At 52.1% G+C, this 41,794-nt stretch carries 36 protein-coding genes, 6 tRNA genes, 2 rRNA genes and 2 pseudogenes (1 of these 46 only partly in view); 35 read left to right on the top strand and 11 right to left on the bottom strand.

Annotated elements, in window-relative coordinates:
- The 4 genes from AACU94_RS20355 to AACU94_RS20340 form a co-directional block, all read left to right on the top strand.
- Window positions 1-212: ribosomal RNA gene (locus AACU94_RS20355) — 23S ribosomal RNA — on the top strand; the annotation flags it as partial.
- 97 nt (window positions 213-309) lie between these two features.
- Window positions 310-425: ribosomal RNA gene (gene rrf / locus AACU94_RS20350) — 5S ribosomal RNA — on the top strand.
- Window positions 426-479: 54 nt separating this feature from the next.
- Window positions 480-556, top strand: a tRNA-Asp gene (locus AACU94_RS20345).
- Window positions 557-564: 8 nt separating this feature from the next.
- Window positions 565-640: transfer RNA gene (locus AACU94_RS20340), tRNA-Trp, on the top strand.
- Window positions 641-735: 95 nt separating this feature from the next.
- Here AACU94_RS20340 and hdfR read toward each other — a convergent pair.
- Window positions 736-1,575, bottom strand: coding sequence for an HTH-type transcriptional regulator HdfR (hdfR, locus tag AACU94_RS20335; protein WP_130219563.1), 840 nt, complete (start codon window positions 1,573-1,575; stop codon window positions 736-738).
- Window positions 1,576-1,693: 118 nt separating this feature from the next.
- Here hdfR and maoP point away from each other — a divergent pair, with 118 nt between their 5' ends.
- Window positions 1,694-2,032 carry a macrodomain Ori organization protein MaoP gene (gene maoP / locus AACU94_RS20330; protein ID WP_000841001.1) on the top strand — a complete coding sequence of 113 codons (339 nt, stop codon included), beginning with the start codon at window positions 1,694-1,696 and terminating at the stop codon, window positions 2,030-2,032.
- A 24-nt stretch (window positions 2,033-2,056) separates the two neighbouring features.
- On the opposite strand, the gene AACU94_RS20325 is transcribed toward maoP, so the two are convergent.
- Window positions 2,057-3,577 carry a YifB family Mg chelatase-like AAA ATPase gene (locus AACU94_RS20325; RefSeq protein WP_130219561.1) on the bottom strand — a complete coding sequence of 507 codons (1,521 nt, stop codon included), beginning with the start codon at window positions 3,575-3,577 and terminating at the stop codon, window positions 2,057-2,059.
- Window positions 3,578-3,927: 350 nt separating this feature from the next.
- Between AACU94_RS20325 and ilvL the strand changes: the two genes are divergently transcribed.
- The 9 genes from ilvL (at window position 3,928) to AACU94_RS20280 (ending at window position 11,444) form a co-directional block, all read left to right on the top strand.
- A complete protein-coding gene (gene ilvL, locus AACU94_RS20320) occupies window positions 3,928-4,026 on the top strand; it encodes an ilv operon leader peptide (protein ID WP_001311244.1) in 99 nt (32 codons plus the stop codon).
- Between the two features lie 86 nt (window positions 4,027-4,112).
- Window positions 4,113-4,163, top strand: coding sequence for a peptide IlvX (gene ilvX, locus AACU94_RS20315; RefSeq protein ID WP_001387183.1), 51 nt, complete (start codon window positions 4,113-4,115; stop codon window positions 4,161-4,163).
- A 2-nt stretch (window positions 4,164-4,165) separates the two neighbouring features.
- Window positions 4,166-5,812 carry an acetolactate synthase 2 catalytic subunit gene (gene ilvG, locus AACU94_RS20310; RefSeq protein WP_135488526.1) on the top strand — a complete coding sequence of 549 codons (1,647 nt, stop codon included), beginning with the start codon at window positions 4,166-4,168 and terminating at the stop codon, window positions 5,810-5,812.
- Entirely contained in the window at window positions 5,809-6,072 is a 264-nt protein-coding gene (gene ilvM / locus AACU94_RS20305; RefSeq protein ID WP_000983255.1) for an acetolactate synthase 2 small subunit, read from the top strand. The genes ilvG and ilvM overlap by 4 nt, the downstream gene beginning before the upstream one ends.
- Before the next feature lie 19 nt (window positions 6,073-6,091).
- A complete protein-coding gene (ilvE, locus tag AACU94_RS20300) occupies window positions 6,092-7,021 on the top strand; it encodes a branched-chain-amino-acid transaminase (RefSeq protein ID WP_000208520.1) in 930 nt (309 codons plus the stop codon).
- 64 nt (window positions 7,022-7,085) lie between these two features.
- Window positions 7,086-8,936 carry a dihydroxy-acid dehydratase gene (ilvD, locus tag AACU94_RS20295; RefSeq protein ID WP_001127394.1) on the top strand — a complete coding sequence of 617 codons (1,851 nt, stop codon included), beginning with the start codon at window positions 7,086-7,088 and terminating at the stop codon, window positions 8,934-8,936.
- 2 nt (window positions 8,937-8,938) lie between these two features.
- Window positions 8,939-10,483, top strand: coding sequence for a threonine ammonia-lyase, biosynthetic (gene ilvA, locus AACU94_RS20290; protein ID WP_135488525.1), 1,545 nt, complete (start codon window positions 8,939-8,941; stop codon window positions 10,481-10,483).
- 305 nt (window positions 10,484-10,788) lie between these two features.
- The gene (locus AACU94_RS20285; protein WP_165383549.1) at window positions 10,789-11,106 is read left to right on the top strand and encodes a type II toxin-antitoxin system RelE/ParE family toxin; all 318 of its coding nucleotides are present in this window, start codon (window positions 10,789-10,791) and stop codon (window positions 11,104-11,106) included.
- Window positions 11,103-11,444 carry a helix-turn-helix domain-containing protein gene (locus tag AACU94_RS20280; protein ID WP_130223417.1) on the top strand — a complete coding sequence of 114 codons (342 nt, stop codon included), beginning with the start codon at window positions 11,103-11,105 and terminating at the stop codon, window positions 11,442-11,444. The genes AACU94_RS20285 and AACU94_RS20280 overlap by 4 nt, the downstream gene beginning before the upstream one ends.
- 2 nt (window positions 11,445-11,446) lie before the next feature.
- On the opposite strand, the gene ilvY is transcribed toward AACU94_RS20280, so the two are convergent.
- Window positions 11,447-12,334 carry an HTH-type transcriptional activator IlvY gene (gene ilvY / locus AACU94_RS20275; RefSeq protein ID WP_135488524.1) on the bottom strand — a complete coding sequence of 296 codons (888 nt, stop codon included), beginning with the start codon at window positions 12,332-12,334 and terminating at the stop codon, window positions 11,447-11,449.
- Window positions 12,335-12,483: 149 nt separating this feature from the next.
- Here ilvY and ilvC point away from each other — a divergent pair, with 149 nt between their 5' ends.
- The gene (gene ilvC / locus AACU94_RS20270) at window positions 12,484-13,959 is read left to right on the top strand and encodes a ketol-acid reductoisomerase (protein ID WP_130219555.1); all 1,476 of its coding nucleotides are present in this window, start codon (window positions 12,484-12,486) and stop codon (window positions 13,957-13,959) included.
- 45 nt (window positions 13,960-14,004) lie between these two features.
- On the opposite strand, the gene ppiC is transcribed toward ilvC, so the two are convergent.
- Window positions 14,005-14,286 carry a peptidylprolyl isomerase PpiC gene (gene ppiC, locus AACU94_RS20265; RefSeq protein ID WP_001140251.1) on the bottom strand — a complete coding sequence of 94 codons (282 nt, stop codon included), beginning with the start codon at window positions 14,284-14,286 and terminating at the stop codon, window positions 14,005-14,007.
- A gap of 86 nt (window positions 14,287-14,372) precedes the next feature.
- On the opposite strand from ppiC, the gene rep reads away from it, so the two are divergent.
- Complete coding sequence (gene rep / locus AACU94_RS20260) at window positions 14,373-16,394, top strand: DNA helicase Rep (protein ID WP_001238867.1); 2,022 nt, start codon at window positions 14,373-14,375, stop codon at window positions 16,392-16,394.
- A 56-nt stretch (window positions 16,395-16,450) separates the two neighbouring features.
- Here the strand turns inward: rep and gppA are convergent, their stop codons facing one another.
- Window positions 16,451-17,935, bottom strand: a complete 1,485-nt coding sequence (gene gppA, locus AACU94_RS20255) for a guanosine-5'-triphosphate,3'-diphosphate diphosphatase (RefSeq protein WP_135488523.1) — start codon at window positions 17,933-17,935, stop codon at window positions 16,451-16,453.
- A gap of 135 nt (window positions 17,936-18,070) precedes the next feature.
- A complete protein-coding gene (gene rhlB, locus AACU94_RS20250; protein ID WP_130209386.1) occupies window positions 18,071-19,336 on the bottom strand; it encodes an ATP-dependent RNA helicase RhlB in 1,266 nt (421 codons plus the stop codon).
- A 130-nt stretch (window positions 19,337-19,466) separates the two neighbouring features.
- Here rhlB and trxA point away from each other — a divergent pair, with 130 nt between their 5' ends.
- The 19 genes from trxA (at window position 19,467) to AACU94_RS20155 (ending at window position 35,994) form a co-directional block, all read left to right on the top strand.
- Window positions 19,467-19,796, top strand: coding sequence for a thioredoxin TrxA (gene trxA / locus AACU94_RS20245; RefSeq protein WP_064530526.1), 330 nt, complete (start codon window positions 19,467-19,469; stop codon window positions 19,794-19,796).
- Between the two features lie 139 nt (window positions 19,797-19,935).
- Complete coding sequence (gene rhoL / locus AACU94_RS20240) at window positions 19,936-20,034, top strand: rho operon leader peptide RhoL (protein ID WP_032145636.1); 99 nt, start codon at window positions 19,936-19,938, stop codon at window positions 20,032-20,034.
- Window positions 20,035-20,121: 87 nt separating this feature from the next.
- A complete protein-coding gene (gene rho, locus AACU94_RS20235) occupies window positions 20,122-21,381 on the top strand; it encodes a transcription termination factor Rho (protein ID WP_001054527.1) in 1,260 nt (419 codons plus the stop codon).
- A 238-nt stretch (window positions 21,382-21,619) separates the two neighbouring features.
- The gene (gene wecA, locus AACU94_RS20230) at window positions 21,620-22,723 is read left to right on the top strand and encodes a UDP-N-acetylglucosamine--undecaprenyl-phosphate N-acetylglucosaminephosphotransferase (RefSeq protein WP_130261196.1); all 1,104 of its coding nucleotides are present in this window, start codon (window positions 21,620-21,622) and stop codon (window positions 22,721-22,723) included.
- Window positions 22,724-22,735: 12 nt separating this feature from the next.
- On the top strand, window positions 22,736-23,782 hold the full coding sequence (gene wzzE, locus AACU94_RS20225) for an ECA polysaccharide chain length modulation protein (RefSeq protein ID WP_064530528.1): 1,047 nt from the start codon (window positions 22,736-22,738) through the stop codon (window positions 23,780-23,782).
- A gap of 55 nt (window positions 23,783-23,837) precedes the next feature.
- A complete protein-coding gene (gene wecB, locus AACU94_RS20220; RefSeq protein WP_064530529.1) occupies window positions 23,838-24,968 on the top strand; it encodes a non-hydrolyzing UDP-N-acetylglucosamine 2-epimerase in 1,131 nt (376 codons plus the stop codon).
- Window positions 24,965-26,227, top strand: coding sequence for a UDP-N-acetyl-D-mannosamine dehydrogenase (gene wecC / locus AACU94_RS20215; protein WP_130223407.1), 1,263 nt, complete (start codon window positions 24,965-24,967; stop codon window positions 26,225-26,227). The genes wecB and wecC overlap by 4 nt, the downstream gene beginning before the upstream one ends.
- 40 nt (window positions 26,228-26,267) lie before the next feature.
- On the top strand, window positions 26,268-26,942 hold the full coding sequence (gene rffC / locus AACU94_RS20210; RefSeq protein ID WP_130223405.1) for a dTDP-4-amino-4,6-dideoxy-D-galactose acyltransferase: 675 nt from the start codon (window positions 26,268-26,270) through the stop codon (window positions 26,940-26,942).
- A gap of 4 nt (window positions 26,943-26,946) precedes the next feature.
- Window positions 26,947-28,077 carry a dTDP-4-amino-4,6-dideoxygalactose transaminase gene (gene rffA, locus AACU94_RS20205; protein WP_130223403.1) on the top strand — a complete coding sequence of 377 codons (1,131 nt, stop codon included), beginning with the start codon at window positions 26,947-26,949 and terminating at the stop codon, window positions 28,075-28,077.
- Window position 28,078: 1 nt separating this feature from the next.
- Entirely contained in the window at window positions 28,079-29,329 is a 1,251-nt protein-coding gene (wzxE, locus tag AACU94_RS20200; protein ID WP_130223401.1) for a lipid III flippase WzxE, read from the top strand.
- Window positions 29,326-30,405, top strand: coding sequence for a TDP-N-acetylfucosamine:lipid II N-acetylfucosaminyltransferase (gene rffT / locus AACU94_RS20195; RefSeq protein ID WP_130223399.1), 1,080 nt, complete (start codon window positions 29,326-29,328; stop codon window positions 30,403-30,405). The genes wzxE and rffT overlap by 4 nt, the downstream gene beginning before the upstream one ends.
- A complete protein-coding gene (wzyE, locus tag AACU94_RS20190; protein WP_130219536.1) occupies window positions 30,402-31,754 on the top strand; it encodes an ECA oligosaccharide polymerase in 1,353 nt (450 codons plus the stop codon). Before rffT ends, wzyE begins: the two co-directional genes overlap by 4 nt.
- A 2-nt stretch (window positions 31,755-31,756) precedes the next feature.
- Window positions 31,757-32,497, top strand: a complete 741-nt coding sequence (gene wecG / locus AACU94_RS20185) for a lipopolysaccharide N-acetylmannosaminouronosyltransferase (RefSeq protein ID WP_130223397.1) — start codon at window positions 31,757-31,759, stop codon at window positions 32,495-32,497.
- A gap of 190 nt (window positions 32,498-32,687) precedes the next feature.
- Window positions 32,688-34,073 (top strand): bifunctional threonine/serine APC transporter ThrP, encoded by a 1,386-nt coding sequence (thrP, locus tag AACU94_RS20180; RefSeq protein WP_130223395.1) that lies wholly within the window; start codon window positions 32,688-32,690, stop codon window positions 34,071-34,073.
- Between the two features lie 102 nt (window positions 34,074-34,175).
- A tRNA-Arg gene (locus AACU94_RS20175) sits at window positions 34,176-34,252 on the top strand.
- A gap of 58 nt (window positions 34,253-34,310) precedes the next feature.
- Window positions 34,311-34,386 (top strand) — tRNA-His (locus AACU94_RS20170).
- A gap of 20 nt (window positions 34,387-34,406) precedes the next feature.
- Window positions 34,407-34,493, top strand: a tRNA-Leu gene (locus AACU94_RS20165).
- A 42-nt stretch (window positions 34,494-34,535) separates the two neighbouring features.
- Window positions 34,536-34,612, top strand: a tRNA-Pro gene (locus AACU94_RS20160).
- A 146-nt stretch (window positions 34,613-34,758) separates the two neighbouring features.
- Window positions 34,759-35,994, top strand: a complete 1,236-nt coding sequence (locus AACU94_RS20155) for an anaerobic sulfatase maturase (RefSeq protein WP_135488522.1) — start codon at window positions 34,759-34,761, stop codon at window positions 35,992-35,994.
- Between the two features lie 165 nt (window positions 35,995-36,159).
- Here the strand turns inward: AACU94_RS20155 and aslA are convergent.
- The 5 genes and pseudogenes from aslA to hemD form a co-directional block, all read right to left on the bottom strand.
- A pseudogene (gene aslA, locus AACU94_RS20150) lies at window positions 36,160-37,804 on the bottom strand (arylsulfatase AslA).
- Between the two features lie 634 nt (window positions 37,805-38,438).
- Window positions 38,439-39,029, bottom strand: coding sequence for a hypothetical protein (locus AACU94_RS20145; RefSeq protein ID WP_135488521.1), 591 nt, complete (start codon window positions 39,027-39,029; stop codon window positions 38,439-38,441).
- Between the two features lie 49 nt (window positions 39,030-39,078).
- A pseudogene (hemY, locus tag AACU94_RS20140) lies at window positions 39,079-40,274 on the bottom strand (protoheme IX biogenesis protein HemY).
- Between the two features lie 2 nt (window positions 40,275-40,276).
- On the bottom strand, window positions 40,277-41,494 hold the full coding sequence (gene hemX, locus AACU94_RS20135) for a uroporphyrinogen-III C-methyltransferase (protein WP_135488520.1): 1,218 nt from the start codon (window positions 41,492-41,494) through the stop codon (window positions 40,277-40,279).
- A gap of 21 nt (window positions 41,495-41,515) precedes the next feature.
- Window positions 41,516-41,794, bottom strand: the final stretch of a protein-coding gene (hemD, locus tag AACU94_RS20130) for a uroporphyrinogen-III synthase (protein WP_135488519.1). Its footprint extends 462 nt past the window's final position; only the last 279 of its 741 coding nucleotides appear in the window; its start codon lies off the right edge, out of view — the gene reads right to left on this strand; the stop codon is at window positions 41,516-41,518.

Here is a 41,794-nt window from a genome sequence, read left to right as displayed (position 1 = left end):
GGTTGTCATGCCAATGGCACTGCCCGGTAGCTAAATGCGGAAGAGATAAGTGCTGAAAGCATCTAAGCACGAAACTTGCCCCGAGATGAGTTCTCCCTGACCCTTTAAGGGTCCTGAAGGAACGTTGAAGACGACGACGTTGATAGGCCGGGTGTGTAAGCGCAGCGATGCGTTGAGCTAACCGGTACTAATGAACCGTGAGGCTTAACCTTACAACGCCGAAGATGTTTTGGCGGATGAGACATCGATAAGTAAGCTTGATAACAGATTAGATTAACCGGCGTAAGCGGGTTAATAAAACAGAATTTGCCTGGCGGCCTTAGCGCGGTGGTCCCACCTGACCCCATGCCGAACTCAGAAGTGAAACGCCGTAGCGCCGATGGTAGTGTGGGGTCTCCCCATGCGAGAGTAGGGAACTGCCAGGCATCAAATTAAGCAGTAAGCCGGTCATAAAACCGGTGGTTGTAAAAGAATTCGGTGGAGCGGTAGTTCAGTTGGTTAGAATACCTGCCTGTCACGCAGGGGGTCGCGGGTTCGAGTCCCGTCCGTTCCGCCACCCTAATTAGGGGCGTAGTTCAATTGGTAGAGCACCGGTCTCCAAAACCGGGTGTTGGGAGTTCGAGTCTCTCCGCCCCTGCCAGAAATCATCCTTAGCGAAAGCTAAGGATTTTTTTTATCTAAAATAACCCTCTCCGAAGTAAATCCTTCCACCGGCGTCCTTGCCAGCCATTCAGATTAATACACTTCATCCAGTACGTTAATTTTCAATAGATCTCGAATCAGCGCGTGTTTGTCGCTATTTTGCAGCCATATGGCATAGAGCGGCCGTGAAAGTGTTGTACTGTCGACAACAGTATGCAAACCGCCTTTTTTGCGCGCCCAACTTACCGGTAGCCAGGTGCAGCCATTAAGCATTTCAATCTGTTGTTGTGCCAGTTCAGCAGAACTGGTTGTCAGGATAGGAACTTCATCAGCACCGATCAAACCTGCCTCATGCTGTTGAAAATCCGGTCCCCATTCCAGACGCAGATAGTTAAGATCACCCTTTAACTTAGAGGGGGCGCTGGCATAGAGCGCTAAAGTGAAATGTCCCAATAACTGGCTACTAAATTCGTCCATTTTGGGCGCTTCAGTGGTAATAAGAAGATCAAGTTGACGTTCATGTAGCTGTTTTACCAGAGACTGTCGTTGGGCAATCCGCGCTTCAAATTGCAGGCCTGTGTGGGCATCCTGATTCTGATACAAGCGCCCCAGCCACTGATTAAGCATACACTCCCACAGCGAGGCGCTGGCACCAATAGAAAACTCATTATGTCGTGAGGTATGCGCCACCTCCTTGCGGGCGGCCTGCCAGGTGCTCATTAGCGTTTCTGCATAAGGCAGAAGCTTTTCTCCGGCAGCGGTTAAACGGATATTGTTTCTGTGGCGGGTGAAAAGATTCACACCCAGTTGATTTTCCAGTTGTCTGATTCGAAAGCTCACGGCTGATTGGGTCAGATAGAGCGATTCAGCAGCTCGACCAAAGTGACGCGTTCGGCTAACTTCCAGGAAAGTTTTTAACAATTCCGTATCCACAGTGCTCTCCGCAAAATTATTTGTCGTTATGATTTAAATGTTTTGTTTTACACTCTGTCAAGCGTAACTAATACTCCGCGCCATAACTAGCTCGGTCAAAGAATTAGGAGCGTGCAGGATGGCGGAAAGCTTTACGACGACTAATCGATATTTCGACAATAAACATTATCCACGTGGATTCTCTCGTCATGGTGATTTCACCATCAAAGAGGCACAACTGCTTGAACGTCATGGTTATGCCTTCAATGAGCTGGATCTCGGCAAACGCGAGCCGGTTACCGAGGAAGAGAAACTCTTCGTAGCAGTATGCCGTGGCGAACGTGAGCCAGTGACAGAAGCAGAACGCGTGTGGTCCAAGTATATGACGCGTATTAAGCGTCCAAAACGTTTTCATACCCTTTCCGGCGGTAAACCGCAGGTTGAAGGAGCTGAAGACTACACCGATTCCGACGATTAATAAAAAGGGCGAAATGCCCTTTTTTTATGTCAGCAGTTTTTGCAAATGGATGAGCAAGCGGTCAATCGCACGATAGCTAACTGCCTCCTGCAAATGCTGCCGTGTGATAATGTCAGATTGATCAATATCAGCAATGGTTCGTGCAACTTTCAGTAACCGCTGCCAGGCACGAATCGATAATCCCAGATGGATCAGCGTTTCTTCCAGCCACTGCGCATCTGCGCTCTCAAGCTTGCAGAATTGGCGTATTTCCGGGCTATCCAGCCAGGCATTCAGTTTATTCTGCCGCTTAAATTGGCGCTCTCTGGCGGCCATTACACGTTGTTTAACGGTGGCGCTGCTTTCTCCCGGCACTACCGTTTTACTCAAAATGCCGGGGGGCGGTAGTGGGATCTCCAGTGAGAGGTCAAAGCGGTCGAGAAAGGGCCCCGAGAGCCGGTTGAGATAACGTAATGTTTGTTCTGGTGTGCAGCGGTTATGGTTTCCCTGATAATGTCCGGTAGGGCTGGGATTCATCGCCGCGACAAGCTGGAAACGGGCCGGATAGGTTATTTTGGCCCGCGTGCGTGAAAGATGGATCTGTCCAGACTCAATGGGTTCCCGCAAGGCATCCAATGTACGCCGTTCAAATTCAGGTAGCTCATCCAGAAAAAGCACGCCGTTATGCGCCAGCGAAATTTCACCTGGCCCTGGAATTGCACCACCGCCCACCATCGCAGTTAACGACGCACTGTGATGCGGTGAGCGGAACGGGCGCTGCCGCCATTGTTTTTGCACTGACTCGGCACTCACCAGGCTTAATATTGCGGCACTTTCCAGAGCTTCTTCATTACTTAAATCTGGCAATAAGCCATTAATACGGCTGGCGAGCATTGTTTTACCTGTTCCTGGTGGCCCAATCAGTAAAAGGTTGTGGCCCCCTGCGGCGGTAATTTCCAGCCCTCGCTTTCCTTGCTCCTGACCGACAACATCACTGAGATCATGTTGTAATATCCGGGATGCAACATCAGTTGGTGACGGGCGTTCGAGAGCATGCTTGCCTTCCAGAAACGCACAGACAGCCTGCAGATGATCGGCTATCAGGCATCCTTCACCGTTAATTAGCCCCACTTCATCTTCGTTATCTTTCGCGACGATAATTTTTCTGCCCGACTTAATGGCTTCAGTTGCACTGGAGATTGCGCCAGGAACGCCGCGCAGAGCGCCTGTAAGCGCCAGTTCCCCGACTAATTCATATTCATGCAACTTATTGGCTGTAAGCTGTTCAGAGGCTGCCAGCAAAGCAACAGCGATAGGTAAATCATATCGCCCTCCTTCTTTCGGCAGGTCGGCTGGTGCAAGGTTAATGGTGATTTTTTTTGCCGGATATTCATATCCGCTATTGATAATGGCGCTGCGCACGCGATCGCGTGCTTCTTTTACCGTTGTTTCTGGTAAGCCCACCATCGTTAATCCTGGTAGACCTTTACTGATATGAACCTCAACAGTGATCGGGGGAGCGTTTACCCCCAGAGCCGCACGAGTATGAACAATTGACAGTGACATAAGCCCTCCTTGAGCCACCATTATGTGCATAAGAGATCACTGCTGTAGTCTGCCAAATTGCGTTAATTAGCGGCTGATTCCCGTTTATTTATGCAACGTGATCTGAGTTGTATGAGTGATGGAATAACTCTCGCAAAAATGAGAAGTAAAAAAATTAGCCTCTGAGTGAGGGCAAGAAATATACGGAAATTGAATTTTTTTCACTCACCTTTTTTTATATAAAAAACAATGCTTTTTATCGAAATGATTGGGAATACAACAAAACGTGATTAAAAAATATCTTGTGCCATTCGCAAAATCTATGGTAACTCTTTAGGCATTCCTTCGAACAAGATGCAAGAAAAGACAAAATGACAGCCCTTCTACGAGTGATTAGCCTGGTCGTGATTAGCGTGGTGGTGATTATTATCCCACCGTGCGGGGCTGCACTTGGACGAGGAAAGGCTTAGAGATCAAGCCTTAACGAACTAAGACCCCCGCACCGAAAGGTCCGGGGGTTTTTTTTGACCTTAAAAACATAACCGAGGAGCAGACAATGAATAACAGCACAAAATTCTGTTTCTCAAGATTCAGGACGGGGAACTAACTATGAATGGCGCACAGTGGGTGGTACATGCGTTGCGGGCACAGGGTGTGAATACCGTTTTCGGTTATCCGGGTGGCGCAATTATGCCGGTTTACGATGCATTGTATGACGGCGGCGTGGAGCACTTGCTGTGCCGACATGAGCAGGGAGCGGCAATGGCGGCTATCGGCTATGCCCGTGCTACTGGCAAAACTGGCGTATGTATCGCCACGTCTGGTCCGGGCGCAACCAACCTGATAACCGGGCTTGCGGACGCGCTGTTAGATTCCATCCCTGTCGTTGCCATCACCGGTCAGGTGTCCGCACCGTTCATCGGTACCGACGCATTTCAGGAAGTGGATGTCCTGGGATTGTCGTTAGCCTGTACCAAGCACAGCTTTCTGGTGCAGTCGCTTAAAGAGTTGCCGCGCATTATGGCTGAAGCATTCGAAGTTGCCAGCTCAGGTCGTCCTGGTCCGGTTCTGGTCGATATTCCAAAAGATATCCAGCTAGCCAGCGGTGACCTGGAACCCTGGTTCACCACCGTTGAAAACGAAGTGACTTTCCCACATGCCGAAGTCGAGCAAGCGCGCCAGATGCTGGCAAAAGCGCAAAAACCGATGCTGTACGTTGGCGGTGGCGTGGGCATGGCGCAGGCAGTTCCCGCTTTGCGTGAATTTCTCACTGCCACAAAAATGCCTGCCACCTGCACGTTGAAAGGGCTGGGCGCAGTTGAAGCGGATTATCCGTACTATCTGGGAATGCTGGGAATGCACGGCACCAAAGCGGCGAACTTCGCGGTGCAGGAATGTGATTTACTGATCGCCGTAGGTGCACGTTTTGATGACCGGGTGACCGGCAAGCTGAACACCTTCGCACCGCACGCCAGTGTTATCCATGTGGATATCGACCCGGCAGAAATGAACAAGCTGCGTCAGGTGCATGTGGCATTACAGGGTGATTTAAATGCTCTGTTACCAGCATTACAGCAGCCGTTAAATATCAATGACTGGCAGCAATACTGCGCGCAGCTGCGTGATGAACATGCCTGGCGTTACGACCATCCCGGTGACGCTATCTACGCGCCGTTGTTGTTAAAACAACTGTCGGATCGTAAACCTGTAGATTGCGTTGTGACCACAGATGTGGGGCAGCATCAGATGTGGGCTGCGCAGCACATCGCCCACTCTCGCCCGGAAAATTTCATCACCTCCAGCGGCTTAGGCACTATGGGATTCGGTTTACCGGCAGCGGTTGGCGCGCAAGTCGCACGACCGAACGATACCGTCGTCTGTATCTCCGGTGACGGCTCTTTCATGATGAATGTGCAAGAGCTGGGCACCGTAAAACGCAAGCAGTTACCGTTGAAAATCGTCTTACTCGATAACCAACGGTTAGGGATGGTTCGACAATGGCAGCAACTGTTTTTCCAGGAACGATATAGCGAAACCACCCTTACCGATAATCCCGATTTCCTCATGTTAGCCAGCGCCTTCGGCATCCCTGGCCAACACATCACCCGTAAAGACCAGGTTGAAGCGGCACTCGACACCATGCTGAACAGTGATGGGCCATACCTGCTTCATGTCTCAATCGACGAACTTGAGAACGTCTGGCCGCTGGTGCCGCCTGGTGCCAGTAATTCAGAAATGTTGGAGAAATTATCATGATGCAACATCAGGTCAATGTATCGGCTCGCTTCAATCCGGAAACCTTAGAACGTGTTTTACGCGTGGTGCGTCATCGTGGTTTCCACGTCTGCTCAATGAATATGGCCGCCGCCAGCGATGCACAAAATATAAATATCGAATTGACCGTTGCCAGCCCACGGTCGGTCGACTTACTGTTTAGTCAGTTAAATAAACTGGTGGACGTCGCACACGTTGCCATCTGCCAGAGCACAACCACATCACAACAAATCCGCGCCTGAGCGCAAAAGGAATATAAAAATGACCACGAAGAAAGCTGATTACATTTGGTTCAATGGGGAGATGGTTCGCTGGGAAGACGCGAAGGTGCATGTGATGTCGCACGCGCTGCACTATGGCACCTCGGTTTTTGAAGGCATCCGTTGCTACGACTCGCACAAAGGACCGGTTGTATTCCGCCATCGTGAGCATATGCAGCGTCTGCATGACTCCGCCAAAATCTATCGCTTCCCGGTTTCGCAGAGCATTGATGAGCTGATGGAAGCTTGTCGTGACGTGATCCGCAAAAACAATCTCACCAGCGCCTATATCCGTCCGTTGATCTTCGTCGGTGATGTTGGCATGGGCGTAAACCCGCCTGCGGGATACTCAACCGACGTGATTATCGCTGCTTTCCCGTGGGGAGCGTATCTGGGCGCAGAAGCGCTGGAGCAGGGGATCGATGCGATGGTTTCCTCCTGGAACCGCGCAGCACCAAACACCATCCCAACCGCGGCAAAAGCCGGTGGTAACTACCTCTCTTCCCTGCTGGTGGGTAGCGAAGCGCGCCGCCACGGTTATCAGGAAGGTATCGCGTTGGATGTGAATGGTTACATCTCTGAAGGCGCAGGCGAAAACCTGTTTGAAGTGAAAGACGGTGTGCTGTTCACCCCACCGTTCACCTCATCCGCACTGCCGGGGATTACCCGTGATGCCATCATCAAACTGGCGAAAGAGCTGGGAATTGAAGTGCGTGAGCAGGTGCTGTCGCGCGAATCCCTGTACCTGGCGGATGAAGTGTTTATGTCCGGTACGGCGGCAGAAATCACGCCAGTGCGCAGCGTAGACGGTATTCAGGTTGGCGAAGGCCGTTGTGGCCCGGTCACCAAACGCATCCAGCAAGCCTTCTTCGGCCTCTTCACCGGCGAAACCGAAGATAAATGGGGCTGGTTAGATCAAGTTAATCAATAAATACAAAAAATGGGACGGCACGCACCGTCCCATTTACGAGACAGACACTGGGAGTAAATAAAGTATGCCTAAGTACCGTTCCGCCACCACCACTCATGGTCGTAATATGGCGGGTGCTCGTGCGCTGTGGCGCGCCACCGGAATGACCGACGCCGATTTCGGTAAGCCGATTATCGCGGTTGTGAACTCGTTCACCCAATTTGTACCGGGTCACGTCCATCTGCGCGATCTCGGTAAACTGGTCGCCGAACAAATTGAAGCGGCTGGCGGCGTTGCCAAAGAGTTCAACACCATTGCGGTGGATGATGGGATTGCCATGGGCCACGGGGGGATGCTTTATTCACTGCCATCTCGCGAACTGATCGCTGATTCCGTTGAGTATATGGTCAACGCCCACTGCGCCGACGCTATGGTCTGCATCTCTAACTGTGACAAAATCACCCCGGGGATGCTGATGGCTTCCCTGCGCCTGAATATTCCGGTGATCTTTGTTTCCGGCGGCCCGATGGAGGCCGGGAAAACCAAACTGTCCGATCAGATCATCAAGCTCGATCTGGTTGATGCGATGATCCAGGGCGCAGACCCGAAAGTCTCTGACTCCCAGAGCGATCAGGTTGAACGTTCCGCCTGCCCAACCTGCGGTTCCTGCTCCGGGATGTTTACCGCTAACTCAATGAACTGCCTGACCGAAGCGCTGGGCCTGTCGCAGCCGGGCAACGGTTCGCTGCTGGCGACCCACGCGGATCGTAAGCAACTGTTCCTTAACGCCGGTAAACGCATTGTTGAGCTGACCAAACGTTACTATGAGCAAAACGACGAAAGTGCACTGCCGCGCAATATCGCAAGCAAAGCGGCGTTTGAAAACGCCATGACGCTGGATATCGCGATGGGCGGCTCTACCAACACCGTTCTTCACCTGCTGGCGGCGGCGCAGGAAGCGGAAATCGACTTCACCATGAGTGATATCGATAAGCTCTCCCGCAAAGTACCGCAGCTGTGTAAAGTTGCGCCGAGCACCCAGAAATACCATATGGAAGATGTTCACCGAGCTGGTGGTGTTATCGGTATTCTCGGTGAACTGGATCGCGCGGGATTACTGAACCGTGATGTAAAAAACGTACTTGGCCTGACGTTGCCGCAAACGCTGGAACAATACGACGTTATGTTGACCCAGGATGACGCGGTAAAAAATATGTTCCGCGCAGGCCCTGCTGGCATTCGTACTACACAGGCATTCTCGCAGGATTGCCGTTGGGATTCTCTCGATGATGACCGCGCCAACGGCTGTATCCGCTCGCTGGAACACGCCTACAGCAAAGACGGCGGCCTGGCGGTGCTCTACGGTAATTTCGCAGAAAACGGCTGCATCGTGAAAACCGCAGGCGTCGATGACAGCATCCTCAAATTCACCGGCCCGGCGAAAGTGTACGAAAGCCAGGATGACGCGGTTGAAGCGATTCTCGGCGGTAAAGTTGTCGCCGGAGATGTGGTAGTAATTCGCTATGAAGGCCCGAAAGGCGGTCCGGGGATGCAGGAAATGCTCTACCCAACCAGCTTCCTGAAATCAATGGGTCTCGGTAAAGCCTGTGCGCTGATCACCGACGGTCGTTTCTCTGGCGGCACCTCTGGCCTTTCTATCGGCCACGTCTCACCGGAAGCGGCAAGCGGCGGCAGTATTGGCCTGATTGAAGATGGCGACCTGATCGCTATCGACATTCCGAACCGTGGCATTCAGTTACAGGTAAGCGATGCCGAACTGGCGGCGCGTCGTGAAGCGCAGGAAGCCCGTGGCGACAAAGCCTGGACGCCGAAAAATCGTGAACGGCAGGTTTCCTTTGCCCTGCGCGCCTACGCCAGCCTGGCAACCAGCGCCGACAAAGGTGCGGTGCGCGATAAATCGAAACTGGGGGGTTAATAATGGCTGACTCACAACCCCTGTCCGGTGCCCCGGAAGGTGCCGAATATTTAAGAGCGGTGCTACGCGCACCGGTCTACGAGGCGGCGCAGGTTACGCCGCTACAAAAAATGGAAAAACTGTCGTCGCGTCTTGATAACGTGATTCTGGTGAAGCGCGAAGATCGCCAGCCAGTTCATAGCTTTAAGCTGCGCGGTGCATACGCCATGATGGCGGGCCTGACGGAAGAACAGAAAGCGCACGGCGTGATCACCGCTTCTGCGGGTAACCACGCACAGGGTGTGGCGTTTTCTTCCGCACGGTTAGGCGTGAAGGCCCTGATCGTCATGCCAACCGCCACCGCTGACATCAAAGTTGATGCGGTACGCGGCTTCGGCGGCGAAGTGCTGCTTCATGGTGCGAACTTCGATGAAGCGAAAGCCAAAGCGATTGAATTGTCTCAGCAGCAGGGCTTCACCTGGGTGCCGCCATTCGACCATCCGATGGTGATCGCTGGGCAAGGCACGCTGGCGCTGGAACTGCTCCAGCAGGATGCCCATCTTGATCGCGTATTTGTGCCAGTCGGCGGCGGTGGTCTGGCTGCGGGCGTGGCGGTGCTGATCAAACAGCTGATGCCGCAAATCAAAGTGATCGCCGTAGAAGCGGAGGATTCCGCCTGCCTGAAAGCGGCGCTGGATGCGGGTCATCCGGTTGATTTGCCGCGCGTAGGGCTGTTTGCCGAAGGTGTTGCGGTAAAACGCATCGGCGATGAAACCTTCCGTTTGTGCCAGGAGTATCTCGACGACATCATCACCGTCGATAGCGATGCTATCTGTGCGGCGATGAAAGACCTGTTCGAAGATGTGCGCGCGGTGGCGGAGCCGTCTGGCGCGTTGGCGCTGGCGGGAATGAAAAAATATATCGCCCAGCACAACATTCGCGGCGAACGACTGGCGCATGTACTTTCGGGGGCAAACGTCAATTTCCACGGCCTGCGCTACGTCTCGGAACGCTGCGAACTGGGCGAACAGCGTGAAGCGTTGCTGGCGGTGACCATCCCGGAAGAAAAAGGCAGCTTCCTCAAATTTTGCCAGCTACTTGGCGGGCGTTCGGTCACTGAGTTCAACTATCGCTTTGCCGATGCCAAAAACGCCTGCATCTTTGTCGGCGTGCGCTTAAGCCGCGGCCTCGAAGAGCGCAAAGAAATTTTGCAGATGCTCAACGATGGCGGCTACAGCGTGGTTGATCTCTCCGACGACGAAATGGCGAAGCTGCATGTGCGCTATATGGTCGGCGGGCGTCCATCGCATCCGTTGCAGGAACACCTCTACAGCTTCGAATTCCCGGAATCACCGGGCGCGCTGCTGCGCTTCCTCAACACGCTGGGTACGCACTGGAACATTTCTCTGTTCCATTATCGCAGCCACGGTACCGACTACGGGCGCGTACTGGCGGCGTTCGAACTTGGCGACCATGAACCGGATTTCGAAACCCGGCTAAATGAGCTGGGCTACGATTGCCACGACGAAACCAATAACCCGGCGTTCAGGTTCTTTTTGGCGGGTTAACTCAGCTTTTCGGTTTTCAGGCCCACAAAGTAAAGTGGGCCTAATATCCAGATATGATCTTCCCTCAGTTATTGGGCTTTTCTGCCAGTCCGAAGCATCCACTCATTCAATTTTGCGAGACGTTTTCCAGAAGGCGCTCAATCTGCTTGTGGTGAAACTCGGCTCACCATATCGTTAGCATCGCCATTTTGGTTATTTGTGCACCGCTATCACTTGCGCCTGTTAAAAGTAGTGTATAAAATTTTATACACAAGGATGTTATGTTACTCACCCGAGCTCTCCCCAATGAAAAAGAAATTCGATGGGTGGGATCTTCTCTGGAGGATCTCTTGGCTTTTCCCATAACGGTACGTAAAGCAGTTGGTTATCAGCTTCACAAAATTCAGTATGGAATTGAACCTGATGACTGGAAACCGTTTTCAGAAATTGGGGCTGGGGTAAATGAAATTCGTATTCGTGACAACAATGGCATCTATCGCGTTATGTATGTTGCGAAGTTCGTAGAAGCGCTCTACGTTTTGCATAGTTTCCAGAAACAGACGCAACAAACCAGTCAGCACGATAAAAACATCGCCAGAACGCGTTATAACCGGGTGGTGCAACAACGGAGAAACAGCCAGTGATTGCCAAAACTGATAGTGATATTCGCCATGTGACGCCATCTGGCGGTAATGTTTTTGCTGATTTGGGGTTTGATAAGCAGGAAGCAGAAAAGCTTTACGCTGATTCCCTGAGTGAAATCGAAAATACATTAGCCATCAAAGAACAGCTCATGGAAGAAATTACCCTCTGGATTAAGCAAAACCAGATGAAGCAAGCCGAGGTGGCAACCGTTTTACATATATCACGGCCGCGCGTTTCGGATGTCGTCAACAAGAAATGCAGCAAATTCACCATCGATGCTCTGGTGAATATGCTTAGCCGTATTGGTAAGCCCGTTAGGGTAATGGTGGGGCCATAAAACTAATTCGGCAAAATCTTCCAGAACGCCTCAATCAGCGGCTCATGCAGCCGCTTTTTTTGTGCACACACGCCCAGTTCAAACGGCGTTTTCTCATCGCTGCGCTCTAAAATCATTACGCGGTTACGCACCGGTTCCGGGCTGTTTTCCAGCACCACTTCTGGCAACAAGGCCACGCCGCAGCCGAGCGCCACCATCGAAACCATCGCTTCATGCCCGCCAACCGTGGCGTAAATCATCGGGTTGCTGATTTTGTTGCGTCGGAACCACAGTTCAATGCGGCGGCGCACCGGCCCCTGATCGGCCATGATGAACGGTATTGTTGACCAGTCCGGTTGCTCTACCGAAACTTGATTGCGCACCGGGCACGGTAGGGCAGGCGCGATCAGCACTACCGCCAGATTCTCCAGCATCGAAAACGCCACCGCGCCTGGCAGAGTCTCCGGCTTCCCGGCAATCGCCAAATCTGCTTCGCCAGTGACGACCTTTTCCATCGCATCTGCCGCATCACCGGTAGTGAGTTTGATCTCCACCGACGGGTGTTCCGCGCGGAAGCGATCCAGAATCGGCGGCAGATGGCTGTAGGCAGCGGTGACCGAGCAGAAGATATGCAGCTCGCCGGAGAGCGACGGACCTTGCTGATCGATGGTGTGGCGCAATTGCTGATACTGCAACAGTGTTTGCTGGGCGAAAACGCGCAGTTCTTCGCCCGCTTCCGTCAGCGTTACCGTGCGGTTATCGCGCACAAACAGCGGCTGACCGAGATCTTCTTCCAGGCGCTGAATCTGCCGTGAGAGCGTGGATGGGCTAACGTGCATCGCCCGCGCGCTGCGGCCAAAATGGCGGCTTTCCGCCAGATGCAGGAAGGTTTTCAGATCGCGTAAATCCAATGGCGCAGCCCTCAATGTTGACGTTGCAGAAATTGCAATGTGACGTTGTGAATATATCAATTTCCGCAATAAATTTCCTGTCATATAGTGAATTCAATCTCGCAAACGCGAACCGAACAATAAGAAGCACAACATCACGAGGAATCACCATGGCTAACTACTTCAATACACTGAACCTGCGCCAGCAGCTGGCACAGTTGGGCAAATGTCGCTTTATGGGGCGCGACGAATTCGCCGATGGCGCGAGCTACCTTCAGGGTAAAAAAGTGGTCATCGTCGGTTGTGGTGCACAGGGTCTGAACCAGGGCCTGAACATGCGTGATTCTGGTCTCGATATCTCCTACGCTCTGCGTAAAGAAGCGATTGCCGAAAAGCGCGCATCCTGGCGTAAAGCGACCGAAAACGGTTTTAAAGTGGGTACTTACGAAGAACTGATCCCGCAGGCGGATCTGGTGGTTAACCTGACGCCGGACAAGCAGCACTCTGATGTAGTGCGCACCGTACAGCCACTGATGAAAGACGGCGCGGCGCTGGGTTACTCGCACGGTTTCAACATCGTGGAAGTGGGCGAGCAGATCCGTAAAGACATCACCGTGGTGATGGTTGCGCCGAAATGCCCAGGCACCGAAGTGCGTGAAGAATACAAACGTGGATTCGGCGTACCGACGCTGATTGCCGTTCACCCGGAAAACGATCCGAAAGGCGAAGGCATGGCGATCGCTAAAGCATGGGCGGCAGCAACCGGTGGTCACCGTGCGGGCGTGCTGGAATCGTCCTTCGTTGCGGAAGTGAAATCTGACCTGATGGGCGAGCAAACCATCCTGTGCGGTATGTTGCAGGCGGGCTCTCTGCTGTGCTTCGACAAGCTGGTGGAAGAAGGCACCGATCCGGCATACGCAGAAAAACTGATTCAGTTCGGTTGGGAAACCATCACCGAAGCGCTGAAACAGGGCGGCATCACCCTGATGATGGACCGTCTGTCTAATCCAGCGAAACTGCGAGCTTATGCGCTGTCAGAACAACTGAAAGAGATCATGGCACCGCTGTTCCAGAAACATATGGACGACATCATCTCTGGCGAATTCTCCTCCGGCATGATGGCGGACTGGGCCAACGACGATAAGAAACTGCTGACCTGGCGTGAAGAGACCGGCAAAACCGCGTTCGAAACCGCGCCGCAGTATGAAGGCAAAATCGGCGAGCAGGAGTACTTCGATAAAGGCGTACTGATGATCGCAATGGTGAAAGCGGGCGTTGAACTGGCGTTCGAAACCATGGTTGATTCCGGCATCATTGAAGAATCTGCTTACTATGAATCACTGCACGAACTGCCGCTGATTGCCAACACCATCGCCCGTAAGCGTCTGTACGAAATGAACGTGGTTATCTCTGATACCGCCGAGTACGGTAACTATCTGTTCTCTTACGCCTGTGTGCCGCTGCTGAAACCGTTTATGGCAGAGCTGCAACCGGGCGATTTGGGTAAAGCTATTCCGGAAGGCGCGGTAGATAACGCGCAGCTGCGTGATGTGAATGAAGCCATTCGCGGTCATGCGATTGAGCAGGTTGGTAAGAAACTGCGCGGCTATATGACGGATATGAAACGTATTGCTGTTGCGGGATAATAGCGATTCAGAGTTCAAGGCCTTCTCCCGGAGAAGGCCTTGCTATTAGTTACGGTACAGCACCTTAATGATGTGGTAACCGAACTGGGTGTGCAGCGGGCCGGTTGGCTCCAGTACCGGACAAGAGAACACCACTTTATCGAACGCCGGAACCATCTGACCCTGGCGGAATTCACCTAAATCACCGCCGCGTTTGCCTGACGGGCAAATGGAGTGTTTCTTCGCCAGCTTGCCGAAATCGGCACCGTTCTTAATCTGCTCGAGAAGATCCAGAGCCAGTTTCTCTTCTTTTACAAGGATATGCAGTGCTGCTGCTGTTTTTGCCATGATCGTGCCTTGAGTGGTAAGGATGAGGCTGGCTATACTACCACGCTGTTATTTTCCCCTCCCGACTTTCATTGAGCGATTTTCCTATGCGTCTAAACCCCGGCCAACAACAAGCTGTCGAATTCGTTACCGGCCCTTGCCTGGTGCTGGCGGGCGCGGGTTCCGGTAAAACTCGTGTTATCACCAATAAAATCGCCCATCTGATCCGCGGTTGCGGTTATCAGGCGCGACATATCGCGGCGGTGACCTTTACCAATAAGGCGGCGCGCGAGATGAAAGAGCGTGTCGGGCAGACGCTGGGGCGTAAAGAGGCGCGCGGGCTGATGATCTCCACCTTCCACACGCTGGGGCTGGATATCATCAAACGCGAGTATGCAGCATTGGGGATGAAGGCGAACTTCTCGTTGTTTGACGATACCGATCAGCTTGCTTTGCTTAAAGAGTTGACCGAAGGGCTGATCGAAGATGACAAAGTTCTCTTGCAACAGCTAATTTCGACCATCTCCAACTGGAAGAACGATCTCAAAACACCGGCGCAGGCGGCGGCAGAGGCAAAGGGCGAGCGGGATCGAATTTTTGCCCATTGTTATGGACTGTATGATGCGCACCTGAAAGCGTGCAATGTTCTCGACTTCGACGATCTGATTTTATTGCCGACGTTGCTGCTGCAACGCAATGAAGAAGTACGCGAGCGCTGGCAGAACAAAATTCGCTACCTGCTGGTGGATGAGTATCAGGACACCAACACTAGCCAATATGAACTGGTGAAACTGCTGGTGGGCAGCCGCGCGCGCTTTACCGTGGTGGGTGACGATGACCAGTCGATCTACTCCTGGCGCGGCGCACGTCCGCAAAACCTGGTGCTGTTAAGCCAGGACTTCCCGGCGTTGAAGGTGATTAAGCTTGAGCAGAACTACCGCTCTTCCGGGCGTATTCTGAAAGCGGCGAATATTCTGATCGCCAATAACCCGCACGTCTTTGAAAAGCGTCTGTTCTCCGAACTGGGCTACGGTGCAGAGCTAAAAGTTTTAAGCGCGAATAACGAGGAACATGAAGCCGAGCGCGTCACCGGTGAACTGATTGCGCATCACTTCGTCAATAAAACGCAGTACAAAGATTACGCCATTCTCTATCGCGGCAACCATCAGTCGCGGGTGTTTGAAAAATTCCTGATGCAAAACCGCATCCCATACAAAATATCTGGTGGTACGTCGTTTTTCTCTCGTCCTGAAATCAAGGACTTGCTGGCTTATCTGCGCGTGCTGACTAACCCGGACGATGACAGCGCATTTCTGCGTATCGTCAACACGCCGAAGCGAGAGATTGGCCCGGCGACGCTGAAAAAGCTGGGTGAGTGGGCGATGACGCGCAATAAAAGCATGTTTACCGCCAGCTTTGATATGGGCCTGAGTCAGACGCTTAGCGGACGTGGTTATGAAGCATTGACCCGCTTCACTCACTGGTTGGCAGAAATCCAGCGTCTGGCGGAGCGGGAGCCGATTGCCGCAGTGCGTGATCTGATCCACGGCATGGATTATGAATCCTGGCTGTACGAAACATCGCCCAGCCCGAAAGCCGCCGAAATGCGCATGAAGAACGTTAACCAGTTATTTAGCTGGATGACGGAGATGCTGGAAGGTAGCGAACTGGATGAGCCGATGACGTTAACCCAGGTGGTGACGCGCTTTACTCTGCGCGACATGATGGAGCGGGGGGAAAGCGAGGAAGAGCTGGATCAGGTGCAACTGATGACTCTGCACGCGTCGAAAGGGCTGGAGTTTCCCTATGTCTACATGGTCGGTATGGAAGAAGGATTTTTGCCGCACCAGAGCAGCATCGATGAAGACAATATCGATGAGGAGCGGCGGCTGGCCTATGTCGGCATCACCCGCGCCCAGAAGGAATTGACCTTTACGCTGTGTAAAGAACGCCGTCAGTACGGCGAACTGGTGCGCCCGGAGCCGAGCCGCTTTTTGCTGGAGCTGCCGCAGGATGATCTGATTTGGGAACAAGAGCGTAAAGTGGTCAGCGCCGAAGAACGGATGCAGAAAGGGCAAAGCCATCTGGCGAATCTGAAAGCGATGATGGCGGCAAAACGAGGGAAATAATCACTCCCTGGGGAAGCCGGAAAGATGCGTCAGCATCGCATCCAGCACCTTGCACGTTAATGCACTTCCAGCGGCCAGTGGACATAGCTCTGCCACTGGCTTTCCTGATCGATAACCTCTGTACCCAGCGGGTGCTGGGTCAGCCAACCTTGTGGCAGCGTTAAGATCAACTGCTCATGATCGGCCTGTAATTTAATATCTGGTACTAAATCATCACGACGACGGCTGGCAAAAATGATGGCGAGGCGCAGTAAACGGCAGAGTTGTTCTGCGACGCGCGGCGGTACGGCATTTTGCTGATGTAGCGATGAGAGATCGACCGGATTCGTCTGGTTGAGTAATAACGTCGCTAGCAGCTTTTTCTGCGCGGGGGTAAAACCAGGAAGATCCAGGTTACGCACCAGATAAGCGGCATGTTGCGGCGCTTGTTTGAAATCAACGCTAAGGCCAATTTCATGAAGCTGACAGGCGCTGATCAGTAAATCGCGGCTAATCGCTTCAAGATGCCAGGTATTTTCGACCTGATCGAACAAGTTAGCGGCGAGTTTAGCCACACGCTGTGCTTGATCGGTATCAATCATAAAGCGACGTTGAATATTACGCAGTGTTCGGCTGCGAATATCCTGCTCGACCGCCAGATGTAACATGCCGTAAACCAGGCCTTCACGCAGTGCGCCGCCGGCCAGCGTCATACACTGGATATTCAGCTCGGTAAAAATGGCTATCAGGATCGCCAGACCACTTGGGAATACTAACGCGCGTTCCAGCGTCAGCCCTTCGATTTCCAGCTCTTCCAGCCTGCCACAGTGAATAGCGCGCTGTTTCAGTTGCTGCAATTTCGCCAGGGTAATGCGTTCATCCATACCCTGCGCCATCATGATTTCCTGCAAAGCCTGCACGGTGCCGGAAGCACCAACGCACACCTTCCAGCCGTGATAGCGCAATTCATCGGCAACAGGACGTAGCACTTCGCGCGCGGCTTGTTCGGCTGCAACAAAGTTTTCTTGCCCCAGATTACGATCGGCAAAATAGCGCTCAAGCCAGGTAACGCAGCCCATAGACAGGCTGAACAAGGACGTCGTTTGTGCGCCGGTGCCGGTTACCAGTTCAGTACTGGCGCCGCCGATATCTACCACCAGGCGCTGATCTGCACCGCCAGTGGTGTGAGCAACGCCCTGATAAATCAGGCGTGCTTCCTCTTCACCGCTAATGACCTGTACCGGACAGCCAAGGATTTCCTGCGCTTTTGCGATGAAATCACCAGCATTGACGGCAAGACGTAACGTCGCCGTGGCGACAACGCGAATTTGCGAGGGAGGGATATCTTGCAAACGTTCAGCAAACAGACGCAGGCATTGCCAGCCGCGCTCCATTGCTTCATTAGACAGGGCATTTTCGCTGTTCAGGCCAGCAGCCAGACGCACTTTGCGTTTAATTCGCGTCAGCGTCTGGATACTGCCAGCCACCTCGCGCACAACCAGCATATGAAAACTATTCGAACCGAGATCAATAGCGGCATAAAGCGACGAGGTGGAACCCATACTCTTCATCCTTCAATCTGTCTCTGCGTTGGCTGCGTTCTTTCACCTGAATCACTTACTACAGTAAGCTCGTCGGGATTCATTCTCTTGCCATCTTGATACAGTTTGAATGATTTTGAGTATGACATTTTTTATTTAACCTGAACGACGACGATTACGCGGAGCGCCAGTACGACGCGGACCATTGCCTGTACGCGGGCGCGTGAGGCGCAGCGGTTTTGGCAGATCGGTCATCAATGCGTCCGGATTGTATTTGCTTACCGGAATTGAGTGACCAATATAGGTCTCAATAGCAGGCAAATTCAATGCATACTCTTCACATGCCAGGCTGATGGAATGACCACTTGCGCCAGCGCGACCTGTACGACCAATACGGTGAACGTAATCTTCACAGTCATCGGGTAAATCGTAGTTAAAGACGTGCGTCACAGCCGGGATATGCAGGCCACGCGCGGCAACATCGGTGGCAACCAGAATATCCAAATCACCACGGGTAAATTCATCAAGAATACGCAGACGTTTTTTCTGCGCTACATCACCCGTTAACAGGCCAACACGATGACCATCTGCCGCCAGGTGACCCCAGATCTCTTCACAACGATGTTTGGTGTTGGCGAAAATAATCGCTCTGTCTGGCCACTCTTCTTCGATCAGCGTTTGCAATAAACGCATCTTTTCTTCGTTAGAAGGGTAGAAAAGTTCTTCTTTAATGCGGTGGCCCGTTTTCTGTTCCGGTTCCACTTCAATATATTCGGCATTGTTCATCTGCTCGAACGCCAGTTCACGTACCCGGTACGAAAGCGTGGCGGAGAACAGCATGTTGAGACGCTGGTTTGCAGGCGGCATACGGCGGAACAGCCAGCGGATATCTTTAATAAAGCCCAGATCGTACATACGATCGGCTTCGTCCAGCACCACTACCTGAATGGCGCCGAGGTTGATGTGGTTCTGTTTGGCGTAGTCGATCAAACGACCCGTGGTGCCAATCAAAATGTCAACGCCGCTTTCCAGCACTTTCAGCTGTTTGTCGTAGCCGTCGCCACCGTAAGCCAGACCCAATTTCAGGCCAGTAGCTTGCGCCAGTGGTTCCGCATCGGCGTGGATCTGCACGGCAAGTTCACGCGTCGGTGCCATAATTAAGGCACGCGGTTGATTCACCTTGCGATCGGCAATCGCGGGATGAGAGAGAAGATAATGAAACGTTGACGTAAGAAACGCCATCGTTTTTCCGGTACCGGTTTGCGCCTGCCCGGCTACGTCACGACCCACCAGCGTTAGTGGAAGGGCCAGTGCCTGAATGGGCGTACAGTTATGAAACCCTTTTTTTTCAAGGGCTTCTACAACTTTCGGATGCAGGGCGAAGTCGGAAAACTTCTGTTCTGTTAAATGTGTTTTGCTCATAGTGTGGTAGAATATCAGCTTACTATTGCTTTACGAAAGCGTATCCGGTGAAATAAAGTCAACCTTTAGTTGGTTAATGTTACACCAACAACGAAACCAACACGCCAGGCTTATTCCTGTGGAGTTATATATGAGCGATAAAATTATTCACCTGACTGACGACAGTTTTGACACGGATGTACTCAAAGCGGACGGGGCGATCCTCGTTGATTTCTGGGCAGAGTGGTGCGGTCCGTGCAAAATGATCGCCCCGATTCTGGATGAAATCGCTGACGAATATCAGGGCAAACTGACTGTTGCAAAACTGAACATCGATCAAAACCCTGGCACTGCGCCGAAATATGGCATCCGTGGTATCCCGACTCTGCTGCTGTTCAAAAACGGCGAATTGGCCGCAACCAAAGTGGGCGCACTGTCTAAAGGTCAGTTGAAAGAGTTCCTCGACGCTAACCTGGCGTAAGGGAATTTCATGTTCGGGTGCCCCGTCGCTAAAAACTGGACGCCCGGCGTGAGTCATGCTAACTTAATGTTGACTTCGTATTAAACATACCTTATTAAGTTTGAATCTTGTAATATCCAACGCTTCCTGTTTTTCTTAAATGCGAAGTGAACAGATTTCTGGCTCGTCACTCAATCCGTCTTGTCGTTTCAGTTCTGCGTACTCTCCTGTGACCAGACAGCGAAAAGACATGAGTTGATGACCGTAAACAGGCATGGATGATCCTGCCATACCATTCACAACATTAAGTTCGAGATTTACCCCAAGTTTAAGAACTCACACCACTATGAATCTTACCGAATTAAAGAATACGCCGGTTTCTGAGCTGATCACTCTCGGCGAAAATATGGGGCTGGAAAACCTGGCTCGTATGCGTAAGCAGGACATTATTTTTGCCATCCTGAAGCAGCACGCAAAGAGTGGCGAAGATATCTTTGGTGATGGCGTACTGGAGATATTGCAGGATGGATTTGGTTTCCTCCGTTCCGCAGACAGCTCCTACCTCGCCGGCCCTGATGACATCTACGTTTCTCCTAGCCAAATCCGCCGTTTCAACCTCCGCACTGGTGATACCATCTCTGGTAAGATTCGCCCGCCGAAAGAAGGTGAACGCTATTTTGCGCTGCTGAAGGTTAACGAAGTTAACTTCGACAAACCAGAAAACGCCCGTAACAAAATCCTCTTTGAGAACTTAACGCCGCTGCACGCAAATTCTCGTCTGCGTATGGAACGTGGTAACGGTTCTACCGAAGATTTAACCGCACGCGTACTGGATCTGGCATCGCCTATCGGTCGTGGGCAACGTGGTCTGATTGTGGCACCGCCAAAAGCGGGTAAAACCATGCTGCTGCAGAACATTGCTCAGAGCATCGCTTACAACCATCCAGACTGCGTACTGATGGTTCTGCTGATTGACGAACGCCCGGAAGAAGTGACCGAGATGCAGCGTCTGGTTAAAGGTGAAGTTGTTGCTTCTACCTTCGACGAACCAGCATCTCGCCACGTTCAGGTTGCGGAAATGGTGATCGAGAAGGCAAAACGCCTGGTTGAGCATAAGAAAGACGTTATTATTCTGCTCGACTCCATCACTCGTCTGGCTCGTGCCTACAACACCGTCGTACCGGCTTCCGGTAAAGTGTTGACCGGTGGTGTGGACGCCAACGCCCTGCATCGTCCGAAACGCTTCTTCGGTGCAGCACGTAATGTGGAAGAGGGCGGCAGCCTGACCATCATTGCAACGGCGCTAATCGATACCGGCTCCAAAATGGACGAAGTTATCTACGAAGAGTTTAAAGGTACAGGTAACATGGAACTGCACCTTTCTCGTAAAATCGCTGAAAAACGCGTCTTCCCGGCAATCGACTACAACCGTTCTGGTACTCGTAAAGAAGAGTTGCTTACCACTCAGGAAGAGCTGCAGAAAATGTGGATCCTGCGCAAAATCATTCACCCGATGGGCGAAATCGACGCAATGGAATTCCTCATTAATAAGCTTGCGATGACCAAGACCAATGATGATTTCTTCGAGATGATGAAACGCTCATAAGTTAGTGTTACAGCAAAACGCCACGTGTTTACGTGGCGTTTTGCTTTTATATCTGTAATCTTAGCGGTATACCTGTGATGGTGTGAAAATTCCTGGTTTTTGCGGGTGTTTTATGCGATTTACATATCAATTGGTTGATTTTTGCTCATTTTTGAGAGATTCAGAAAGTAGTTTCCCTTCTGAATAAAGGTCTTCGTGGGTATACTTCAGCTAATAATTTTCTCTGAGAGCATGCATTGTGAATTTACTGACAGTGAGTACTGATCTCATCAGTATTTTTTTATTCACGACACTGTTTCTGTTTTTTGCCCGCAAGGTGGCAAAAAAAGTCGGTTTAGTGGATAAACCTAACTTCCGCAAACGTCACCAGGGATTGATACCACTCGTTGGGGGTATTTCGGTTTACGCAGGGATTTGCTTCACGTTCGGAATCGTCGATTACTATATTCCACATGCAGCTCTCTATCTCGTTTGTGCCGGTGTGCTTGTGTTCATTGGCGCGCTGGATGATCGTTTTGATATCAGCGTAAAAATCCGTGCCACCATACAGGCAGCTGTTGGCATTGTTATGATGGTGTTCGGCAAACTTTATCTCAGTAGTTTGGGTTATATCTTTGGCTCCTGGGAGATGGTGCTCGGACCGTTTGGTTACTTTCTGACGCTGTTTGCTGTCTGGGCGGCGATTAATGCCTTCAACATGGTCGATGGTATTGATGGCTTGCTGGGCGGGTTATCCTGTGTCTCGTTTGCGGCAATCGGTATGATTTTGTGGTTCGACGGGCAAACCAGCCTCGCTATCTGGTGCTTTGCCATGATCGCCGCCATCCTGCCTTATATCATGCTAAACCTTGGTATTCTGGGGCGTCGCTACAAAGTCTTTATGGGCGATGCCGGTAGTACGCTGATTGGTTTTACTGTTATCTGGATCCTGTTGGAAACTACACAGGGAGCCACACATCCAATCAGCCCGGTTACCGCCTTATGGATCATTGCTATCCCGCTGATGGACATGGTGGCGATTATGTATCGTCGTTTGCGTAAAGGCATGAGTCCATTCTCACCTGACCGACAGCACATTCATCATTTGATCATGCGCGCTGGATTTACTTCTCGTCAGGCGTTTGTGTTGATTACCCTTGCTGCAGCGCTACTCGCTTCTATTGGCGTACTGGCAGAATATTCTCATTTTGTCCCGGAATGGGTCATGCTGGTGCTCTTTTTGCTAGCATTCTTCCTCTATGGCTATTGCATTAAGCGTGCCTGGAAGGTTGCTCGCTTCATCAAACGCGTGAAACGTCGACTGCGCAGAAACCGTGATGGCAGCCCTAATTTAACCAAATAAAATGAGGATGTAATGACGCAACCAATGCCTGGGAAACCAGCCGAAGACGCTGAAAATGAACTGGATATTCGTGGGTTGTTTCGTACCTTGTGGGCTGGGAAGCTGTGGATTATTGGCATGGGGCTGGCGTTTGCCTTAATCGCGTTGGCGTATACTTTTTTTGCGCGTCAGGAGTGGAGTGCGACGGCGATTACCGATCGTCCAACCGTGAATATGCTGGGCGGGTACTACTCGCAGCAGCAATTTTTGCGTAACCTGGATGTTCGTTCAAATATGGCCCCTGCCGACCAACCATCGGTTATGGATGAAGCCTATAAAGAGTTTGTTATGCAACTGGCATCGTGGGATACCCGCCGCGATTTCTGGTTGCAGACTGACTATTACAAACAGCGGATGGTCGGTAACAGTAAAGCCGATGCGGCTCTGCTGGATGAAATGATCAACAACATCCTGTTTATTCCTGGTGATTTCGCCCGCGCGGTCAATGACAGCGTTAAGCTGGTTGCCGAAACCGCCCCCGATGCTAATAACCTGCTTCGTCAATATGTTGCTTTTGCCAGCCAGCGTGCAGCCAGCCATCTGAATGATGAGCTGAAAGGCGCATGGGCGGCGCGCACTATTCAGATGAAGGCTCAGGTGAAGCGTCAGGAAGAAGTGGCTAAGTCCATCTACGACCGCCGGATGAACAGTATTGAACAGGCACTTAAAATCGCCGAGCAACACAATATTTCTCGCAGTGCGACAGACGTGCCAGCCGAGGAATTACCTGATTCAGAAATGTTCCTGTTAGGGCGCCCGATGCTCCAGGCGCGACTGGAAAATTTACAGGCTGTCGGCCCAGCCTTTGATCTCGACTATGATCAGAATCGGGCCATGTTAAACACCCTTAATGTTGGTCCAACCCTGGATCCGCGTTTTCAGACCTATCGCTATTTGCGTACACCGGAAGAACCGGTAAAACGCGATAGCCCACGTCGTGCCTTCCTGATGATTATGTGGGGCATTGTCGGGGGGCTGATCGGGGCTGGTGTCGCATTAACCCGCCGTTGCTCGAAATAGCAACACAGCTGTGGTGAGCGCAAAGGCGCTCGCCGCTTATTCGAAGAGAATCGATGTGAAAGTACTGACTGTATTTGGTACGCGCCCGGAAGCCATCAAGATGGCGCCGTTGGTGCATGCGTTGGCAAAAGATCCTTTTTTTGAGGCTAAAGTTTGCGTCACTGCGCAGCATCGGGAGATGCTCGATCAGGTGCTGAAACTCTTTTCCATTGTACCTGACTACGATCTCAACATAATGCAGCCAGGACAGGGCCTGACAGAGATAACCTGTCGGATTCTGGAAGGACTAAAACCTATTCTTGCCGAGTTCAAACCAGACGTTGTGCTGGTTCACGGTGATACTACCACCACATTGGCAACCAGCCTGGCAGCGTTTTATCAGCGAATTCCTGTTGGTCACGTTGAGGCCGGACTGCGCACGGGCGATCTCTATTCGCCATGGCCGGAAGAGGCTAACCGTACATTGACCGGGCATCTGGCGATGTACCATTTCTCACCAACTGAAACTTCCCGGCAAAATTTGCTGCGTGAAAACGTCGCTGACAGCCGAATATTTATTACCGGTAATACAGTAATTGATGCACTGCTGTGGGTGCGCGACCAGGTAATGAGCAGCGATACGCTGCGTTCAGAACTGGCGGCAAATTACCCGTTTATCGACCCCGATAAAAAGATGATTCTGGTGACCGGTCACAGGCGTGAGAGCTTTGGTCGTGGCTTTGAAGAAATCTGCCATGCGCTGGCTGAAATTGCTACCACTCATCAGGACATCCAGATTGTTTATCCGGTACACCTTAACCCGAATGTCAGAGAGCCGGTCAATCGCATTCTGGGACATGTGAAAAATGTCATTTTGATTGATCCTCAGGAGTATTTACCGTTTGTCTGGTTGATGAACCACGCCTGGTTGATTTTGACTGACTCTGGCGGCATTCAGGAAGAAGCACCTTCTCTGGGTAAACCGGTGCTGGTGATGCGCGATACCACCGAACGCCCAGAAGCGGTGACCGCAGGTACGGTACGTCTGGTGGGGACGGATAAGCAACGGATCGTCGAGGAAGTGACGCGTCTTTTAGAAGACGAAGATGAATATCAAACTATGAGCCGAGCCCATAACCCGTATGGTGATGGTCAGGCATGCTCTCGCATTTTGGAAGCGTTAAAAAATAATCGGATATCACTATGAGTTTTGCGACCATTTCTGTTATCGGACTAGGTTATATCGGGCTGCCAACGGCGGCTGCGTTTGCCTCACGGCAAAAACAGGTGATTGGTGTTGATATCAACCAACAAGCGGTTGATACCATCAATCGTGGCGAAATCCATATCGTCGAACCTGATTTAGCGAGCGTGGTAAAAACTGCCGTAGAAGGTGGTTTTTTACGAGCGAGTACGACGCCGGTTGAGGCTGATGCCTGGCTGATTGCTGTCCCAACGCCATTTAAAGGCGATCATGAGCCGGATATGGCCTACGTCGAATCGGCTGCCCGCTCCATTGCGCCGGTGCTGAAAAAAGGCGCGTTGGTGATCCTTGAATCCACCTCGCCAGTGGGCTCAACCGAGAAGATGGCAGAATGGTTAGCAGAGATGCGTCCGGACCTGACTTTCCCGCAGCAGGTGGGTGAGCAGGCGGACGTCAATATTGCTTATTGCCCGGAACGCGTGTTGCCGGGCCAGGTGATGGTCGAGCTGATTAAAAATGATCGCGTCATTGGCGGCATGACGCCAGTTTGCTCGGCGCGCGCCAGCGAACTGTACAAAATTTTCCTCGAAGGTGAGTGTGTCGTCACTAACTCGCGGACGGCGGAAATGTGTAAGCTCACCGAAAACAGCTTCCGCGACGTGAATATTGCTTTTGCTAACGAACTGTCGCTGATTTGTGTCGAGCAAGGAATTAACGTCTGGGAACTGATTCGTCTGGCGAATCGCCATCCACGAGTCAATATTCTCCAGCCTGGTCCGGGCGTGGGCGGTCACTGTATCGCTGTTGATCCGTGGTTTATCGTGGCACAGAACCCGCAGCAGGCGCGGCTTATCCGTACCGCGCGCGAAGTGAATGATTACAAGCCTTTCTGGGTTATCGATCAGGTGAAAGCGGCGGTCGCTGATTGTCTGGCTGCCACTGATAAACGCGCCAGCGAGCTGAAAATTGCCTGCTTTGGTCTGGCGTTTAAACCGAATATTGATGACCTGCGCGAAAGCCCGGCGATGGAAATCGCTGAACTGATCGCCCAGTGGCACAGCGGCGAAACGCTGGTTGTTGAGCCTAACATCCACCAGTTGCCGAAAAAACTGACCGGGCTTTGCACGCTGGCGCAGCTTGACGAGGCGCTGGCGACGGCAGATGTGCTGGTGATGCTGGTAGATCACAGCCAGTTTAAAGCCATTAGCGGCGATGATGTACAGCAGCTGTATGTGGTGGATACCAAAGGAGTCTGGCGCTGATACTGATTACAGTAAAAGACTGTGTTGAGGGAGATAGAGAATGCCCGTCCGCGCCAGTATTGAACCACTAACCTGGGAAAACGCCTTCTTTGGCGTTAACAGCGCCATCGTGCGCATTAGTCCTGATGCACCGCTCCTGACACCAGACGTTTTGGTGCCGTGGTCACGGGTGCAGGCCAAAATTGCCGCATCCAATACCGATGAACTGGATGCTCTGCAACAGCTGGGATTCTCACTGGTAGAAGGGGAAGTGGATTTGGCTCTCCCCGTGATCAACGTCAGTGAAAGCCATGCGGAAGTGGCTCAGGAATCAGATATTCCAGTACTACGCCAGTTAGCCCGTGAAGCATTCGCGCAAAGCCGTTTTCGTGCGCCGTGGTATGCGCCTGACGCCAGCGGTCGCTTTTATGCGCAGTGGATTGAAAATGCCGTGCGCGGCACCTTTGATCATCAATGCCTGGTTTTACGCGCGGCTTCTGGCGAGATTCGCGGCTATGTTTCTCTGCGAGAGTTGAATACCACTGACGCGCGCATTGGTTTACTGGCAGGACGCGGAGCAGGTGCACACCTGATGCAAGCAGCGCTAAACTGGGCGTATGCTCGCGGTAAAATAACATTGCGGGTGGCGACCCAGATGGGCAACACCGCCGCGCTTAAACGATACATACAAAGTGGTGCGAATATAGAAAGCACCGCGTACTGGTTATACAGGTGATCACATGATTCCATTTAACGCACCGCCGGTGGTGGGAACCGAACTCGACTATATGCAGTCGGCAATGGGTAGCGGCAAACTGTGTGGCGATGGCGGTTTTACCCGTCGCTGCCAGCAGTGGCTGGAGCAACGTTTTGGCAGCGCCAAAGTGTTACTGACGCCGTCCTGCACCGCTTCGCTGGAGATGGCGGCGTTGCTGCTCGATATCCAGCCTGGCGATGAAGTGATCATGCCGAGCTACACCTTTGTCTCCACCGCCAATGCCTTTGTGTTACGTGGAGCAAAAATTGTTTTTGTTGATGTTCGCCCGGACACCATGAACATCGACGAAACGCTGATTGAAGCGGCGATCACCGACAAAACACGCGTTATCGTTCCGGTCCATTACGCGGGCGTGGCCTGTGAAATGGACACCATTATGGCGTTGGCGAAAAAGCATAACTTGTTTGTGGTGGAAGATGCCGCTCAGGGCGTGATGTCCACTTACAAAGGGCGTGCGCTGGGAACCATTGGCCATATTGGCTGCTTTAGCTTCCATGAAACCAAAAATTACACGGCGGGTGGTGAAGGCGGGGCGACGCTGATTAACGATAAAGCGTTGATTGAACGTGCCGAGATCATTCGCGAAAAAGGGACTAACCGCAGCCAGTTCTTCCGTGGTCAGGTTGATAAATATACCTGGCGCGATATCGGCTCCAGCTATTTGATGTCCGATCTGCAAGCTGCGTATCTGTGGGCGCAACTGGAAGCAGCCGAACGCATCAACCAGCAACGTCTGGCGCTGTGGCAAAACTACTTCGATGCGTTAGCACCTCTGGCGGAAGCCGGGCGTATCGAGCTGCCGTCGATTCCGGATGACTGCGTGCAGAACGCGCATATGTTCTACATCAAGCTGCGGGATATTGATGACCGGAGCGCGTTGATTAGCTTCCTGAAGGAAGCGGAAATCATGGCGGTGTTCCATTACATTCCGCTGCACGCAAGCCCTGCGGGGGAACGCTTTGGTGAGTTTCATGGTGAAGATCGCTACACCACCAAAGAGAGCGAGCGCCTGCTGCGCCTGCCGCTGTTCTACAACCTGTCGTCCGTCAATCAGCGCACGGTAATTGCGACCTTGTTGAACTACTTCTCCTGATATGTCACTGGCAAAAGCGTCCTTGTGGACGGCGGCCAGTACACTGGTCAAGATTGGCGCTGGGTTACTGGTTGGTAAATTACTGGCGGTGTCATTTGGTCCGGCAGGACTAGGGCTGGCGGCAAATTTCCGCCAGTTGATTACCGTGCTCGGCGTGCTTGCCGGGGCGGGTATCTTTAATGGTGTAACCAAATACGTTGCCCAGTACCATGATAATCCGCAGCAGCTGCGCCGTGTGGTCGGCACTTCATCAGCGATGGTGCTTGGCTTCTCCACGCTGATGGCGCTGGTCTTTGTGCTGGCGGCTGCGCCAATCAGCCAGGGATTGTTTGGTAATACCGACTATCAGAGGCTGGTGCGTTTAGTGGCGCTGGTGCAAATGGGGATCGCCTGGGGCAACCTGTTGCTGGCGCTAATGAAAGGCTTTCGCGATGCCGCGGGTAATGCGTTATCGCTGATTGTCGGCAGCCTGATTGGCGTTATCGCTTATTATGTCAGTTACCGTTTTGGCGGTTATGAAGGCGCGTTGCTTGGTCTGGCGCTGATTCCCGCGCTGGTGGTAATGCCTGCCGCTGTCATGTTAATTAAGCGTGGCGCTGTCCCGTTAAGCTATCTAAAACCCAGCTGGGATAACGGTCTGGCAGGGCAGTTGAGCAAATTTACGCTCATGGCGTTGATTACGTCGGTGACCTTGCCCGTTGCGTACATCATGATGCGTAAACTGCTGGCGGCGCAGTATAGCTGGGATGAAGTGGGGATCTGGCAAGGGGTGAGCAGTATTTCCGACGCCTACCTGCAATTTATTACCGCATCGTTCAGTGTATATTTACTGCCCACGTTGTCGCGGCTAACGGAAAAACGCGATATCACCCGGGAAGTGGTGAAGTCGCTGAAATTTGTTTTACCGGCCGTGGCAGCAGCGAGTTTCACCGTCTGGCTACTGCGTGATTTTGCCATCTGGCTACTGTTGTCGAATAAATTTACCGCCATGCGGGATCTCTTTGCCTGGCAGTTGGTCGGCGATGTGTTGAAAGTGGGCGCCTATGTCTTTGGTTATCTGGTGATCGCCAAAGCGTCGCTGCGGTTTTATATTCTGGCGGAAGTCAGCCAGTTCACTTTATTGATGGTATTTGCCCACTGGTTGATCCCCGCGCATGGTGCCCTGGGTGCGGCGCAGGCCTACATGGCAACTTATATCGTCTATTTTTCTCTTTGTTGTGGCGTGTTTTTACTCTGGCGTAGGCGGGCATGACTGTACTGATTCACGTACTGGGATCGGATATCCCTCACCATAACCAAACCGTTCTGCGGTTTTTCAATGACGCGCTGGCCGCGACGAGCGAGCACGCGCGCGAGTTTATGGTTGCTGGCAAGGACGACGGCTTAAGTGATAGCTGTCCGGCGCTTTCTGTGCAATTTTTCCCTGGGAAAAAATCGCTGGCGGAAGCGGTCATCGCGAAAGCAAAAGCTAACCGTCAGCAGCGGTTTTTCTTCCACGGTCAGTTCAATCCAAAGCTGTGGCTGGCGCTGCTTAGTGGCGGAATCAAGCCCAGCCAGTTTTACTGGCATATCTGGGGGGCAGATCTGTATGAGCTTTCCAGTGGCTTGAGATATAAACTCTTTTATCCTCTGCGCCGACTGGCACAAAAGCGTGTGGGCTGTGTGTTTGCCACTCGGGGAGACTTGAGCTTTTTTGCCAAAACGCATCCAAAGGTGCGGGGCGAACTGATTTACTTCCCAACCCGGATGGACCCTTCTCTCAATACAATGGCGAACGATCGGCAACGTGAAGGGAAAATGACCATTTTGGTAGGGAACTCCGGCGATCGCAGCAATAAGCATATCGCCGCTTTGCGTGCTGTTCATCAGCAGTTTGGCGATACGGTAAAAGTGGTTGTACCGATGGGCTATCCGCCTAATAACGAAGCGTATATCGACGAGGTTCGTCAGGCGGGGCTCGAGTTATTCAGCGAAGAAAATCTGCAAGTTCTGAGCGAAAAACTGGAATTTGACGCCTATCTGGCGCTACTTCGCCAGTGCGATCTCGGCTACTTTATTTTTGCCCGCCAGCAGGGCATTGGTACGCTGTGCTTGCTGATTCAGGCGGGCATTCCTTGTGTGCTTAACCGGGAAAATCCGTTCTGGCAGGATATGACAGAACAGCATTTGCCGGTGCTGTTTACCACTGACGATCTCAATGAAGATATTGTGCGTGAAGCGCAGCGCCAGTTGGCGTCGGTGGATAAAAACAACATTGCCTTCTTTAGTCCGAACTATCTGCAAGGCTGGCAGCGGGCGCTGGCTATTGCCACCGGGGAGGTCGCATGAGCCTGCTGCAATTCAGCGGTCTTTTTGTTGTCTGGCTGCTCTGCACGCTGTTTATCGCCACGCTGACATGGTTTGAGTTTCGCCGCGTGCGCTTTAACTTCAATGTCTTCTTTTCATTGCTGTTTTTGCTGACCTTTTTCTTCGGCTTCCCGCTGACCAGCTTGCTGGTGTTTCGCTTTGATGTTGCCGTGGTGCCGCCAGAGATCTTGTTGCAGGCGTTACTTTCTGCGGGGGGATTTTACGCAGTTTACTACGTCACTTACAAAACACGTTTACGCAAACGCGTTGCCGATGCACCGCGCCGTCCAGTGTTTACCATGAACCGCGTAGAAACCAATCTCACGTGGGTGATTCTGATGGGCATCGCGCTGGTGAGCGTTGGCATCTTTTTCATGCATAACGGTTTTTTGCTGTTCCGGCTTAACTCCTACAGCCAGATCTTCTCCAGCGAAGTCTCCGGCGTGGCGTTAAAGCGTTTCTTTTACTTTTTCATCCCGGCAATGTTAGTGGTCTACTTTCTGCGCCAGGACAGCAAAGCGTGGTTGTTTTTCCTCGTCAGCACGGTTGCCTTCGGTTTGCTGACTTACATGATTGTCGGCGGCACTCGCGCCAATATCATTATCGCGTTTGCTATCTTCCTGTTTATCGGCATTATTCGCGGCTGGATTTCGTTGTGGATGCTGGCGGCGGCGGGCGTGCTGGGGATTGTTGGCATGTTCTGGCTGGCGCTAAAACGCTATGGAATGAGCGTCAGCGGCGATGAGGCGTTCTATACGTTTCTCTATCTCACCCGCGACACCTTCTCGCCGTGGGAGAATCTGGCGCTGCTGTTGCAGAACTACGACAACATTGACTTCCAGGGCCTGGCTCCAATTGTCCGCGATTTCTATGTCTTTATCCCTTCCTGGCTGTGGCCGGGGCGTCCGAGTATGGTGCTGAACTCCGCCAACTACTTTACCTGGGAAGTGCTGAATAACCACTCCGGACTGGCGATCTCGCCTACGCTTATAGGCTCACTGGTTGTTATGGGCGGTGCGTTGTTCATCCCGCTTGGGGCGATTGTGGTTGGTCTGATCATCAAGTGGTTCGACTGGTTGTATGAGCTGGGCAACCGCGAAACTAATCGCTATAAGGCTGCGATTCTCCACAGTTTCTGCTTCGGGGCGATCTTCAATATGATCGTGCTGGCGCGCGAAGGGTTGGATTCGTTTGTCTCGCGTGTCGTCTTTTTTATCGTGGTCTTCGGCGCAAGCCTGATGATTGCAAAACTGCTGTACTGGCTTTTTGATAGCGCCGGACTCGTTCATAAACGAATAAAATCATCGCTCCGGACGCAGGTTGAAGGATAACAATGAATAACAACACCACGGCACCGACCTATACGCTGCGTGGCTTACAGTTGATCGGTTGGCGTGATATGCAGCATGCCCTCGATTATCTGTTCGCTGACGGGCAGCTTAAGCAGGGAACGCTGGTTGCCATTAATGCCGAAAAAATGCTGACCATTGAAGATAACGCCGAGGTCAGGGAGTTAATTAACGCTGCCGAATTTAAATATGCCGATGGCATTAGCGTTGTGCGGTCGGTGCGTAAAAAGTACCCGCAGGCACAGGTTTCCCGCGTTGCCGGTGCCGATCTCTGGGAAGAAGTAATGGCGCGCGCTGGCAAGGAAGGGACGCCGGTATTTCTTGTGGGCGGTAAACCTGATGTGCTGGCGCAGACCGAAGCTAAACTGCGCGACCAGTGGAATGTGAATATCGTTGGCAGCCAGGACGGTTATTTCAAGCCTGAGCAGCGTCAGGCGCTGTTTGAGCGTATTCACGCCAGTGGTGCGCAAATCGTCACTGTCGCAATGGGGTCACCAAAGCAGGAGATCTTCATGCGCGACTGCCGCCTGGTGCATCCAGATGCGCTGTATATGGGCGTTGGCGGGACTTATGATGTTTTCACCGGTCACGTAAAACGCGCGCCGAAAATCTGGCAAACGCTGGGACTGGAGTGGCTTTATAGACTGCTTTCGCAGCCGAGTCGCATTAAGCGCCAGCTTCGTTTGCTGCGTTATTTACGCTGGCATTACACCGGCGATCTCTGATTTTCCTCTCTCTGTAAAGCGACGGAGTGGTCACTTCGTCGCCTGCCTGTCTTTTTATTACACAAAGCATTCAAATTTTTAATGCTTTATTTGCCATTTCTCCTGAATTACGAAAACATTCGCAACACTCGATGTACCCATAACGATAACCGGTAACACCGGAAAGCATGCAAACACAACACGAGGATTTATGGCAGATAACAAACCAGAGCTACAGCGTGGGCTGGAAGCTCGACATATCGAACTCATCGCCCTGGGGGGCACCATTGGCGTCGGCCTGTTTATGGGGGCCGCCAGTACCCTGAAATGGGCCGGGCCATCCGTATTGTTGGCCTATATCATCGCCGGGCTGTTCGTCTTTTTCATCATGCGTTCAATGGGCGAAATGTTGTTCCTCGAACCGGTTACCGGTTCGTTCGCCGTTTATGCGCATCGTTACATGAGCCCGTTCTTTGGCTATCTCACTGCCTGGTCTTACTGGTTTATGTGGATGGCTGTGGGGATCTCAGAAATCACCGCCATTGGCGTTTATGTCCAGTTCTGGTTCCCGGAGATGGCGCAGTGGATACCCGCATTGATCGCGGTGGCGCTGGTGGCACTGGCGAATCTGGCAGCGGTGCGGTTGTACGGTGAAATCGAATTCTGGTTCGCGATGATCAAAGTCACCACGATTATCGTGATGATTGTCATTGGCCTGGGCGTGATTTTCTTTGGCTTTGGCAATGGCGGGCAGTCGATTGGTTTTAGCAATCTCACAGAGCATGGTGGTTTCTTTGCGGGTGGCTGGAAAGGGTTCCTGACCGCATTGTGTATTGTGGTGGCATCTTACCAGGGCGTGGAGCTGATTGGCATCACCGCCGGTGAAGCGAAGAATCCGCAGGTGACGCTGCGCAGTGCCGTAGGTAAGGTGCTGTGGCGAATCCTGATTTTCTACGTTGGCGCGATTTTCGTTATCGTCACCATCTTCCCGTGGAATGAAATTGGCAGCAACGGCAGCCCGTTCGTACTGACTTTTGCCAAAATCGGTATTACCGCAGCGGCGGGCATTATCAACTTTGTGGTGCTGACGGCTGCGCTCTCTGGCTGTAACAGCGGCATGTACAGTTGCGGACGTATGCTCTACGCGCTGGCGAAAAACCGTCAGTTACCGGCGGTGATGGCGAAAGTTTCCCGTCACGGTGTGCCGGTTGCAGGAGTGGCGGTATCTATTGCTATCCTGCTAATTGGCTCATGCCTGAACTATATCATCCCTAACCCACAGCGCGTGTTTGTCTACGTCTACAGCGCCAGCGTGCTTCCGGGCATGGTGCCGTGGTTTGTGATTTTGATAAGTCAGCTGCGTTTTCGTCGTGCACACAAAGCGGCGATTGCCAGCCATCCGTTCCGCTCAATCCTGTTCCCGTGGGCTAACTACGTAACAATGGCATTCCTGATTTGCGTTTTGATCGGTATGTACTTTAATGAAGATACCCGTATGTCGCTGTTTGTCGGCATCATCTTCATGCTGGCGGTGACGGCGATTTATAAAGTTTTTGGCCTTAATCGCCACGGTAAAGCGCATAAACTGGAGAAATAATCAGCAAAGCGCACAAACCGTAACCAAACGCGCATTTTATTTAAAAAGGGACTAGACAGAGGGGTGGGAAGTCCGTATTATCCACCCCCGCAACGGCGCTAAGCGCCCGTAGCTCAGCTGGATAGAGCGCTGCCCTCCGGAGGCAGAGGTCTCAGGTTCGAATCCTGTCGGGCGCGCCATTTAGTCCCGGCGCTTGAGCTGCGGTGGTAGTAATACCGCGTAACAAGATTTGTAGTGGTGGCTATAGCTCAGTTGGTAGAGCCCTGGATTGTGATTCCAGTTGTCGTGGGTTCGAATCCCATTAGCCACCCCATTATTAGAAGTTGTGACAATGCGAAGGTGGCGGAATTGGTAGACGCGCTAGCTTCAGGTGTTAGTGTTCTTACGGACGTGGGGGTTCAAGTCCCCCCCCTCGCACCACGACTTTAAAGAATTGAACTAAAAATTCAAAAAGCAGTATTTCGGCGAGTAGCGCAGCTTGGTAGCGCAACTGGTTTGGGACCAGTGGGTCGGAGGTTCGAATCCTCTCTCGCCGACCAATTTTGAACCCCGCTTCGGCGGGGTTTTTTGTTTTCTGTGCATTTCGTCACTCTCCCTTCGCAATAAACGCCCGTAATAACTCATTGCCCCACGGTATGATTTCGCCCTTAACGTATTGAAGGATGACTTCAGGCAAGGAGCGACCATGCTGCAACAGGTTCCAACGCGTGCTTTTCACGTGATGGCGAAACCGAGCGGTTCCGATTGTAATCTGAACTGTGACTACTGTTTTTATCTCGAAAAACAATCCCTTTATCGCGAAAAGCCAGTCACGCATATGGACGAGGACACGCTGGAAGCGTATATCCGTCACTATATTGCCGCCAGCGAACCACAAAACGAAGTGGCTTTTACCTGGCAGGGCGGCGAACCAACGTTACTCGGGCTGGAGTTTTACCGCCGTGCCGTGACGCTACAGGCGAAATACGGTGCTGGCAGGAAGATAAGTAACAGCTTCCAGACTAACGGCGTGCTGCTCGATGACGAATGGTGCGCGTTTTTGGCAGAAAATCATTTTCTTGTTGGGTTATCGCTGGATGGTCCGGCTGAGATCCACAATCAATATCGCGTGACTAAAGGCGGCAGACCCACGCATAAGCTGGTGATGCGTGTCCTGACGCTGCTGCAAAAGCATCATGTCGACTATAACGTGCTGGTCTGCGTTAACCGCACCAGCGCGTTACAACCTTTGCAGGTCTATGATTTTCTGCGTGATGCGGGCGTGGAGTTCATCCAGTTTATTCCGGTAGTGGAGCGTCTGGCTGATGAAATAGCTGCCCGCGATGGACTGAAACTACATGCTCCCGGCGATATTCAGGGGGAACTGACGGAATGGTCGGTGCGCCCCGATGAGTTTGGTGAGTTTCTGGTGGCGATATTCGACCACTGGATCAAACGCGACGTCGGCAAGATTTTCGTGATGAATATCGAATGGGCGTTTGCCAATTTTGTTGGTGCGCCGGGTGCGGTTTGCCATCATCAGCCAACGTGTGGGCGCTCGGTGATTGTTGAGCACAACGGCGACGTTTACGCCTGCGATCACTATGTTTATCCGCAATATCGGCTGGGGAATATGCTTCAGCAAACAATTGCAGAAATGATCGATTCCCCGCAACAGCAGGTGTTTGGTGAAGATAAATTTAAGCAGTTACCGGCGCAGTGTCGCAGTTGTAACGTGTTAAAAGCATGTTGGGGAGGCTGCCCGAAACACCGCTTCATGCTCGATGCCAGCGGCAAGCCAGGGCTGAATTATTTGTGTGCCGGGTATCAGCGTTATTTCCGCCATCTACCGCCATATCTTAAAGCAATGGCTGATTTGTTAGCGCACGGTCGCCCGGCCAGCGACATTATGCAGGCACATTTGCTGGTGGTGAGTAAGTAGAAATCGGCGGCCGCCTGCGGTTGATTGCCGGATGCGATTCTGACGCATCTTATCCGGCCTACAGAATGCTGCAATTTATTGAATTTGCAAGGCTTGTAGGCCGGATAAGGCGTTCACGCCGCATCCGGCAAGGTCAGTGTGGCCCGATGTAGCGATAGCACCGGCTTAATCAGATTTAATCTGCGCGCGTGGAGGATATTTCTTCAGGATCTCCATATACGCGTGCATTTCGGTTTGCAGTGGTACACCCATCGGAATATGGCGCACGCCGATGGAGTCGCTTTCCTGCGGATCGGTGTAGAGGTTAAACACCGACGATCCGGCCGTTTGCATTACTGTGCCGGTGAATCCACCCTGATACCCGCTCTGGGTATAAGCGTATGGCTGCTGAATCAGCACATGGTATTTGAACTCATCCATACGTACAGCAGAGAGTTTGCCGTTGAGGAAGTAGTGCTCGGCCTTACGGTTAGACTGGCCGTTTGTTCCCAGGAAGAAAGATGTCTGGTCTACACCATCGATAAAGGTGGTTTTCGGCACTAAATTCGCAACTTTCGCCCCAGGATGCCCCGCCAGATCCAGTGCTGTTGGGAAGAGATCTGCCAGATCAACAATACCGTCAGATTTACGCGGTTGGATCATGCCTTTCCAGTACACGAAAGTCGGAACGCGAACGCCGCCTTCCCAGGTTGAACCTTTCGCACCACGGAACGGTGTGCGGCCGTGCGGAGGCACTTCGGCTTCCGGACCGTTATCGGAGGTGAAGACAATAAGCGTATTATCCAGCTGACCGTTTTTCTCCAGTGCTTTATACAGATTAGCGAACACATCGTTCATCTCTACCATGCAATCACCATAAGAGGTACGGGCCGGAGAACTTCCCGCATATTTGGCGTTCGGGTAGTTATCGAAGTGGCAGCCGCGCGTACCGTAATATAAGAAGAAAGGCTTATCGCTCTTCGCCATCTTGTCGAGGAACTTAACGCCATATTCCATCCAGCGCTGATCCAGATCTTCCATATATTTCGGCGTAATGTCGGCAATGGCCTGTTGTTCGCCGCCGCGCACCGCATGAACATCATCTTTGCTAAATGGTAATTGCTTGATGTATTCAGAACGGTCCGGGCTCAGGGCGACTTCCGGGTTGACGTGAACATCGCGCCATTCGGTATACATATCGGACACTGAGTTGAAGCCACGGAAATCATCAAAGCCGACGTTCTGCGGCTGCGACTCTTTATTTTCCCCCATATGCCATTTCCCGATAGCCTGGGTGACGTAACCTTGGTCGTGCAGCAATTGCGGCAGGGTGGTTAACCCTTGCAGTCCGCCCGGTTGCCCGAACATCGGCGGCATTAGAATGCCGTGGTGGATGGAGTATTGTCCGGTGAGAATGGTGGCGCGGGTAGGGGAAGAACTCGGTTGAGAATACGCAGAGGTTAAAATCAGCCCCTGGCTGGCAACGGCGTCAATATCTGGCGTTGGGTTTCCTACCGCTACGCCACCGCCATTAAAGCCGACATCCATCCAGCCCACGTCATCCAGTGAGAAAACAACCACGTTCGGTTTCTTACTGGTCTTTTTCTCTAATTCCGCCAGCTTCTGCTGAGTTTCTTTATTCTGTGCCGGATGCTGCATCACAGGCATCATGTTATCGTGCAGGTTTAACCAGGTACTGGTTAGGGTGATCATACCCGGCATAGCCTTCGCGCGCGGTAGCGGTTGACGGGGTATCTGCAGCACTGGCCAGCAAAGGAATAGCGGTGGCGACTGCGACCACCAGTAGTTTGGGTGAAAACGAAATTTCCATGCAAAATGCTCCGGTTTCATGTCATTAAATGGATGACGTAATTAAGCATTGATAATTGAGATCCCTCTCCCTGATAAAATGGGGTCATAAATAATTATGATGAAAATATATTATTTATTTGCTATGAGGATGAATCGAAAGATCAGGAGAGCGTTTTCAATCCTACCCTTCGGGCGGGGGATATGTAACGCAGGTTTATTGTATCGTGTTGATTATTGATGCTGTTTTTGATTAGAAGTGTAATTAATATATATATTTGTTATTGAATATTTTTAACAATTCACAGTATTAATAATTAAAGAGAGTAAGGTTCTGGATGATATTTTCTCAGGTAATTATTGCGAACGAAAGAAACCTGGATTGCAGAATTGTCTCATAACAAGTATTAAAGGATGTTATTTCCCGGGCCTGTGTGGCATAATAATTGGGTAGATGCTCATTCCATCTCTTATGTTCGCCTTAGTGCCTCATAAACTTAGGAATGACGCAGAGCCGTTTACGGTGCTTATCGTCCACTGACAGATGTCGCTTATGCCTCATCAGACACCATGGACACAACGTTGAGTGAAGCACCCACTTGTTGTCATACAGACCTGTTTTAACGCCTGCTCCGTAATAAGAGCAGGCGTTTTTTTTATGGCTGAATAAACAACAGGCTACGTCGCTCTTGCGTCATTGGTTGTGCATTTAGCACCCTTACAAGAGAGCCTACCGTGACGATGGGAAGAAACTGATTATTCTCTATTCCGGTTAAATCGCGTCCGCAGCGAACGGCGATATCTTCGACCAGCTCTTCTAACTCAACGGCATCGTTTACCAAATCCAGATCTTCGTCCAGTTTATCGTCGGCTTTAAGTGGCAGTGGGTAGCCGATATAGCCGTTTTCTTGCAAGGTATTCCACACAGCCCGAATGATCCATGTATCTACGGTACGAGGGTTAAACTGGCGTGCAAACTGACAAATGGAAAGCCCCTGACGTTTATCGGCCATGATTCGGCGTTTCTCGAGGAGCTTGATTTTATCCTGCTTCGCGGCGGCTATCAGAGACACAATAAAAAGTGATAACCAGAAGATGAAGGTGTTGCCCGTACGCACGAAGGAAATAGTCAGCCAGCCTACGCCAGCCAGAGCAGCACATATCAAAAAGCAGAGTAACAACCTTACCCGAACAGGATTACTTTCAGGCGATGGCAAGCGGAAAAGGTAGCGGGAAGGCATGCGCATTTTTGACATCCTTGTAAAAAAATATCGCCTCTGAACGAGGCGATATAAATTACTGCGGCGGGTTGTTCTGCAACGTCAACATCAAACCGTCGCGGCGCATCGATGCGGCTTCTTCCGGTTTGTGCAGTCTGTCCAGCGCGTCGGCAAGCCATGCGTAATCGTAGGCGTCCGGGCGTTGTTTCAGTGCCGCGCGGAAGGCGAGGGATGCTTCCTGCCATTCGCCGTGCTTCATCAGTGACTGGCCCAATGTGCTCCACAACAGCGGGCGATCGCCGACGTTTTTGATTTGCTGGCGTAGCACTTTTTCAAGCTGTTCCGGATTGTTGGTTTTCAGTCGTGGAATCGGCAGCAGCAGACGATCGTCATACTGGCGTTTCAGGCCGTCGATGATAATTTGCTGGGCAGTATCATGATCGTCACACTCAATAAGATGTTCCGCCATTGCCACCTGCAACGCCACTTGATGACGCGTTTTCCGGCTTTGGTTTTTCCACCAGTTACGCAGACCTTCGCTGCCGTCATCGGCCCGTGCCTGATTCATCAGGCCAATCCATGCCTGTTGTTCGAGCATTGCGCGATGTTCTTCGTCACCAACGTGGCTTTCGCCATTGACGGGATTATGTCCAGCAGTGAACTCCACGCGCCGGTACGGATATAAGCCTGTTCCGCCAGACGCAGCACTTCCGGATGGCGTGGTGTGACTTCGAGTAACTTATCCACGCCGTGGCGTGCCGCATGATTTTCATTACGCGCCAGTTGCAGGCGAACGCGGGCGATTTCCACCGGAATGGTGTCGTTACCCGCCAGTTCTGCTGCGCGTTCCAGATGCTGATTGGCGCGCACTTCATCCCCGCGTTGCTGTGCGGCTTCGGCAGCCAGCAGGTAGTTCACCACCGGCTGTTCAGCGTGATCGGCATTTTTTGACATCAGCTTTTCAACTTGCTGATAATCGCCTTCCGCCAGTTTTAGCAGCGCTTGTTCTGTCTGCTTACGTGCGCGGCGACGCTTACGTCCGATAAACCAACCCCGGGTGTGCGCGCCGGTGCGGAAGATCCGCCGCAGTAGCCACTCAATGGCAAACAGCACGACCATCGCCAGAATCAAAATGATCGCCAGGCCAGTCACGCTGGTTTCGATATTGTAGTTGTCGGTCTGGATCAGTACGTAACCCTGATGACCGGCAATCATCGGGCCGACCACGATCCCCGCAATCAGCAACACAAAGAGCAATAACACTTTTAGCATGGTTATTCTCCTTGCGGCGCGGCTGCCGGGGCATCAGCTTGCGGTGCAGGTGCAGGTGCAGGTGCAGGTGCAGGTGCAGGTGCAGGTGCAGGTTTAGCTTCCGTTGCCCCTGCTGCCGGTTGCGCCAGCAGGTTACGCACGCGAGTCTGCATCAGTTTTTCCAGCATCGCCTGGCTTTGCAGTGTTTCCGGGAGATCCATCGAGATATTTTGCTGGCTTAACTGGTCCACCTCGTCGAGAAACGCTTTGGTGGTGGCATCTTCAGTATCGTAATAAGCACGAACCCAGGTGGAGACGTTCTCCAGCGCCTGGCGGTACGTCTCTTCCTGATGACGCGGCACAGCTTGTGCGGCGACCAGCAGACGGGAACGAATATTTTCGCGCAGATAGATATCCTGATTCGGCGCTAACAGCGGTACGGCAGTATCATCACGACGGCGAATCGTAATGAAGTTGTCCATAAAATTCTGCCAGCTTTTTTGCAGATTGATGCGCCATTCGCTGATGGAGCTGGAAAGCTCTTCACCATCGGAATCCATTGGCGAACCGTCGCTATCATTGTCGGCCAGACGCAGGTTATCCACTTGATTAGAGAGCTGATTCAACTTGAGGATAATACCGTCATAATCCACCTGCGATACCGCAGAAAGGCTGGCGATATCATCGGTAATTGCCCGACGAACAGCAATAAGGCTGGGGTCATTCATATCTGCCAGGCTGGCATCAGCGCTTTTCAGTAACGCTGCTGTGGTGGTAACGTCCTGATCGCTCCAGAGTTTACGTCCGGCAAGTTTTACCAGAAAGTCCGCCTGTGCCAGAAGCCAGGTTTTGGCATCGCTACCAGAGATGGTAGCGACCTTTTGTTGGACTTCATCCAGCTGTTTTGCCAGCGTTTCTTGCTGTCGATTCGCCTGCTCTAACTGTACAGCCTGTTGCTTAATAATGCCTTCCAGCTCCGCTTTTTGGGTTTCCTGGGCTTTTTGCAGTGCTGTGAGTTGGCTCGCCAGGGCATCGCTGGTGGCAGTCTGACTGACGGCCTGTTGTTTACCCCAGCCATACAAACCGACGCCTGCTGCCAGAGCAATGGCGATAGCCACCGCACTGAGAATCAGAGCGGTACTGTTCTTACTCTTCTTTTCTGCAACGACAGGTTGTGGCGTGGTGTCCACGGCCTCCCTGGTATCTTCAACCACGGCGGAGGTTTTTTCTTGTTCCGTCATTATGGCTTCCTGTTATGAGAGTTATTGTAATGCCCGTAATAGCGCATCGTTGTCAGCGTTATCGGCGACCTTAATGTCATTCCAGCCCAGTTCCCGGGCGAGTTTCGCCAAACGCTCACTGACGACCAAAAGCCGACAGCGTAGTAACCAGTGCTCACGATACCATTGTGGGATCAATGACCAGAGTTGATGCAACATTTCACCGCTGGTAACAACGACGGTCGTCACCTCGTGGGATTGCCAACGCATCGCCTCTTCTGCACCGTCATAATGAATGGCGCACCGTTGATAACATTCACA

This window comes from Escherichia sp. E4702, from assembly GCF_963883545.1.
In the GTDB taxonomy this organism is placed as follows: Bacteria; Pseudomonadota; Gammaproteobacteria; order Enterobacterales; family Enterobacteriaceae; genus Escherichia.
The sequence above is the reverse complement of the archived record's forward strand: the minus strand, read 5'-3'. Positions and strand labels throughout refer to the sequence as shown.

What these genes read in the sequence shown, in the direction of transcription:
- maoP (WP_000841001.1), top strand. Translation starts at nt 1,694, where the DNA reads ATGGCGGAAAGCTTTACGACGACTAATCGATATTTCGACAATAAACAT.
- AACU94_RS20325 (WP_130219561.1), bottom strand. Translation starts at nt 3,577, where the DNA reads ATGTCACTGTCAATTGTTCATACTCGTGCGGCTCTGGGGGTAAACGCT.
- ilvL (WP_001311244.1), top strand. Translation starts at nt 3,928, where the DNA reads ATGACAGCCCTTCTACGAGTGATTAGCCTGGTCGTGATTAGCGTGGTG.
- ilvG (WP_135488526.1), top strand. Translation starts at nt 4,166, where the DNA reads ATGAATGGCGCACAGTGGGTGGTACATGCGTTGCGGGCACAGGGTGTG.
- ilvM (WP_000983255.1), top strand. Translation starts at nt 5,809, where the DNA reads ATGATGCAACATCAGGTCAATGTATCGGCTCGCTTCAATCCGGAAACC.
- ilvE (WP_000208520.1), top strand. Translation starts at nt 6,092, where the DNA reads ATGACCACGAAGAAAGCTGATTACATTTGGTTCAATGGGGAGATGGTT.
- ilvD (WP_001127394.1), top strand. Translation starts at nt 7,086, where the DNA reads ATGCCTAAGTACCGTTCCGCCACCACCACTCATGGTCGTAATATGGCG.
- ilvA (WP_135488525.1), top strand. Translation starts at nt 8,939, where the DNA reads ATGGCTGACTCACAACCCCTGTCCGGTGCCCCGGAAGGTGCCGAATAT.
- ilvC (WP_130219555.1), top strand. Translation starts at nt 12,484, where the DNA reads ATGGCTAACTACTTCAATACACTGAACCTGCGCCAGCAGCTGGCACAG.
- ppiC (WP_001140251.1), bottom strand. Translation starts at nt 14,286, where the DNA reads ATGGCAAAAACAGCAGCAGCACTGCATATCCTTGTAAAAGAAGAGAAA.
- rep (WP_001238867.1), top strand. Translation starts at nt 14,373, where the DNA reads ATGCGTCTAAACCCCGGCCAACAACAAGCTGTCGAATTCGTTACCGGC.
- gppA (WP_135488523.1), bottom strand. Translation starts at nt 17,935, where the DNA reads ATGGGTTCCACCTCGTCGCTTTATGCCGCTATTGATCTCGGTTCGAAT.
- rhlB (WP_130209386.1), bottom strand. Translation starts at nt 19,336, where the DNA reads ATGAGCAAAACACATTTAACAGAACAGAAGTTTTCCGACTTCGCCCTG.
- trxA (WP_064530526.1), top strand. Translation starts at nt 19,467, where the DNA reads ATGAGCGATAAAATTATTCACCTGACTGACGACAGTTTTGACACGGAT.
- rhoL (WP_032145636.1), top strand. Translation starts at nt 19,936, where the DNA reads ATGCGAAGTGAACAGATTTCTGGCTCGTCACTCAATCCGTCTTGTCGT.
- rho (WP_001054527.1), top strand. Translation starts at nt 20,122, where the DNA reads ATGAATCTTACCGAATTAAAGAATACGCCGGTTTCTGAGCTGATCACT.
- wzzE (WP_064530528.1), top strand. Translation starts at nt 22,736, where the DNA reads ATGACGCAACCAATGCCTGGGAAACCAGCCGAAGACGCTGAAAATGAA.
- wecC (WP_130223407.1), top strand. Translation starts at nt 24,965, where the DNA reads ATGAGTTTTGCGACCATTTCTGTTATCGGACTAGGTTATATCGGGCTG.
- rffC (WP_130223405.1), top strand. Translation starts at nt 26,268, where the DNA reads ATGCCCGTCCGCGCCAGTATTGAACCACTAACCTGGGAAAACGCCTTC.
- rffA (WP_130223403.1), top strand. Translation starts at nt 26,947, where the DNA reads ATGATTCCATTTAACGCACCGCCGGTGGTGGGAACCGAACTCGACTAT.
- wzxE (WP_130223401.1), top strand. Translation starts at nt 28,079, where the DNA reads ATGTCACTGGCAAAAGCGTCCTTGTGGACGGCGGCCAGTACACTGGTC.
- rffT (WP_130223399.1), top strand. Translation starts at nt 29,326, where the DNA reads ATGACTGTACTGATTCACGTACTGGGATCGGATATCCCTCACCATAAC.
- wzyE (WP_130219536.1), top strand. Translation starts at nt 30,402, where the DNA reads ATGAGCCTGCTGCAATTCAGCGGTCTTTTTGTTGTCTGGCTGCTCTGC.
- wecG (WP_130223397.1), top strand. Translation starts at nt 31,757, where the DNA reads ATGAATAACAACACCACGGCACCGACCTATACGCTGCGTGGCTTACAG.
- thrP (WP_130223395.1), top strand. Translation starts at nt 32,688, where the DNA reads ATGGCAGATAACAAACCAGAGCTACAGCGTGGGCTGGAAGCTCGACAT.
- AACU94_RS20155 (WP_135488522.1), top strand. Translation starts at nt 34,759, where the DNA reads ATGCTGCAACAGGTTCCAACGCGTGCTTTTCACGTGATGGCGAAACCG.
- AACU94_RS20145 (WP_135488521.1), bottom strand. Translation starts at nt 39,029, where the DNA reads ATGCGCATGCCTTCCCGCTACCTTTTCCGCTTGCCATCGCCTGAAAGT.
- hemX (WP_135488520.1), bottom strand. Translation starts at nt 41,494, where the DNA reads ATGACGGAACAAGAAAAAACCTCCGCCGTGGTTGAAGATACCAGGGAG.